Below are 57671 nucleotides of genomic sequence, written 5' to 3' on the forward strand. Positions count from 1 at the left end.
GACGGGACTTACGGTCGACACCATTCGGAAAGCTGCTGGCGATCCGAGCTTCTATACGCCCGTGCTGGATCACTCCTGGCTGATAAGACGCTGCTGACCCAGTCTACTCAGTTCTGCACCCTTCGCCTGGAGGATGTGCGTCTTGCGCGCCATCCCTCGAACATCTGGCGAGACCAGCGTTGGGCTGAGAAGCTGCGGTGCGATCAGCCCGGATACGCAAAACCTATATTCCCGTAGCGGTTGCTCAGCCCAGGGGTTAGCTCCGCATCAGATATCTTACGCGTATTAATCCGATGACCCGCACCCGCTAGTCTCCCCTACCGGGCTCACGCGTGAGCCTGTCACATTAACGGGCGGACGGTGAGGGATGCGAGGTCAGGCTGATCTTTTCTCGGACTACGATGCACCGATCCAGAGGCCGGCGGACGAGATCGTCTTCAAGGCCAAGCACCGAAGCGAACCATTCAAAGCTCACGATGATGAGTTGGCCGCCCGAATACTGGAGGCCACAGGCGACTATCGCGCCCTCTGCCGGCTGCAGCCCGCTATGTTGCGATTTCGCGCGCACCTCGTCAGGGGGAGAAGATCGCCGGCGAGAGCTTGGCCCGGATCAAGGCATCCCTCAGTGATATGCACCAAAGGGTATGATTGCTCAGCCGATGAGCGCTACCGCCGGCCCACAGCCCGAACCCGCTCGCGGTAGGCGGTGTAGAGGCCGCTGGCCGCAATGATGCCGGCCCCTGTGATGGTCCAGGCGTCAGGCAGCGCACCGAAGACCGCAAACCCGAGCGCTCCGGCCCAGATCAGCTGCGCATAGGAGAACGGCGCCATCAGGGATGCACTGGCATGGCGGTAGGCCAGCACGACCAGCCCGTGGCCAGCCGTGGAGAACGTACCCATCACCAGCGCCAGCCCGAGTTCAGACCATGACGGCGTGACCCACACGAACGGCACGACGGCACTGAGCAGGCCCAGCCCGACCAGCGCCGAGTAAGCGAGGGTGGTCGTCGGCCGGTCGGACCCGCTGATCAGCTTTGTGACGATCGCTGCGCCTGCCCAGCAGGCAGCGCCCAGCAGCGGTAGCAGCGAGGCCATCTGGAATGCCCCGGTGCCGGGACGGATGATCACCAGGACACCCGCAAGGCCAACGAGAGCCGCCGTCCAGCGCCGCCAGCCGACTTCTTCCTTCAGGAACAGAACCGCGAGGGCCGTGATCAGGACGGGGGAGATGAAGAAGATGGCGGTCGCGTCGGCCACCGGCAGCACCGGCAGCGCCATGTAGAAGAACAGGGCCGAGCCGACCATGCCGAGGCCGCGCAGCACCTGCAGGCCGGGCCGGTGCGAGTGCAGCCCTGCCCGGCCGGAACTGCGCCAGACCAGCGGCAGCAGGATGAGGCAGAAGACGGCGTAGCGCAGCCACGCCACCTCGATGGCCGGCAACGAACGCGTCAGCGCCTTTCCGGCAATATCCCCGCACGAGAAGAGGACGGTCGAGGCCAGGATCAGCCCGATGCCGCGCAGCGGGATTTGCGCGGGAAGGGCTAAGCGAGAGGGCGCCAACTCGGGCAAAGCCGGCGCGACGACAGCAGTACTGGCCATGGGGTTCTCAGCAATCCGTCCGCTCGACGGGGCGGACTCGTCTCACAATTGCCTGCTCTATCAGCCAGAGTTTGGCTGCCATGAGAAGCGCAAAGACCGCAGGCATTCTATGCGTCCTGCACATCGATTAACGATCTGTCAATGATTGTTATGCTTCCACGGCATAGTTCAATGGCGGGCTTGGCATCCGGATTACGCTGCTGAAGACCAGACGGTAGCGCCGACCGGCAAGGCCCGTCGACCAACAGAACCGGATCCACCAGATCTATGAAAAAGGCCCCGGATTTCCCGCGGCCTCCGCTTGCGTGCTGGCCACGCCAGATCCTAATCCTGATGAAAAGGACCAAACCAAGTCTTGGTCTGCGAGAACACGGCATAGTCCGCAACCGAGGTGGCCATGGTCGCCGCCTGTTGGACTGCCCCTAACCGGGTCATCACTTCTTCCGACGGGAACGGGTCAGCCTGCCGCCCGATCGCCAGCGCGCCCTCAAGGATCTCAAGATGCTCCCGGAACGAGAGACGGTATGGCATCAGCGAGTCGATATACGCCTGCCGCCTGCGTTCGACCTCTGCCGTGTCGGCACAGGCCAAGCGGGTCACGAAGGGCAGCAGCAATTGCCGCTCCTCGTCACTGGCTTCGTCGTTCAAGTGCATCGCCAAATGGCAGATCGGGCGCGAGAAGCAGCCCGGCATGTCACCGACGGTGCGCACCGGCCGGTAGGGGAAGCCGGCCGCGACCACGGCCGCTTCGTTGAGGCAGGTTCCGCCGTCCCGGCCGGGGAATACGTGCGAGCCGTGTTTCAGCTTCCAGTTCAGAATGTGGTCGAAACTGTCCATGGCGGCCATCACTGTGGCGCGCCCACTCCCGAATGGTGATCCTCCACTTGCGCGACTGTCAATCGGGAGGGGCCCGCAGCGGGCGTCGACGACAGAAAAGCCGCGGAGCCTGCAAGCGGCGATCCGAGCCGGATGAGCGAGCGGCGGCACCTGGTGAACACTCGACGTCGGCCTTATCGATCCCGCCCACCGCAGGCCTGACATCCCTTGGTTCAATTCTTCGCGTTTCAAATGAAGGGATCTGCCGACAAGAGGCGGCAGCAACTCGTAAGGGTTCTCCTCTGTCTTCGCTGTGTGAGGCAGTTACCTGGGACGCTCCTTGGCCCTCCCCGCGCACGCCCCGGCTCTCCGGTCAACTTCGGCGGCCACGTCCGACCAGAACCGGAAGCCCTGCTCGCTCCCTCTGGCGCGGCAATAGAAGGCCTGCTGGCGGGCACGGGCATAAGCGTCCCTGCCCTCGTAGGCTATAAGGCAGACAGCCTCGTACTCAACCGCCGTGAGGTTGTCACCGCCTGTCCGGCGCCAAGGAAACGAGCAAGGGATTCGCGAAAAGATCTGACAAGCCGGCGCATGACAGGAGTGAAGCAAACCTCTTCCACGGCTGGCAAGCTACCGCTCGAGTTTGCGTCCCCAGTGCGTCCCCAGTTCCAAAAACACGAAACTCCCCGATTAGGGCGCCTGCGGAAATCTTCTTAGATTTCAATGAATTGGAGTGGTGCCTAGGGGCGGAGTGCGATAAACAAGAAAAATCAGTCACTTACTCGAAAGTGGGACTCCTGCTTATCTGCGGAGACGACAAAGCTTTTTGCGCATTGTGTCCCACCCCCGAGAGACAGGACGATTCCCTTCTGACCCGCCAAATCGGGCCCGGATGAGAGCTGATCCGAGGTTCCGTGTATCGGAGACCGTTGAACGGGTCTCTGGCTGTGATGCCCTGCCTACTATTGTACCTATGACCAACTTGGCCCGCACCAGGTCGAGATCGGCATATCCGTGCCGGAGATCTGCCGCAGGATGAAAGGTTTTTAAGCCAGTCTTCTATCGGAGAAAGCAGAGGTATGGCGGTCTAATGCCGTCCGAGGTGAAGAGCTTGCGGTATGTTAAGGCGAACACTTGCCTGCTTAAGTTGGCGACGGATCCGACCCTCTATCTGGAGATACTCTTGGGGCGATCCGCCGCACCTGTCGGTGCCGTCCCCGCCATTTCCTGAAGATAGACTACCCCCGGAGAGGTATAGACATCTTTCCTCTCCACGGATGATAAGCTTGAACTTACATTGCTAACTGTCAGGCCCGCTCTCCAGCGGCTTATGCAAAAAAGGCAGGGCGTGTCACGCGTCCGGGGACAGGACGAGAGTCCTTCCCTCTGGTCGAGCGACCTTGGCGAAAGCCACCTCAATTTTCACCAATCGGAAACTCACGCGCGCGGGAGACAATCTCCGCGACTGATTCCACATGAGGGCCTGAATGGCTGCGATATCGACGGTTCATGTGGGGCTGAAGCCCTGCCCCATTGCCAATGTTTCCAGCGGAGCGCGACGAAAGAGTCGTGAGGCCGCTCCACTGATCCGGTGCCGCAGAGATCGGCTGCCGATCTATATCTTCTGGCATATAGATCTCCAGTAAAATTCCTGACACATGAAGACTAGGTCTGATGTTCGACGTTGCCGGGGCGCCTTTTACAGCGACACTGCTCGGTTTGACCATCAGTCAGAGCAGCAACATTTCGCGCTGAGCTTCCAGAACAACCTGAAACTACATGGCGGGACTGAGCCCGCCGAGACAAAACTGGCTGCGCCGTGCGCAGCGGAGGAGACTTGATATGGCAACCACGACCACTGCCACGGACGGCAATGACAAGATGATTGGTGGCTCCGGTGCCGACAGTCTCAGCGGCGGAGCAGGCACAGACTCCTTGAATGGAGGGTCTGGCGCCGATACCCTTAATGGTGGCAGCGGACTCGACACGGTCCTCGGCGGCTCTGGAGCCGATACCCTGATCTATAAGGCATATGAAAATCAGTGGCTCATCGATGGAGAGGTTTATACCGGCAATGACCAGACATTCACTTTGACCTCGACCGGTACAATCGCCTGGGACCAACCTTCAAGCGGCACGACAGTCGGTGCTACGAGCTTTTCCGGTTACGACGTCTACGATGGTGGGAATGGTGCTGTCGGCTCGGGCTCGTCCAAGGTCAATACTACGCTGGATGCTGATACGCTGGAGATTTGGCTCAGTGCCCAGCAACTAAGTGATCCGGCCGTTCAAGCGGAGATCGCGTATTACAAGAACCAGTGGGTTCCGGCGCACCTTAATGCTCAAACCGGGCAAGCAGACCAAGCAGTTTATACGTTTAAAACTTTGAACCTTCAGGTCTCCGCGATCGAGAAGGTCGTGGTCAAGGACGCGTATGGCAACGCGACTATAGCCACGAAGGGTGACGATACCACCGCCGTCGAGGCTGGGGACGATGTCTCAGGCAGTGGCCCATCGACAGGCAATGTCCTTGCCAACGACTTCGATTTTGATTCATCGGCAAAGATGGCTGTCTCGGCAGCCGGCGCGGGCAATGCTGCGACATCTCAGGTCACTGCAGGCTCCTCTGTTACGCTCGTAGGAAATTACGGAACGCTCGTTATCAAGTCTGATGGGAGCTACACCTATACACTCAACAATACGACCGGCAGCGCTGCCGATCACCTAGCGCAGGGCGAGAGCGCCAGTGACGTTTTCACCTATGTGGTGAGTGACGATAAAGGAGCGAGCGGCCAGGCGCGCCTGACGGTGACGGTCACGGGCACCAATGACGCCCCGGTGATCGCGACGGCAGCGGGTCAGGCTCAGGGTGCAGTAAGCGAGGCTGGAAACCTCGACGACGGCACCATGGTGATTGGAACGGCGACGGCCTCTGGCCAGCTGAGCTCGTCGGATGTGGATCACAACGCGACGGCGACCTGGAGCGGCTCGGCGGTTGGCACCTATGGCTCGTTTGCAATCGATGCGACGGGCAAGTGGATCTACACGCTCGATAACAGCAACAACAGCGCGGCGGACCGCCTTGCCGAAGGCGAGATCAAGACCGAGATGTTCACGGCGACGGTGACGGACGATAAGGGCGCGACCGCGACCCAGGTCATCACGGTCACCGTGACGGGCACGAACGATAAGCCGGTGATCACGACGGCGACAGGCCAGAACGAAGGCGCGGTGCGTGAGGCGGGCCACAACGACGACGGGACGGTGGACGCCGGGACTCCGTCTGCCTCTGGCACGCTGACCTCGTCAGACGTCGACACCAGCGCGACGGCGACCTGGAGCGGGTCGGCAACGGGCATCTACGGCTCGTTTGCGATCGGCGCGGATGGCGAGTGGACCTACACGGTCGACGCCACGGCCGGCTCTGCGGCTGACAAGCTCGCCGAGGGTGAGACAAAAACCGAGACGTTCACGGCGACGGTGACGGACGATAAGGGCGCGACCGCGACCCAGACCGTAACGGTGACGATCACCGGCACGAACGACATTCCGAGTGTCATCACTGAGATCGCCGACGATTCCACGGAGGAGGACCAGTTTTACGAGTACAACGCATCAACGCATTTCAAAGACGTCGATGCGGGCGACGTGGTGACCTACAGCGCCACGGGTCTGCCCGATGGGCTGACGATCGACACCGCCACGGGTGTCATTTCGGGCACCCCGACCAACGCGGTCGTGGGCAACCACACGGTCGTCGTCACGGCCTCGGACGGCGAGGCTAACGCCTCGAGCGAGTTCGTGCTCACCGTCGTCAACACCAACGACGGTCCGGTGGTCACTAGTGCTACGCTGACGGTGTCGGAGGGCGGCACGGTTACGCTGGCGGCCTCGAACTTCGGGGTAATCGATCCGGACAACTCGTCCTACACCTTCACGGTGTCGAACGTGACGGGCGGCGCCTTCAAGATCGGCGGCTCCACTGTCACGAGCTTCACCTCAGCCCAACTTGCGGGGGGTCAGGTGCAGTTCGTGCACGATGGTGGGGAGACGGCTCCGACCTTCTCGGTTAAGGCCAATGACGGCACCGCCGACAGCAACGTTCTCGCCGGAACGGTGAGCTTCACGAACGTCAACGACGCGGCAGTGATCAGCGGCACGTCTACAGGAACAGTGGTCGAGGCTGGCTCATCCAACAGCGGCGGCACGCCGACAGCAACGGGTGACCTATTGGCGACGGACGTGGACAACACGAACGATGCGTTCCAAGCGGTTACCACGGCGGCGGCGAGTGCGAATGGCTACGGCACCTACACAGTGTCGGCAGCAGGCGTTTGGACCTACACGCTCAACAACAATCATTTGGCCGTCGATTCTCTCAATAATGGCCAGTCCTTGACTGATACCTTCACCGTCTACTCTCAGGACGGAACCCCGAAGATCGTGAGTGTTACGATTGAGGGCGCCAACGATACGGCGCTGCAAGTCTTCTTTACCAACCCGGCTGACGCATTGACCAATTCCGGTGGTGGCGTCGTTTCTGGAACGTACACGGGTGCAACTGCAACAGGCATAGTTACGATCCAGGTTACCTACCAGGATAATAACAATACGCCCATTACAGTATCGGCTACCGTCAATGCGAATAACGGTACCTGGTCTACGTCATCGGTACCGGCCAGTGCCAATGGGAAGCCAATTTCTGTAACCGCAACAGAGAAAAATTCTAGCGGAACGTTGATCGCTACAGCAACAGCAAGCGGAAAAGCGCCCGCAGGTGTGTCTGGTGAGCCGATCAATTTGGGGTTGACCAATCCGGGCGGCGATTTCGCACAGGTTGTAGTCACTATTGCGAACCTTCCGTCAGGATGGGCCCTGGACGGTGCAATCCAAAAGGAGGACGGTTCTTGGGTGGTGACAACGACGGATGTGTCCTCCCTCAAGGTCACTACGCCAAGCACATACGTCGGAGCCGAGGTGCTGAACGTGGCCATGAGCTGGACCAATACCGACGGCACGACCGGGACAGCTACCGTTCTGGACAACATCGAAGCGTTCGCCCCCAGCTCGCCGATCATCGCTTGGTCCGGGGACGACGTCCTGACGGGTGCGAATGGCAGTGAGGACACCTTCGTTGTGTCTCACCCGGCGAGCCAAGTCGTGATCTACGCGTTCGAGGCCCACGACAAAGTAAACCTGATAGGTTTCAATGGGGTCGCGAGCTTCGGTGACCTGACGGTCGCGGCCGATGAGAGCGGGGATGCCCTGATCCAGCTGGCTGACGGCGCAAGCATCACGATTAAGGACGTCTCCCCCGGTCAGCTCACGGATGCCAACTTCGTGTTCAATGTCGAGCCTCAGGTGGCCATCGCCGAAGGCACCACCATGTCGCTAGGCGACGGCTCCATGCTGCCGCTGAGCGGTGTGATCACGAACGCAGGCGAGCTCACCATGAACTCGACCGGCGGCGATACGCTCCTGCAGCTGATCAAGGAGGATGTCACCTTCACCGGAGGCGGCGCGATCACGCTGTCGGACTCGTCCAGCAACGTGATCCAGGGCACGGGCATGCAGATCAAGCTGACGAACGTGGACAACACGATCTCGGGCTCAGGTCAGATCGGCGCGGGCCAGATGATCCTCGACAACCAGGGCACGATCACCGCCACCGGCATGAACGCGCTCGTGATCGACACCGGCACGAACGCAGTGGTCAATTCCGGCACACTCTCCGCCACCGGCAGTGGAGGCCTGCTGGTCACCAGTGGCCTGATGAACTCCGGGACCATCTGGGCCCATGGCGGCAACGTCACCATCGCGGGTGCCGTCACCGGAGACGGTGTGTCCGTGATCGATGGCGGCGCCACCCTCGCGTTTGGGGCCGCGGCCTCGGTCAAGGTCGACATGGGCCACGGTGACGGGACATTGAAGCTCGTGGACAGCGACTCGTTTACTGGCTCCGTCACCGGCTTCGGGGCAGGCGATGCCTTCGACTTTTCGGATATCGGGGAGAACGCCACCCTGAGTTACGCCGCTCATGCGAATGGGTTCGGCGGCGTTCTCACAGTGACCGACGGAGAAGATACCGCCACCATCCGCCTCCAAGGCCAGTATGATGTGTCCCACTTCACCCTGGTTTCGGATGCTACTGGTGGCACGCTCCTGAAATACGACTGGCTCCTCGCATAAGGCCAGTCGGGTCAAACTAACTGCTCCTTGCAGCAGGCCAACAACAGCGAGGGCCCGGTATGACCGGGCCCTCGCTGTTTCTACCGCATCGTGCGGAAAAGTGGACCCGGTTTTCCACACGATGCGCTGCTCTAGAGCCGTTTCCCCTTACGTGGAATCGGCTCTCCTCATTGTTCTGCCGCATTTTCTGACGGCGAACCGGATCCACTTCGCCGGAAAATGCTCTAGCAAGATGTATTCAATGCGCTCCTTTCTTGGACTGGTGATAGCCGTCGCAATGACAACCGGAGCTTCGGCCACCGATTTTGGTACAGAACCTATCGAGCCACCAGAGTGATCATCAACGAGATCGCCTGCTATGCGCGCCGCCGTGAGGGAAAGGCGCAGTGCCCGTGTGAGATGCCGAGGCTCACGGCAACCGTGTGGCGGCCTGCGCCCCATCTATTAGGTGCAGTTGCCGTTTGGGGCAGTTGAGCGATATTGCCACCTGCCTTGATGACCCGCGAGGGCGTCTTAACGCAGAGGGGTAAAGACGCTCTGATCCCTCACTCGCGTCTCTTGTAACAACGTAGCTATATACGGGCGTTGTTCCGGACTGTCCTTCACTTTGGTGCACGAAAGCACAATCCCTCGAAGCCATAAACATTACCAAGGCTTTCGTTGAGGCGCACCAAGTGGAAGCGCAGCGCCGTGCCACGCAGGAATGCTCGCGTTTCGGGGCCCTTGAAGAGCACAATCTCGAGCTGAGCGGGCAGTTGCTGCAGCAGGCGCAGGAACTCCCGCATGACGGCGTCGCTAAAGCCGATTGCTTCGAGAAACTCAAAACTTCCATCTTGGAAGAAGCGGACCTGCGGGTGTACCGCTTTGAGCATGAGCGAGGCCCCCGCGCGCTCGCCACGGACGCGGGCTCGCCCTAGCTCGGAGAATTGGGTGTTCGGCAGGCGCGGCGAACTACCGATCTGAAATCGGATGCGACGCGCCTGCCGCTCGCAGGTGAGCATTAGGAGACCTTGACGAGAGAGCCGGCTCGACGCTTCGAACTGCTGCACATCCGTGCGCAGAAGCACGAAATCGTCCGCGAGACGCTCGAGATGCCATCCGCCCTCCCCGATTACAAAACTTTGGGCAGCCACTGGCTGCGCCAGAAGCAGGCTGAGTAGCAAGAGCACTCGTCGTTTCATCCGCCCTCCAGCTGCAGTCGAGCACGTTCATCGGATCAGGTCCGGCCAGGAGGATACCAAGCAAGCTCTTAGCAATTGTCAATGCTATATGAATAATGCAAGCCGATGTTCCGAGATGAGCGTTTGTCGGGATCGGTGTCCTTGAGCATGCCCTTCCCCGTCCTGGCGGCACGATGACGAGGATATCCTCCCGCATCAGCCAGAACCCGCCTGCTTCCAACTTTATCGCCTATCTTGATACGAGACTTCCCCCACGCGCCCGCCGGACCCTATAGATACGCAGTTCTCCGTCCTCTTGCACAAGGTCGAGCCATTCAGGAATTTCACCATTCGCAAGCAAGGTCGGGAGATTGTTAGCCTCCTGTACTTTTTGGGGCACGCACATCGCCAGATACTGAACACCCAGCTCACCTATACGCCGGTAAGCTGCGGCGGGCGTACCTTCCATGATTTCATGGAAGGCGATGAACCCCTCCGTCATCTGGTGGTAGGGAGCAACAACGATACTGTGCGGCGTGTTTGCGAGAATTGCCGAGCCAAGATTGAGGTGAGCAAAGACGAGTCCGGGCTCCAGGCCAGCAAGCGCCCGCACGTCGGTTTGAGGGCTGCACGACCGCGATACAGACCGAGGTGTCTCCAGGCTCGCAACAAGCACTGCGGGGAGAAGGCTAGAAGCCAATAGTACGGCAACGATGCTCGGCACGAGTGCGCGATCACGAATCCAGCGGACCTGAGCAGCGGCGCCTGCTATGGCCGGAACTGCAAACCAGACCGCATACGACGACATGCGGACGTGCAAAACTCCGAGAGTTGTCGTCACAAGGGCAAAGGTCAGAATGATCACCCATTGCGGCTGTGCCCTTCGTTCAGCATTCCAAAGCATCATGACAAGTGTCGCCAGCCCAAAAAATGGGGTCCAGTAGGCGGTTACCTCCAACCAGCTAAATTTCAGAATTGTCCAGAACGGCTTCATCTCCTCTACGTGATCGAGAAAAAGCGGCCATAACCGTGGATCGACATCCGCAAGAGGCCCCCGCACGCAATTCGGCCGCAATATGAGAAAGCACGCCGTCGCGAGCCCGGCGGCACCTGCGAGCGCAAGAAGCCGATTTGAGCGTGCGTGGCTCAGTCGTGCTGAAAAACTTGCTAGGAGGATCCAAATGCCTCCTGCGAGAACGGCCGCGACCACATTCCAGGCAAGCGCATCGCATGCGGTTCCGAGCCAGTGTGCGGGGGCGGTCTGGGCTACGTGCATCCCGACGGCAGACACGCACAACGCCAAGACATAGGACCGTAAATGCTGTTGCCGGCCTGGAACGATCACCCACCAGATACCCATTGCGGCTGCGGTGAGGAGCGCAAAGGGAAGCGCCTCGAATCCGATGCCTAGAACAGCTCCACTAGCGAGGCCGGCTCCAGCAGCAGCCCACCGACCTCGATCGCTAAAGATCAAGCATGCCGTGGCGATCAAAGTTAAAGCAATTTGAACATTGTGGTGATCAATTCGCCCGGGAATGAATTGGACGAAGTTGGGCGGGTTTAAAAACAGCAAAAGCAGCGCAACGATGACAGCCGCACTACCGCCGAGTCGCCGCGCCATCGACAGAACGGCGATGACTGCAGGAACAAGCCAAAGCAGAGGCCAGGCAAAGCGAGCTGCAGCCTCAGCACCGGCAGGCGACATCATCGTGCGAAACATCAGAATCAGCGCCGCGATGCCGCCGTCGACCAGACGGGACCAATGAATATCAAGGCCGTGAGGCGGCAATGCTCTTGGTACAATGTTCTCGAACCAAGGCTGCCCGGCAAGCAATTGGCGGACAAGGACGATTCGGAGGGCGTCATCGGTGTCGAGGAATGATTCGTAGAGCTGTGCCGATGGGAATTTGATAGCCGCCGTGAGTGTTACAAGGACGAGAGACGCAAGGAGGATCGATCGTCTTCCCTCAAGAGCAGGTCCACGAAGATTAAAGGTCAGCATTGTACGCACCAGCGTGAAATGTGCATACCGACGCTCCGTTCTCCGCAAAGGCTCATGCTACGGACTTTCCGTTGTGTTGACTGATTTAACCAGTTGAACAGTGACAAGGCAAGTATAGGCATGCTCGATAATTGTGTTCTGACAACAACGGAAATTCCATTCGGCCGGAATTGCATAGAAGTGTCCACGGGTATTTCGAATACTGTCCTTATCCTCTACTGATGCGCAAATGCTCCAAGCCAGCTATCGCGTTCACGTTGACGGCATGGCGAGGCGTTTCGGCGTGGGCCAAGGAGCGCAACGTCTAGACCGCGTTTCATCAACTGTAATCGGTAGCCGCTGGCGCATGACCATCGTCTCCATCGAGCTTGCGGACGACTCGGGACGTGGCTTGACGAGCGTCACTGAGACAGAATCGAGGCATTGCAGGGGAAGGTTGTATCCGTTGCCATTCTCTCGGCAGCCAACGTGAATCCGCGACCGGCCAACCCATTCGGAATGATAGCCCCTCAGCTGGCAGGCAGGAAGCCCACCGCCTTAGCTCTGTGTGCAAAGTGCCATCAATGCTTCCAGCGTTCGAAGTCGATCGGCTTTGAGGCATCAAAAATTTTGAATGCCAGGTTTCATGCAGCAATCCTCCGGATCGGTCGACAGCGCCGCAGAATTCACGCCTGCGGCGCCGGAGAGCGCCAAAGCTCACTGTCAGGTCACGCTCTCCAGCCCTCGAGGAAACCGCGATGAATATATTTTTTATTCTGAAATGCAGCCTGAATTATAGGTTAGGCGGAGCAAGTCTCGTCAGAGCAACATTGTTGTTGATCGTAGGATCGTTAGGATTTATCGAGCGGGCTCTCCGGAAGTACCGTTCAGCCTGCGCTCTATCCCCTCTTAGGAGATAGGAGTATCCTCGATTATTGAGAACCTGTGGGGTCTGTCCCTTGATCTTGACTGCTTGCCCGTAGGCCCGGTCAGCAAGATCGAAGCGACCGAGTTGGTCATAGCTTGCGGCAAGCCCGAGCCAGCCATCCCCATTCCCCGGCTCTGCCTCGACCGCGCTCTGGAAATAGCGTTCAGCCAACGCATAGTTCCCGCGGGCGAACTGCTCCCGGCCGACGCGTTCGGGCTGGTCCGTGGCGACAAACGCCTCTTCCATAGCTGTCCCGTTCAAAGAGACGCTTCCCCCTGAGCCGTCAGTAGACTGACAGCCAGCCAGCAATGCTACAGACAGCACTGCAACCAGTTTACTTGAACGATGCATTGCCCCCGCCATTAGAACTTATCTGCAACCTGAAGAAGCCTTATTATCACAGGCGTCATAATGATTATCATAATTACGGGGAAGATAAAGAGTCCCAAAGGCAACACGAGCTTCACAGGAAGAGCATAGGCCTTCTGCTCGGCGCGGGACATCCGCTTGTCCCGCATTTCCTCACTGTAAGTGGTTAACGCTTGGGAAATGTCCGTCCCGAGCTCGAGCGATTGCTGCAACAGAGTTACAAACGAACGGGCCTCGTCCAAGTTCAAGCGACCGGCGAAGCCATGGAGTGCCTCGATCGTTCCACGCCCGGCCCGAGTTTCCCCCGCCATCAGCGCGAGATTCGCCCTAAGCTCAGGCTGCTTTGAGCCAAGTTCGGTCGTAACGCGTTCCAACGCGGCCTCGAGGCTCAGGCCGGCATCGACGCAAACCACCAGCAAATCCAGGAAGTCGGGAAATGTCAGACGGTACCGTTCCTGAAGTATTCTCTGGCGACGGTCGATATATGCCTTCGGCAGGTAATAGGCGAGAACAAAGGCGCCGGCAAGAACACCGAATTTTTCCAACGGCGCCCATTGGCTGAGCGTGCTGAACGTTGCAAGATACAATGTGGCAGGAAAGGCAATGACGATCAGCAACCGGGAGATGGTGAAGATCGCTACCGCGTCCTGAGAAAAATACCCTGCCTTGATAAGTTCGATCCGTAGCCTTCTCTGCTCCTCGACATCGACGCCGATCTTGCTCGGCTCCAGTTTCGCCTGAATGGTCCTGCCGAGAGAACTGGGAGGTGGGGCGGTTCCTGCCGCGCCTACTCCAACGGCTCCGAAGCGCTGACGGAGCCTGCCCCGGCGCAGCACGATTGTGGCGCTACCAAAGGATAGCAGCGTAACACAGGCGAAGATGAGGCCTAGGATCGTCCAATAAAGGAGCGTTTGGTTGGACATTGCCGCCTCAGAACTTGAAGTTCACCATTTTGTACATAATGAAGTTGCCGACGGTCAGGAGCAGGGCTCCTGTGAGCGCAGCGAGGGTCAAGTACGGGCTTCCCCAGACATCGCCGTAATATTTCGGATTGATCATGTTGATGATGCCAAACATCACGAAAGGGAAAAGGGAAAGGACCAGGGCACTGAACCGCCCTTCGGAAGACAAGGCCTTGATTTTCCGTTTCATCCGGAATCGCTCACGGAGCATTTTTGCCAAGCGGGCCAATATGTCTCCCAGGTTACCGCCAGTCTGATACGAGACCGCGATCGAGGTCACCAGGAACCCAAGATCTTCGTACCCGACACGACGATAGAGATTGCCGAGAGCGTCACGAACATCACGGCCATACGTTACCTCGTCAAAGACAAGCGCGAACTCGCTCCCAGCTGGATCAGGCATCTCTCTTGCAACAAGCGACAGCGAAACAGGCAACGGATGCCCGGCGCGCAAGCTCCGCACGATGACATCGATGATGTCAGGGAGTTGCTCGGCGAAGCGCCCGATGCGTCGGGTCCGCATGAAGAGCAGGAAGCCAATGATGGACAGAGCCGCCGCTGCACCGCTCAGGACCACTCCGAGAGGCTGCCACAGCAAGAACTGGACCATCAGATACAGTCCCACCCAAAGTATGACGAATGCCACTCCGATCTGAGCCAGACGTTGGCTCATCCCGGATTGCAGCAGGAGCAGTTGAAATCTACCTGAAGGCTCCGAGGTCAACCAATTTCCCAGCGTTCTCTGCTTCGCCACCTCTAGCAAACGCTCCTCGTGCCGTGGCCTCGAGTCACTCAAGGCTGAGAAGCGATGACTGGCGCGCCGACGCGTCATCAGGAAACCGGACCCAAATGCATAGGCAAACTGCACGAGCAGGAAGCCCGCCGCGAATATCAAGAAGTAGATCAGCCAGGGCTCAACCATCGTCATGCCTCACAGAGCGACACTGGGATCAAAATAATTACCCGGCAACTCAATCCCGTGTGATCGCAGTTCATGGAGGAACTTGGGACGCACGCCCGAAGCCCGGAACGAACCATTGATGTTGCCTTGCTCGTCCACACCTTCCCGGACGAAGCGGAAGATCTCCTGCATCTGGATGACATCGCCCTCCATTCCGGTGATTTCCGTGACGCTCATCAGGCGCCGCTTGCCATCACTCAGGCGCTGCAGTTGAACGATCAGCTGAATGGCGGATGCAATCTGACCACGAACCGCACTGGGTGACATTGGCATGCCGGCCATGCCGACCATCTGCTCCATGCGGCGAACGGCATCGCGCGGGGTGTTTGCGTGAATGGTCGTCATGGATCCTTCATGGCCGGTGTTCATGGCCTGGAGCATGTCGAATGCTTCCTCACCGCGACACTCGCCGAGAATGATCCGGTCGGGTCTCATACGGAGCGCATTCTTCACAAGTTCACGCTGCCTGATTTCACCGCGGCCCTCTGCGTTGGGCGGACGTGTCTCCAGGCGTCCAACATGCGGCTGCTGCAGTTGCAGTTCCGCCGCATCCTCGATTGTTAGAAGGCGCTCCTTCGGGGAGATAAAGCTGGATAAAGCATTCAGCATCGTCGTTTTTCCGGAGCCTGTTCCGCCGGACACGATAATCGAAATTCTGCCTTGGACCGCAGCCTTCAGCAGTTCGGCAATTGGAGGCTTGAGTGCCCCAATATCGACCAGACGGTCCATTGAAAAGGGGCGCTTCGAGAACTTGCGGATGGAGACGAGCGGACCATCGACAGCGATCGGTCGCACCGCGGCGTTGACGCGGGATCCGTCGGGCAGGCGCGCGTCGACCATGGGCGAGGACTCATCCACACGCCGGCCCACAAACGCGACGATCTTGTTGACGATGCGCAAGAGGTGAGCCTCGTCCTTGAAGCGGACCGGCGTGGCTTCGAGCTGACCGTAGCGTTCCACATAGACAGAGGCATGCGTATTGATCAGGATATCGTTGACCGTTGGATCCTTGAGAAGCGGCTCGATCGGGCCAAGGCCGAGCATCTCGTCCAAGACCTCTTCTGTAAAAGCCTCAAGCTCCTTCTGGTTCAGCGCGATACGCTCGCTCAGAACATAGTCGCTGACGAAGCGCTTGACCTGTCTTGCTAGTTCTTCAGGAGCCACCTTGTCCAGGAGAGCGAGGTTGAACTCGTCGATGATCCTCCCGTGCAGCTTGACCTTCTGGTCGATCAGAGCTGGCTTGGATGCAACGAGCTCTTCATAGAGCTTGTTTTCCGTGCTGGGCTGCGGCTGCTTCTCCGGCTCGACGAGCTTTACCTGCGTCGCAGTCTGCCGCCACCTGTCCGAGATGCTGATACGCATTGCTGTCCCCCTAGAAACTCTTGCCTTTCACCGGCTTAGGACGCCTTCAATGAATGAGTCTGTATGGACTCGATCCAGCTGCCTATGCGCCGGATGTTCTTTCCAATCGAGCTGCGCGGTGAAGTCTGCATCATGGGGCGACCTGTATTTGCAGCTTCAGTCACTGCGTCCGTATCCCGCCGCACGAAGAAGACTTGCCGCCCAGCAAAGGTTCTCTCGATCTCGGACTTACGGTCGATGCGCCCCAGGAAGTTGGTCTGGCAACCATTGATGACGATGGCCGCACGGTCTGGCCCAATCGACAGCTCGTCTAAGTGTTTCTGCTTGTTCGCGATCTGCCTGATGGAAGGCACTGTCCCCTCGCCTGTCACGATGACTGCACTCGCCCCCTGCAACACATTGTCGAACCAGGGATGCCAGTAATTGGGTAGATCCAGCAGAACATAGGTATATTTTTTGCTGATCTCGTCCAGCAGAGCAAAGATTACCTCCGCCTGCATATCGTGGCTGAGCGCAAGCCGGGGCGGGCATGAAAAGATATCAACCTGGGTGGAGTGCTTGTTCGACAAGATCTCGACGAGCTGAGCGTCGAGGCGTTCCGGCCTGTCAATAAACTCGGCAATGTCGAAACGCGGCTCAAGATCAACGTAATCGGCGAGCGTGCTGCTTTGAAAGTTGAGATCGAGAACGGCCACCCGCGCATCCCGCTTTTGGGTAGAGGCCAGATAGACGCCCGTCTCGAGCGCGAGGGTCGTATTCCCGACACCTCCCTTGGCCGGCAAGAAACTGATGATCGTCGCGCTATCGGTTGCGGATCCCGTTTGCGTCCCCCCTGCTCCGTGGAACACGTCCTTGATTTCTTGCAATAGGTTGTCCCACTTGATCCATTCACCCGCATTTGTCCGAACAAGGCGTTTATAGGCATCCGCCGACATGGTGTCGGTGATATAGACGACAAAGGCATTCTGGCTTTCCGCCTCCGCGAAGCGGATTGCCGCATCGGCGAGCGACGCGTCGCCGGCCTCGTTCGGCACGAAGACGAAGCTCTTCCCCTTGCCGTAGTCCGGATGCTTGCGCACCTCATTAAGAGACTGCGCCACGTTGGCTCTACGGCCAAGTCCCGCCAGTTGCTTGACCAGGAGATCGTCTTGTGAGGCGCTCGAATTCGGTTGGATCACGAAGGTGGGCACAGAGTCGACCTTGGTAGTGAGATTCTGACGATGAGGTAAAAGCTGGTACGTCAAGTCTTGTCCTCCGGGTTGGATTCATTCGCCGCATTCATCGTCCGCCGGCGGGCAGCCAACTCTGCGGGAGAACCGGTACGCAGTCGCTTGGCGGGTATAAGGCCAATGTTCAGGGCCTACCGCGTTTCGCTCATGACCGTGTACTCGTCCCGTTTCAACGCACCTCTGATGACATTGACGATCACCCGATCATCCCGCTTCGCCAGCGTGGTAATGGGTGCCGGAGGCGGAGCTGAGGCCGCTTTGCGCATTTCCTCCAGCTGCGCCTCCAGCTTTGCGAACCGATCGTCGTTTTCGTCAGTCTTCTTGGCTTCGATAGCCTCAGAGAGGCCCAAATCGGACAAGGTCACGCGGCGCGCATCGGCGCTTTCACCTTCGCCTGCTTGGCGCAGGACCAAGGAAAGCTTTCCTACACCTTGAGCGAGAATGACCTTCTGCGACTGTTGCAGATTGAGTTCCAAGGTCACTGCCTTGGCAAGGGTCGGCTTGTCGGTCCGCTCGTTGGCGACCTGATCGATGCCCAAGACCTTCACATTCTGCAGAAGCACATCGGCAACGGCTCCGCCGGCACCAGCACCTCCGCGCTCTTCACGAGTCAGAACCACGTCGACGCGGTCGCCGGGGAGGATGAAACCGGCGACGCCACGGACTTCATCCACGTTCACGGACACCGCGCGCATGCCCTCGTCGATCAGAGTGGAAAGGGTCGCCCTCTGGTTCGGCCCAGTCACTTTGGACGCCAGGATCGGCTCATTCTTCTGCATCGACACCAACGTGAGGCGACGCCCGTCCTTCAGCAGGTCCGTGATTGTCGCGAACGATCCCTCAAGGGGAATACCAGGCCACTCGATCTCGCGCAGGTTGTCTGGGGTCAGGTTCGCGCCGAATTCGAGCGGCTGCCGCGCAACGACGATCGTGCCAGTCTTCTGCGGCGCTGGCGGCGTTGCCAATCCTAAGAGGAACTCTCTTGAAAGGAAGGCTGCGAGCCCTCCGAAAATGATAGCGACCAAAAGCGCGATTGCACTGCTTGCTCTCATTGTCCCGCCCCCATTGAAGATGCCTACACCGGACGAGCCTCATGCTTTCCGAATGCCAGTTACTCCCTCCGGCCAGGGATGCTCCTGCATCAATTGACCCAGCCGAAACTTGAAGACACGAAGCGCGCTCGAAAGCAGGCGCGCTTCGCGATGTCAGATATCCGTGCCCGGAGTAGTAGTCCTAGTTGAAGGCAGCACCATTCATGTTGGTATTGAGGCGGGTCCAAGCATTGGTAACCTTGCCGCCGACAGTACCGATCAGAAGGATCACTGCAGCCGAGATAAGGCCGATGAGCACGCTGTACTCGACCAAGGACGCACCCTCTTCATCGCGAGCGAAGCGCTTCAGGAACTGAGACATGTTTGATATTCCCCTTGTGAAGACAGAAAGTACTGCCTGAGATATAGCTGGGGATCTTCATGCACATACTGCCGCCCCCCAGTACGAATATTCAAAGTTCAGAAACTATTCACAGTCAACGAAGCATTTCACGCTCATCATGTCTCTGATGGGGTAGCCATTATTCAAGTCTTTCATCTCTTATTTGGTACTCACGGCAATTAAGCCCCTTAACTATCCTCTTAGGGTTACTTCCTTTGAGTATCGCAAAACCTGATGCCCACTGACCGGTCCATAAGCAGGACGACTGAAGTATGGGAAGCGAATGCATCGGCTTGTTCGACAGCGAAAAGGCCCGCCCATTTGCTTCCAACGCCATTGTGACGAACCTCATACTGCGCATCGTCGCGCCCAAGGCTGTTCGTTGCTGTTGGCCAGTTCAAGCTGACGATGGCCCGTTTTTAGCGCAATGTGCGTTGTCGCGTGACAAATGCTGCCCTTGTGCATGCTTTGATTTACTGCCTATACTTGGAGCTGCACTTCACAATTGCCGCGCTGGATCTGAATGCTTTCAAAAATTACATCACTTCACCAAGTTCAGGCTTTGGCAGTCGTCATGCCGATCCTCGTGCTTGTCGTCATTGACGACCTTCGCAACTTTCGCATTCGCAACCACGTGGTGCTCGCTCTGCTGGCCCTGTTCGGCGTTTTCTACTTGGTAAACGGAGACCTGGACGCGTTCACATCGCACCTGCTCTTCGGTCTCGCGATGTTCGGTCTTTGCCTCGTGATGTACAGGTTCGGCATGATGGGCGGCGGGGACGTCAAGCTCCTCGCAGTCGCCTTTCTCTGGATGGGCATCGAGAACGCGACAGTCTTCGCGATGCTGCTCGGCATGCTCGCAATGGGCTACGCAACGGGAGCCAGTTTTCATTTGCTCCCATACCGTACCGACAATGGCCGTGTTAAGGTGCCCTATGGGCCGACGATTTCACTGGCTTGGGTTGGGGCTTCGCTCGCAAGCATCATTCTTTGAAATGCGAGCTGCGGGTCAAACCGCTTGGCACCCATGTTCCGATCTGCCGCGGCCATCTGACTGCGGCTCTCCAATAGCTCTGCACCATGGACCGGCGGACCGGCAGCAATGGGCCACCTTGCGCGACCCTATGCCGATGGGCGGGATGATCGCGGATCAGAAGATATGTCTCGGGCAGGCAGAGACGAGCGCCTCATCCAACACAAGTTCTGTTGAACGCCCTAAAGCGAATTTGGGATCAGTGTAGGGCATAGCCAGCGTGCCTGAACCAGCCTCTGGCATTCTGGGCGGTGATGGTGTCGAGGGCTGGTTTGAGTTCGGCTTCCAGGATCTCCAGGCTGCGGGCGGCTTTCGCCTTGAGCCGCGTTTTCGTCTTGGCCCAGGCGTGCTCGATCGGATTGAACTCGGGCGAATAGCGCGGCAGATACATGAGCCCAATTCCGGCCTTGGCGAGAAGCTCCCCCACTTCCGTGGCGCGATGCGGGCGCAGGTTGTCCATCACCAGGATGGCATCCGGCCTAGTGGTTTTGAGAGCTGGCACCAATACCTGCTCGAGATAGGCCAGCAGCACCGGCGTGGAGGTGGACTCTTCGATGCTCATCGTGGCGACCAGACCGTCACACCCGAGTGCCCCTAACACCGTCAGCCGCTGCCACGAGCCGAGTGGGACAGTCCCGTACGCCCGCTGGCCGCGCGGGGCCTGTGCATGCGTGTGCGCCATCTTGGTTGTCACCCCGCTCTCGTCGAGAAAGACCAACCACCGAGCGGGAATCTGCGTCATCTGCTGGCGAAAGGCCTCGCGTTCACTCACGATCCCGGGCCGATCCTGCTCGGCCGCCCAACGCGTCTTTTTTGGGGCGCAGCTTGAGGCGCTTGAGCGCCTCGCAGATCACCGCCAGACATATCGTCACATCGGTTCTCTCGGCCAGGCGCTCGGCGTACTCACGCAGCATCGCATCATTGTCCTCAATCACCAGCTGGCGCAGCACCTGAAGGGCGCTCGCATCCAGCCGAGGCGGCACGCCACCACTGTGCGACTTGGATTGGCGCCGGCCTTCTTCGCGCGCCTGACGGCGCCAGTTCGACACGGTGGCGGGGCAGACTTGGAAGCGGCGGGCAATCTCGACTTGGCTGCCACCGCCCCGCTCACAGGCAACGAGAACGCGTTCAGGCAGATCGGCGGAATAGGGCTGGGGCATGCTGACCTTCTGTGCCGCATGCCCGATCAACGCACAGCCCATCCCAACGGATTCAAGCCCGGGTCAAAGCGCTTTAACATTGAGAGCCCGAACCGCCTCCTTCAGCAGATGCACCTCCGCCTGCCCCGCCGTTGACGTTGACCGTCACCCCACTGCTGCCGCCGCCAGAGGACTCGTCTTTCGGCCCGAGTTGGTAGCAGCGAACCGCGCGAGCCATCCGTTCACCACTGAACGCAATGTCCTTGTTGGCCGAATGAACCGGCCACGGATCAGTGACATGCGTGACGACATTGGTCTGAACGGCATTTCCTGCGCTGAATGCGATCGTGTTCTTGCGGTCCATGTATTCCGAACATGCGGTCAGGCTGCTCGTCGAGAGGGCTACAGCTAGTGCCGTCCGCCCCATCACTGCATAAGCGATCATCGTTCAATCCCTTGCTTTGCGGGCCTGTTGTACGCCGTTGGCATCACCACCATCGGAGCGCGTTCGCGCTAGTTCTTCGCCCTCACGACATTGGGCTTCGTGCTCGCGGATCTGACGGCCGCGACAGGCACAACATCCGGAGAAGTCAGAATATGGCCGTATGGTCCCTTGATCTTCTCACGGTTCGCCAAGATCCACTCCTGCGTCGGGGAAGCGGCGGACGGATCACCCGGCTTCTCGACCTCGAGCTTGCCTGTGAGGAACAGGTCGGCATCGTTGGCCGGCAGCGTCGTATCGAGCGGCGTCGCCACGAGATCCCCAGGCTTGCCGGGCTTCACGAGATGCGGCGTCACGATGACGACGAGTTCCGTCTCACGCGACTGGAACTCCGTGCTGCGGAACAGCGCACCGAGAACGGGGATGGACCCTAACCAGGGAAGCTGCTCGAGATTTCGCTCGGTGGTGTTCTGAAGCAGTCCTGCCATCGCAAAGCTCTGCCCGTCCCGCAGTTCAACGGATGTTCTCGCACTCCGGACTGATATTCCCGGTATCGAAATCCCGCTCGACCGTACCGCTATCGATTCATCGATATCACTGACCTCGGGAGCGAGATCCAGGTTGATCAGGCCGTTGGACAGGACGGTCGGAGTGAAGTTCAGCCTGACACCGAAGGGCTCCATTTGCACCGTGATGGTTGGGATGCCTGCCTGAGTTGTCGAGGCGACCGGAATCGGGATCTTACCGCCGGCATGAAAAGTCGCAGTGCCGCCGGACATGGCCACGAGATTTGGCTCAGCGAGGCGCCGGACGAGCCCCTTTGCCTCTAATGCATCGATATGAACGTCCAGCATGCGTGAGTTGTTGGCAAACCGGGACAGAACATGCGCGAATGGCACCGAGCCGCTCAGCAAAGTAGGAAGCAGATTTCCCTCAGTGTCGCGTCCGCCCTGCCCAATAAAAGCATCGGTCCGGCGCCCGAGATAATCATACCTGATACCAAGCTCCCGGCCCGCACTCCGGTTCACCTCGATGAAGCGCACCTTCAGCATCACCTGCTGCGGCGAGGCAACGCGCGTCGCGTTGACGACACCTCCGGGGGCGAGGGCCTTGGCGATTTCGACCGCCTTGTCGACGGTTACCGCATCGGCCGCCGTTCCCTCCAGGACGAGCTGGTCGCCGTTGCTGCGAACCTGAATGCCGGTAGTGCCTGCACCGGCCGAGATCTTCTCCGAAACGCTTCCGATATCGGGCCCGACCTCGACGTCGACCACGCCGATCACCCGCCTCGAGTTGTCGAGGATCGAGACGTTCGTCGTGCCGGTCTTCTTCCCCAGGATATAGAGAGTCTGGTCGCTCAACGGGATCACGTCAGCGATCTCCGCAGACCCGACCAGAACATCAGTAAAAGGATAATCGAGGCGAAGCGCCTGGGATTTGTTGTTCGCGAGCCGAACGCGGAGGAGCTTTGCGCGCGGGGCCGCATCCTGGGACTGGGCCTGGGCGGGAGCCATGAAGCCGAATTCCAACGGCGCCGAGACCAGAACCCCAAACGCAGCAATGCTGGTAATTACCTGCCTTAGCCCTATCCGCCTGGCCATCGCCCCTCGCCAACACTATCCGCCATTTCGCTTACTTAACTGAATAAATGTCAAACCTCGTAGCGGCAAGCTTAAGAACTGGACTTGGTAAAGACAGACGCATGAAGTGAAGCAGTGAGGCGAAAATGACACAGCCGCCACGTCGACTAAGCAGAGAACCCCTCACCTTTGAAGGATAGCCATCGCTCATCGTTGGCCACAATATTTACGAAGCCAAATCTATATAGTTCCAAAATAATATGCCTTGATTGCTACTTTCGGATAATCAGTTTAGCGACTACTGTATAATACATAATGAAACACCTACCCATCTTCCTATTCCACTACATTCCGGCGCATCGACAGCATTGCCACGAGCGGCAAGGGCGGATTTCACATAAAGCCTTGATCTGGAATGATATTCCGCAGTTGGCGGACATCAATCCTGAACGGTGCAGGCGCCTCGGGAACCAAGATCTCTCTTTCAACTTAAAGTAAAAGCAAAAAACTCGAGAGACGAATGATGTCGCTCCCACACTCACTTCTAATCCTTGCCGCAGGCCTGAGCCTGGGCACCATCGGGGCACAGGCGCAGGTCCGCAAGCATTATGTCGACCCGCCTCCGGAGATCTATTCCAGCCCGCAACCTGCCGTGCCCGATGTTGACACGACCGGCTCTCTTCGGGAGGCTCCACCCGTCATCGTCGATCCGCGATTTGCTCTGCAGCCGCCCCAGGGCTGGCGCCGGGGCGGATGCACCACCACGACCTATATGACCGGTGAAATGATGGACCAGCAGGTGCGCGTGCATCGGTGCTGAAATCCCAGCGGCAGCATCTGCTTTTCGCCGACGGACAGCCGCCGCTCCCGGGGCCTTTTCTCCCAGAGCTCGTTCAAAGCAGCCGCTCGCTTCATCCCGGAGGAGTCGCACAACCCCGCAACCATTCGCCAAGACCCCGGCTGCTTCTCCCGCGCCGTCCATGTCCTTGAATAGCAACACTCGGCCCAATCATTTCCATGCGTCCCGGAAGCGGAGCGGCCTGATACATACTAATTCCCCGGCGAGAAGGATTGCGCGGGAGGCGTTTCTTGGCTGTACTGACCAAATCGAGGTGGTCATGATCCGCAGATACCCGCTTTTGGTCATTGCTTTGGTATCGCTTGGTCGCTCTGCTCCCGCCATTGCGACAGAGGCGTCGACATTGACGCCCCGCATTGGAGAGACCGTTCAGGAATTCGAAGCGAGACGGCGCGGCGTGAAGTTCACCCGGGCGGACGACAACCCCGTCACCGTAGATGCCGACCCGAGAGGACACTTTTATCTCCAGCCAACCTTGGATGGCCAACCTGTCCGCATGGTGGTGGACACCGGCGCGAGTGTCGTGGCTCTAACCTATGAAGATGCCGAGCGCGTGGGCGCCAGACTGAGCCCCGGGGACTTTACGATTAGGATATCGACAGCCAATGGCGTTGTAGAGGGAGCCCCCTTCCGCATCAGCGAGATCAAGATCAGGGAACTGATCGTTCGGGATGTGGAAGCAATCGTCCTGCCAAAGGGCCGACTTGAAGTGAGCCTCTTGGGAATGAGCTTTCTCAGGCGACTGAGTGGATTCGACATTTCACAAGGACGCCTGAACCTCCGCAACTAGCGCAACGTGCTTAAGAAGTGGATCCGGCTTTTCGCTGACGCAGTCCTCCGGTTCGCTCTAATGATGCCCTTTAAGGACAGGAGCATCGGATCATTGCAACGGCGAATCTGCATAACGCTGAGGACGTCCTCGGCTTGATCAAAACGTCGTAGCTCCGAAAGATTCACTGGATAATTGCGTCGCTGACGCCGGAATTCGAAGGCCGTTTTGGTCGCTGCACCCAGTTTCGGTATCCGCGGTTGTGACCCACCCACCAGGAAACCAAGAGGACAGAAACCCGAATTCAAACTCCCTGCACCTGATTCCGACCGTCACTGACACCGGCACGCCACCGGGGCGGCCGACGAAACCCAAGGCCCCGGCTTGTGGGAATGGTTCGTACGTGACCTGAACATCCTCATCCCGGAGACTAGGGAACACCCGCCGCATCTGCGCGAGGATCGGAGTCATATTGCATCCGGGGACCCCCGAGTGACAATCGTAGCCGACGCCGGGGGCAGGTTGACAGGCGATCTGCCGGCAGCTTTTCCCGAGCGTGTCAGGGAGCCACCACCCTGTACTTTTTAAGTCGGCATCCAACTGCGCCGAAATCGGCGGGTTGACCACCGCCCACCGGGCCCCGATCTGCGTTGCTTTGGACGTCGCATTCCACTGGTACAGGTAAAGTCCGAATTCTGCAGTTCCCAGCGAAAGCAGAAGGAGCAACGGCATGATGAGCGTGGCCTCGATCATCGCCGCGCCGCTCGTGTCCTTCAGAAACCTACTCTTCGATGAGCGGCTGCTCATGTTGCACCTTGAACGTTAGCTCCGGGCCCAGGCCGACGAAGGTCAGAAGATCAAATCGATATCTCACGTCCGCCTTCACGATGACATTGGTCCGGCTCAATCTGGTCGCCCGCTCGACGAGGAAGCTATCGAGCTGCCCCGGTCTCGTGATTGGCGCGGGTGGTTGGGTGGGCAATTGCGACGTGAACAATCCGTACTGGAAGTAGTTCCTGGCGCGGGTCTGATCGAACGCGAGAGCTTCCGGAAGGCGAGAGAGATATCGGCCTGTATCCCGCGCTGCCTTTTCAATCGCGTGGTGATAGGTGAGCGCCCTCCCGAACTCGACACCACCCACGAACAGGATGAGGAGAACCGGGAGGATCACCGTCATCTCGACAAGAGCTGCGCCGGACTCACACTCGAGCACATTTCTGGCGCGCACAAGTCGGAACCGTCGCTTTCGCATTCCCCCTCCAGCCCTATTGGATCTGGCCATATTTTCTCATCGATCCTAGACTTCCGATCTCGGAGCTCCAAGCTATCCATAGGAAGTAATCCTCATTATCAGATCGAACGATCAGGAGAATGCTGCAAACTCCTCTCCCGTCGACAGAGGCTTCTTGTCCTCTGCGGGAGGGGGCGTACATGATGGCGAGGCAGCAGAGATTTTGCCGGTTCTTGCGCCGGTTCGGATCGGACGAGCAAGGTGTCGCAGCGATCTACTTCGCTGCCGCCATGCCTGTCATGATCGCCATCTTCGGTCTCTCCATCGATCTCGGGCGCTATGTCGGCATGCATACCGAGCTGCAGTCCTTGGCGGATGCTGCAGCCTTGGCGGCCGCGAGGGAACTCGATGGCGGAGATGATGCGATCCAGCGCGCCACCAATGCCGCTCGGGCTGTGATGAATGGCGCCAAGTTCGCTCAGGAGTGGTCCAGCGACAACAAGATCGTCGATCTGGTTTATGCCGCCAGTTGGAGCGACCTCGCGGCGGGCAATTACCTCAACGAAACGCCAGGTCACGCGGACAGCAAGAAGGCGGCTTTCGTGCAAGCGATAACGGATACCGCAAGCGCAGCCACCACGCTGATCCGGGCCCTTTCCAGCGACACAGAATTCGAAACGATGGCCCGTGCCACCGCAGGCTCGACCACCGTCGCCTGCGCGGTCCAGCCGCTTTTCATGTGCCTGCCCAGTTCCACCAGCGGGATCACTCTGACTCCTGGCATGATGATACGTGTGAAGGAGCAACCTGGCAGTGGCTGGGGTCCGGGCAATTTCGGGCTCCTGGACCCGCCGAATGCAAGTCCGAACGATAAACAGGATCTCCTGCAGAAAGGACTTGCCGCAAGCTCTCCCAATGTCTGCTATGTCAATGCTCTAACGCCGGTTCAGGGCAGTAAGTCAGGGATTGTGAAAGAAGCCTTCAATGCCCGGTTCGACATCTGGGACAACAACCCGGATGCAGACGCCAAAATCCCCCCTGGCCCGAACAATTTCAAAGGGATTTTGCCTACCCCGGCAGGCGGAGCCTGCGTGAAGTCGAATCCTATCGACGCCTACCCTCGTGACGGCGGAGTCATGCCGCGAGACCCGTGCTTCGCCCAGGCCGGCGGCTGCCGGGGGAACGACAGCCCCTTCGGGACGGGAGGTTGGGACGCGACGACTTACTGGAATCATCACCATGGAGCCGGAACCTATACGGGCGGCTTCACAACCCGCTTCGATGTTTACATGGCACAACTGGGCCTTGATTCCGATGGTAGGCCAACGAGGACGAAACCAGCGGTGACCGGGCCCGAACAAATGGGTCCAACCTGCGCCATCAGCAAGGGTATCGGTAGCTCGGAGGACTGGCAGCGGCGCGTAATTTACGCCGCACTGATCGATTGCGAGACGAATGCCGAGTGGCTTGTCGGCAACTCCACCAAGTCACCGATCAGGAACGCCGATATAGGCCAGTTCTTCATCACTGAACCCACGGAACAAGGGCAGGAAATTTACCTGGAGTTCGTGAAGAAGATCACTGCGAACGACGACGAGGGCAAACTCCATCACATCGTTCAGCTCTACCCCAATCCGTAAAAGGGAAGGATCTCGCCTTTCATCTCAGGCTTGCTGGGCTCTACCGGTGCGGCCCATGCGGAGCTGATCGCTCGAAGAGCCACTAGAAATATCTTAATCAAGAGCGCGGAAGCTTGCTATCAGGCAGCATGGGGAACCGGTAGGAGCAATGACCAAGATTCTGCAGATTACGGCAGCTATCGTGTGCGTGTTTCTCGCGATCAACTCCACAGTTCTACATGCTCAGAGCGCCGGTCCTGCCATGGCTCTCCCCTTCGCAGAACGGGGATCGAGTCTGCCGGACATGTCTCAGACATCCGATCGAGTGCCCCGTGCGCCGAGCCGATCCGGCTTCCTGCCCATCATTCTGCGTGAAGCTGACGTCAACGGCTTGCCGCCTGCAATCGCAGATGCTGTCGTCAGGGTCGAGAGCTCTTATGACCCTGCCGCTATCGGGAGCGTCGGAGAGATTGGCCTCATGCAGGTCCGCCCATCCACTGCCGCAATGCTGGGCTTCAAGGGAACACCCGCCGACCTCGCTGATCCTGAAACCAACATCCGCTACGGCGTAAGATACTTGGCGCAGGCCTGGCGCCTTGCAAACGGAGATCTCTGCCGCACACTCATGAAGTACCGCGCCGGCCATGGCTCCGAGAAAATGAGTGCGCTGAGCGCAGAATATTGCCGGAAAGCTTGGCTCCATGTTGCTTCAGTCTGGGAGGATCGTGGAGAAAACAGCGATCCTTCGGCTGTTCTCAGGTCCGCTCCTCAAGCGGCTGCTCGTCACAGATTGGAGCGCGCTACGTCTGACGCTGTACGGCCCGTCAGGCCTTCTCAACGGAACATATTGAGATCCTCCCATTCGCTCATTGCGGCAAACCGGGCTCAGAGCGCAGATGCCTGGGAACGTTCATCAGGTCGAGCACGAAGCCAGGCTTTCTGGGCGGCCCACGAAACCCGCAAGCGTGTGCTCAAACAAAGGTTCGTCTCGATATCGATGATGTGATTGTCTAGGATTCCATTTTTAAAAAGAAATTTTATCAGGATGCGAATTGGAAGATCTGACGATGTGAGAGGTTGCGCCGGTACAGAGCCGAGAGCTGACCCATGAAGTCCCTGTCTTGCCTTTCCGCCACGGATAGCTCGCAAATAGAGAAACAAAGGCAGCCCGCCGCTTCTTAGTATTACTTATAGAGCTTCTGATATGAAAGGTGGTCGGGAACAGCCACGGATTGATGTTGCGTAACTGCATCACATCTGCAAAGATGGTGTTCTTTAGACTTTGCTCACAGAAGTCACGGCGTCGGTCGGTGGAAGGGAACAAACGCCTAGCATAGCGGTATAGCCTCTGAGGTGCAGCCGAGGCATGGAGCAAAGGAGAGATTTTGGTGATGTGGCAGCTCTATACGTCGATCGCCATTGGAGGCATACTTTTGATGACAGCTCCACCCAATGACGTGAAGGATAAGGGCATAGCTCCAGCGGTAGCGTTCTTGCTCACATGGCCCGTGTATCTTCTGCTCGACATTGCTCAGCAATATCTAGGCAGCCGACGCAAATAATTCGCATCTAGCAGGCTTGCAGCGCTCCGCACCAGCGTCTCTCTTTAGCAGCACAACGACTATTAGAGTGCAATTGATTCGGTTGCCGCGAACAGAAACAATCTAAGCGCGGATTTTCTAGGCGCTAGAATTCGGAGCAGCGCCGGTTCGATGAGCAATGAGGCTCGCCCAAGAACAGATGTCTCTGCTCTGCGTCAGGCGGAAAGCATCAAGCCGGGAGCCGAGGCGATCTTCAAGGCAGATGTTCTCCGGACTGAGAAAGTTGATTCCACAGCCGAGAGCCACTTTCGACCGTGCCGAAAGTGAGCTTTCGCGCCTATCGACTGGCAGCACACCTGATGCAATTGCCAGAGCGGGCCGAACGTGAAGTGACACGGCGAAGTGGTCCAGCCTTTCTGTTAGTCTGATCGGCAATTGGACCTGCCCCCGTTTATGATCCACGGCCTATGCAACTTTCCGGGCTTGGTAAGTTTGTTGGGCGAAGGCGTTTGGGGTCAAGCCACCAAGCGCCATATGTGGTCTGGTGTCATTGTAATCTCTCCTCCATTGCTCAATCCGCTGCCTGGCATCAGCCATGGATAGAAACTTCTCTTGAGCACATCCTGCAGCATGGTCTTGTCGAGGGTGAGATCCGCCACGAGCTTCTTGAGACGGGCATTCTCGTCCTCGAGCTGCTTGAGGCGGCGGATCTCGGCCACGCCCATGCCAGCGAACTGCTTCTTCCATCTGTAAAAGGTTGGCTCGGTGATGCCCATCTTGCGGATCACCTCGGCCACCGGCGTGCCGCTCTCGGCCTGCCGCAGAGCAAAGGCGATCGGCTCTTCCGTGTAGCGCGTCTTCTTCATGGCACTGACCCTCCTCAAGGATCAAAATGCCCGAAAAAGTTGTCCTCGACATGGACCAGTTTGACGGTCAGGACCACCTCATGGCCATAGGCCAACGGTCAAGTATGTGCTCGAGACCATACTTAGGAGTAGCCCATCCGACAGTAGGCGTACCCCTTCGTAGAGCTACGCTCGTCGCGGAAAAGAGTCATAGGATTGATCTGCGAAACAACCAGTTGGGGCAGCTTGCGTGAGGCATTTTGTTGAGACACTTGTGATTGGTGCTGGTCCCGCGGGGCTCACCGCGGCTTACAATCTGGCCAAACACCAGCACCAAGTCTTGGTGCTGGAGCAGGATCCAACCTACGTCGGCGGCATTAGCCGCACAGTAAACTACAAAGGCTTTTTATTCGACATAGGCGGCCATCGGTTCTTCTCCAAGTCGAAGGAGATTGTGGACCTCTGGAATGAGATTTTACCGGACGACTTTATCGAGCGTCCGCGCGCCTCACGCATTTTCTACCGTGGCAATTTCTACAGCTATCCGCTACGGGCTTTCGAAGCCCTTCGCAACTTGGGCCTGTTGGAGAGCGCAGCTTGCATTCTGTCGTACGGCTTCGCCCGCACCTTTCCGATTAAGCAGCCGCGCACATTTCACGAATGGGTGCGCAACCAATTCGGCGAGCGCCTCTTCTCAATCTTCTTCAAAACCTATACCGAGAAGGTGTGGGGCATGTCCTGTGATGAGATCTCGTCCGACTGGGCTGCCCAACGCATCAAGGGTCTCGACTTGGCCGCGGCTATCAAGGACGCCCTCCTGCGCTCCTTCGGCCGCCGCAAGGCAAAGGAGCCTTTGGCCAAGACCCTGATCGAATCCTTTCGTTACCCTCGCCGCGGGCCGGGCATGATGTGGGAGGCTGCCGCCAGAAAAGTTCAGGATCTGGGTGGTTACGTGCTGATGGATCGCAAAGTCAACGGGCTTGAGTGGGACCCTGGCACGCGTCTGTGGACCGTCCATGTCGTCCAAGGAGACGGCACGCGAGAGGTGTACACGGCCAGAAACGTGATCTCGTCCGCTCCCATCCGCGATCTCGGAGGCGCCATTCATCCCACGCCCGCATGGGCCTCGCACGCGCAGCAGTTGAGATACCGTGACTTCCTCACCGTTGTACTCATCGGCCGCTCCAGCCATGAACTGCCGGACAACTGGATCTACATCCATGATCCGTCCGTGCAGGTTGGGCGAGTGCAGAACTTCCGCTCTTGGTCGCCGGAGATGATCCCTGATGGGGTCTCTATCTGCCTTGGCCTAGAGTACTTCTGCTTCGAGGGTGACGGCCTGTGGGATGCGGCGGATGAGGACCTCGTGACCTTGGCGAAGAGGGAGATTGGCAAGGTGGGTCTGATGCGGCCGGAGGACGTGCAGGACGCTTGCGTCGTGCGCCAGCCGAAGGCGTATCCTGTTTATGATGATACGTACGCTGATCATGTCGATGCAATCCGGCGCGAGTTGGCTGCACACTATCCCACTCTCCACCTCGTGGGCCGCAACGGCATGCACAAATATAATAACCAAGACCACGCCATGATGACGGGCTTGCTGACCAGTCTCAATATACTGTCCGGCCAGACGCTCTACGATGTGTGGCAAGTAAACGAGGATGCAGACTACGGTGAGGCAGGCGTATCCGGAATGCAGGAGGCCCTCCGCAGCGAACGTCTAGTGCCTCAGAAGGCGGCCTAAGACATGGCTACCAAGGTCTTGACCCAGGCCCTCGCGCCTACGGCCTCGTCGGGGTGCGCGGTGGCCAGCATGCAGATCGTTCTCGATCTAGCCCGTTACAGCTTGGGTAGTGCCGCCGCCCTAGCGGTTGACTACAGTCTGCTGATTGTTCTCACAGAACTGATGGGTCTCCACTACATGGCATCGGCTGCCGTTGGCTTTAGTGCCGGCCTCATTGCGGCGTATGCTCTAAGCGTTGTGTTTGTGTTCAAGCGACGCCGCCTGGACCGACCGTTTCTCGAATTTGCTGCCTTCGCTGCAATCGGCGTGCTGGGCCTAGGGCTCAACCAAGCTCTGCTATGGGGGATTGTGACTTATCTCGATGTGACATACGTCCTCGCCAAGTTGCCGACGACGAGTGTCGTTTTCCTGTTCAACTTTGCCATGCGACGGACGCTTCTCTTCTCATCAACCAGGTGATGCCCACGCCCCCCCCCTCCACCTATTTATCCGCCCGCGGCAGACCAAGTTGTCAAGTCCTCTCCTGAAGGAACGCACCTGCGCGCGAGCGACCCAGCGCGCTTGGCTGCGGCCGCCATGGCCGTCGTTTTCCTGTGGACCATCACCCGGGCCTACATGGGCATAGTGCACGATGCACAACTTTACATAGGCCGGGCGCTGGCGGACCTGGACCCGGCCGGCGTCGGAAGCGATTTGATGTTTGTCCATGACGGACAATTCGGCCTGAGCCTGTTCCCGACTCTGCTCAGATATGTAGTTTTGGCTCTCGGCCCCTCAGTCGCAGGAGTGATACTAAGCCTGCTGGGGCTCACCTTGTGGTTGATCGCGATGATGGCCCTCGCCCGGCAACTGGCACACAGTAGCCTGACAGCACTGATCCTGGTCTTTGTAGCGGTCCTACCTTCCCAATACGGCAGCCTTGATACATTCCAATATCGGGAGGCCCTCGCCATTCCTCGTCCGCTAGCAGAGGCCAGTGTCCTGGCTGCTCTCGCACTGTGGCTTGGCGACCGGACGGCGCTCGCGCTCGTGTTCCTCGTGGCTGCGGTTGTCATCCATCCTGTTATGGCCTTGCCCGGACTGGCCGTGATCCTGCTCCTCCTGTGCGCCCACAACAGACGCTGGCTTGGTCTCGTCATGGTGATGGTCGGCAGTTTGGTAGTGGCGGGCATACTTAATCTGCCAATTGCGGGTCGCCTCTTCACAATCATTGACCCGGCTTGGCGCGATATCCTGGAGGCCCGCAGCCCTTACCTGTTTCCGACCAAATGGCCGCTGGATGCCTGGGGAACAATTACTATCCAAACGGCCACGCTAATAATTGCTGCATATTCAAGCCGGGATCAGGTCAGCCAGCTTCTTTTGGCAGTGTTGGTCACAGGGTTGGCCGGAGTGGCTGTGACGTTGGTCGCTGCAGACCTCGTACCGTCACTGTTAATTGTGCAGATCCAGCCTTGGCGATCCCTGTGGCTGCTTGGTGCGCTCTCTGCCGCATCCCTTGCCATCTGCGCTGTTGAGTTATGGTCAGGAAGTGCACTCTCCCGCGTGGCGCTCGCGTGCTTAGCCCTGGGCTGGGTAGTCTCTGATGATCTCACGCTCGCCGCGATCGCTTCGATGATGGCGCTGACGTTGCATCTATTGCCCGACCGGTATGCGGCTCGGATTAGACTGCGGATAGTGCTGCTGGCTTGGTGTCTGTTTGTGCTCGTAGCATGCATAAGGGTCGGCTGCGAGGCTTACGGCTTTTTTGAAAAGGTCGAAGGGATACCGGATGGTGCCCACCTCGCTCTGAACGCAATCTTGGCCACCAAGTGTCTCCCCCTAGCGATTACGTTGGTGGCTGTAATCAGGAGCAGAGCCAGTGTATGGACACGCCCCATGGAGGTTGTCGCATCGGCGACTCTCCTCGTGGCCGCAGCCGCCCTGTGGGACCATCGCTCCGCGTGGCGAAGCGTCATTGACAGCGGTAGACAGGATCCGGAATTGACGGCGATACTCGCCGAACGCCCGGGTGAGGTGCTCTGGCTGAAGGGCGGGTACGGCACATGGGCCCTGACGGGACGTCCCAACTGGCTCGCCACGATGCAGGGGGCCGGCACGGTCTTCTCCCGCTCACTGTCCTTCGAATGGGACCAACGCGCGCGGCGAATCATTGAACTCGGGCTAGCGGACCCGATCTTGCGGGCGCCATTTTCATCCAAGATACCTACGCGCATTATCGACCTGTCCCCAAGCGCGCTCGCTTTGTTCTGCCGGGGTGCGGATGCGCCGGCATGGATTATTGCTCCCCTCGACGATGCCCCTTCTATTGCCGGAAGCCCTGAGGTGAAGATCTGGCACGCCCCGGTGGCTAACTTCACCATCGATGCGGAAGAGCGCAGATGGAAGCGGATAGACCGCTACGCTGTCATCGGCTGCTCCAGTCGGGAACCGTCGCAAACTCTTCGATAATCGAGTTCGGCCTACCCTTCCGGCAAGCCCGGGAGGTGTGTAACGTTCACAGGCCGTCATCTCGATCGCTCGGTGATCCTACTGTGCCTGAGATTGCTTCTCGCTTAATCGATCATGATCCGCTCGGGCCTAGGCCCCTCGCTGGCAAGCACGGCGAAGATGCGGTCGAACACGCCCAGTTGGCTCCAGCGCACGAAGCGGTTGTAGAGCGTCTTGTGAGGCCCGTACCCTTTCGGGGCATCCTTCCACTGCAAGCCATTGTGGATGACATACACGATCCCCCTGACTACCCGCCGGTCGTCCTCCCGTGGCACGCCATGGGCCAACGGGAAGTACGGTAAGATCCGCGCCATCTGCCACTCGCTCAGAAGAAACAAATCACCTATCCAGGCCTCTTCAATGGGAAGCCCTGAATCACACTTCAAGCCAAATTAATAGGTCCTGAGCCTAGCGGCGCGTGCCTAACGCTCGGTCCCGGAAGGCCCGCCCGCGTTCGAACCCTTGCAGACCTTTACAACGGGAAAGGCAGCGATTGCGCGGGCAGGAGCAGCGCGGCGCCCGCATCCTGGTACTTATGAGTTGCTCCGACATAGTTCTATAAATTGGCTGTACGGAGATGCTTCGGATCAGTATGCTTTTCAACGCTGCAAATCTATCTTGGTGCTTCGAGCAGCTAATATGTATTATGCAAAATAAAAATTTAGTAACTTTGACGAAAATTCAGTATAATCTATATAACTGAAATTTTGCTTACTTTCATTAGACCAGTATAATACTATAAGTCATGCAAGAAGCTCTTAAAAATTGAGCTTCTGTCGAAATTATGAACTAAACTTGATGGCAGCAAGGCAGTATGACTGGGTTAAGGATCAAAAATGTTAGATGCGGCGCCTGATTCTACTCTGGGCGCTCCAGTATCTTTTCGCCCCAGCACTCAAGAGTGCTATCTCAAGCAAATCTCAGGCGGCTCTCGCATAGCTGAACTCGATGGAATGCGTGGATTCGCTGCCGGAGTCGTGCTCATCGCCCACTATTTTGGAGAGGTTAAGCATGGACTTCCCGGCTTTACCATGGGCTGGATGGGGGTAAATCTTTTCTTTGTTTTATCGGGGTTTTTGATAGGTTCAATTATCTTCGAGAGAAGAAATAGTTCGAATTTCATTCAAGTATTTTATGTTCGCCGCGGCTTTAGAGTTATTCCAATTTATTTATTAACAATAAGCCTAGCTTTGATATGCCTAAATTTCCTTGGTTCCGTGCCATGGATAGAAGATCCTCTGCCTACACTGTCGTACTTCACGTTTACACAAAACATTTTTATGGTAGTAATCGGTGATTACGGGACGCACTGGCTCCTGCCAACCTGGACTTTAGCTGTTGAGGAACAGTTCTATCTCTTAGTGCCGCTGTTATTCTTGGCTTTTCCATCTCACTACATACTTCCATTCATTTTGGGGGGGATTGCCACAGGATTTGGGGTTCGCGCCACAATCTATTATGCAGATTGGGGAGAAATTGGAGGGCAGGTTCTCCTACTGAGCCGCTGTGATATTTTGCTGTGCGGAGTTCTCACGGCCTACGTTCACCAGCGCCTCATAGTGAGCCAAATGGTCCTGCGGCTCATTCCACTTGTTGCAACGCTCGGCACACTTCTCGCGAGCATCCACATGCATCTAACCGACAGCAGTTTGTTTCATGTGATCGCCCCACTCCTAGTAGCCGCACTATTTGCGTCCTATGTTTTACTAGCTGTTCAGGGCTCGGAGCTACTAAGGCCATTCCGTTCCACTGGATGGCGTTTCCTTGGCTCCATTTCATATGGCCTTTACTTAGTCCATCAGCCGATTGCCGGAATCATGCACGGATTAATACTCAATCGGAGACCTGATATAGGGACCTTAGCCGAATTTGGAGTGACAATTGCTGCCGCGCTTGTCTCAATATGTGTTGCATGGCTCTCGTGGAAGTTCATAGAATCCCCGCTACTTCGTGTAGGGCAAAGGTGGCAATACAACTGAGACGGGTTCGGGCGTGTCGACATTCATTTGAGAGCCGTGAGGCTGGCAGCGAGGTAGATCATAGCTAATAAGCTCGGATCGGTCTTATCGTAGCGTGTAGCGATGCGGCGAAACTGCATCGGGTCACAGAAGAAGTTCTCTACTAGATGACGCCAGTTGTATATCGCAAAGTCACACGCGATCAGGCGCACGCGATCCGCTTTTGGCTGGATGACGGAGGTGGCGCCACGGGCATTGGTCGACCCCCGATGCGAGTTCCGGGGTTGAATGTTCGTGGAGTGGCGAATTGGACCTGCCCTCAGGTCCGCATCGACACTTGGGTTTCCCCACGGTGAGGCTGGCATGGTGGCCTGAACTTGGCGGATCAGCACCTCCTGAAGAGCAGGGTGCCTGGTGCCAGTGGCAGCCGTCAGGCGAGTGCCGGTGGGGGCATGATCATCCAAGGGATTGGGTTTGGGCAAGGTCGTCATGTGAGAAATCCTTGTGGCTACCAAGATCATGTACCCGCACGGTTAGGTAGATCGCTAGTCCTCTCCTGCATCTCATCGAATTTTTTAGTGGGCTACTGCAGTCACATTGAAGGTGTTAGTAGCCATGACCATTCGCCCTCGGATCAGGGCAGTCGCTTATAACAAAATGTCACTGCCGTTACTGTGCATGGGGTTGAATTTAACTCTTGACACCAGACAGGGGACCCGAGGTTCGCCCTGTAACGCTCAGAAGGATTGTGGCTTAGAGCGAATTTGGCGTGAACGGAATCGACCTGTCTGATTCCGTGGTGCTTGGGGCGTGAGCAGCGAGGCTCACCACGACCGCACCGCGATCGCAGGATTTTCGTCGGCGTATTGTCCGGGCTGTTGCCAATGGCAGCTCAATCCGCCAGGCCCACCGCGCGTTACGAGGTCGGCCCATCGCCCGCCATGAAGCTGATGCAGCGGGTGCGCCAGACGGGCTCTTCTCTAGAGCGTGCAGCGATTGCGTGGAATCGGGATAGCTGATTCCATAGGGCTGGTTGTGATCGGCCGGAAGGCGTCCCATGCCAGCTCCTCTGTCCCGAGACTTGCGTGAGCGGATCGTGCGTGCGGTGGAAGGTGGATCGTCCATCCGCCAGGCGGCCCTGCGCTTTGAGGTCAGCCCCTCTGCGGCGGTCAAACTGATGCGGCGCTTTCGCCAGAGTGGCAGTCCGGCGCCGGCCCGCTTTGGTGGTCACCGTCGTCCCATCCTCGCGCCGCACGAGGCGCTCGTACGCGCTCTCCTGGATGCCAAAGCCGACATCTCACTGAAGGAGATCCAGGCCGAGCTGCACCGGCACGGCATCATGGTCGGGGCGACCTCCACCATCAGCCGCTGGCTCAGACGAGCCGGCCTGACGCACAAAAAAAGAGCCTGAGAGCCGCCGAGCAGGATCGCGCGGACGTAGCGCGCGAGCGACGGCACTGGCGGGTGTGGCAGGGCTTTATGGATCCGGCCCGCTTTGTTTTCCTGGACGAGACCGGCACATCCACCAACATGGTGCGCCGGTACGGGCGCTGCCCCAGAGGCGAGCGGCTGGTGGATGCCACCCCATGGGGTCACTGGAAGATCACCACCTTCGTGGCCGGCTTGCGCGCCAGTGGGCTGATCGCCCCGATGGTGCTGGATGGGCCGATGACCGGTGAGGTGTTTCGCGCCTATGTCGAGCAGGTGCTGATCCCGGAGTTGTCACCCGGTGATGTAGTGGTGCTCGACAACCTTGCGGCTCACAAGGTGGCGGGCATCCGAGAGATGATCCAGGCCGCGGGAGCGAGCCTGTTGTACTTGCCGCCGTACTCGCCCGACCTGAACCCGATCGAGCAGGTGTTTGCCAAGCTCAAGGCGCTGCTACGCAAGGCTGCTGCTCGCACCAAGGCGGCACTCTGGACCACCATTGGCGAACTGCTCGACAGCTTCCCGGCGGACGAATGCCAGAACTATTTCAGCAACTGCGGATACGAGTTCACCTAAATCGAACCCGCTCTAGCGCCAGAGCGGATTGGTGAGCATCGTCGCCCGGTGCTGGAACCGCATACGGATCTGCTCCGCAGCCTGGTCGCCGCGAAGTCCGGCATCACGCTGGTGGAGACCCAAGCCGCGCTGAAGGCGCGCGGGATCTAAGTTGGAGTGTGGCAGGGCTGTCGATCAACATATCTGCAGCCTCCGAAGCATTGTCATAGCTGAGTTCGAGTACGGAGGACCTGCCGACCATGGCGCTCAGTGTGAGGAATCCCTCGATGGAGAGGTGGTGGCGCGCATTGCGGGCTTCTTCCAGGAGGCGGACCAAGGCCTCGACTCGATCGAAGGGACGGATCTCGAAAGACATGGATGGCTCGTAGCGTGGAAACACGATGGCCGTGACCGGAACCTCCTCTGGATGAACCACCGTTCGAGGAGGTACGTACTTCACGGTTCGCCCGTCGGGCCTGAGATGAACCTGAAGCTCTTCCATGCCCGGAAAAAACTTTTGGAGAATGGGCCAGCTCCCAGGCTTGGCCGCGTAGGCGAGAGGGAGCCCGGAGACGGCTGAGCACCCGTTTCGAATCAGCACGACATCATCGGCAACCAATGGCCATCCACGGGCGTTGAGGACCGCCGCGAGGGTGCTCTTGCCGCTCCCGGAGGATCCAGTTAGCAACACGACACCCGCAGCGCTCCGCAGGGCTGCCGCATGGATTGCAAAACTATCCGGCTGCTGGATCAGAAGACTCTCCAAGAGTTCGATCTTAAGCCAGACGATGACTGCCGCAGGGTCTGGCAGTAGCCGGTCTGCCCCATTGGGCCCGAGAAGCCGGTAACCTTCCGAGGCACGGGAAATCACGAATGTGAAATCTACCGGCGCGTCGTCGAAGGCGCGGAGATGCCCGAACACGTCCCGAACCGCGCCGGCTATATTCGCATCGGGGTAGGACACGCAAATCCGAGCGCCAGCGAGACGGAAAGACTCCGTCGCGCTGGCGTCCACTTCAGGAGACGGTGCAGATGGGCTCCGTGTCCAAGCTCGGAGTTCCGGAGGCTCCGGCGGTCTGATGAAACCTGCGGCCTCCCACTGCTCGAGGCAGGCTGCGACATAGCTCTCAATCTGCTCGCGCGAACAGCCGGTCCTCGCGGAGAGCCGCATGACAACAGCATCGCGTGATACCCCCTCGACCCAGAGATCATGCCAAACGGCTGCAGCCAGCCCATCAAGGAGATACAGCTGCTGGTTGGGCTCCGAGAAGAGCACGCCACGATTGTCAAGGGCAGTTAGGGCGATACCCCGATGAGGCCGCAGATCCACTTAGTCAAACCGCTTTCCGCCCCGACCGCCACCAGGGAAGACTCCTCCGGTTGCGCCGCCGCCCGGGAACAGTTTGCCACCGGAACCGGCAATCGCATCCGAGTCCATGCTGGTTGAAAGCAGCAAGGTCACGGCGGGAGGAGTGAGCGCGGCGAAACGGCCCGCCTTCTTCAAGAAGCTGCGCCTCGATTCATCCTCAACTGGTAAATTTGTGTTGGGTGAGCGATCTGGATCTTCCACCATGTACTCCTCGCGAGCCGGTTTGAGTGACGGCAATGAAACGCCGACTAAAAAATTATGACACACGCAATGGCCGAAAGCTGAACAAAGGCGTCTTAGCTCAAATGAGGTAGGCTGAGATCAGGGACTGATCTTTCCTTGAAGGCGTCGGTATAGCCGAAAGATCGTCCAGACTGGCTCTATTCGCCTGAACCAGGAATTGCGCTCCAAGAAGATCTGACGGCCATAGAGCACGCGCGGAAGGAACCCACCCGCAGCGGCATCCTGGATATCGACACGGAGGAGCTCACTTAGATTGATGAGGCACAGCTTGAAGGCCCAAGGCAGCACTCGGAGCCGAAACCTCGAATGAAGCGCATCCCAGTCGACCGCCCCGGTTTTGATCAAGTCCCGGAGGTCAAGGAGATGCCTTAGATCGATCGAACCGCGCAGGAAATGCCGGTCATTGATCATGTCATGGGCAATGAGGTGGATCATGCGATCCGTGACGGGCGGGATCCTTGCTCGATGGCCCGCAACGTCCACGATCTCAGCGGCGGAAGTCGGATGCCCCTGGTAGAGGTGAGCCGGTCCAGGAGGGCGATGATGCAGATCGACGGTTCCCACGTCGCGAATACGGTAGAGCTTGGCATGGGCATGGTCGCCAGCTTTGAAGTTAGCCTTGTAGCCTAGGCTGAGAAGAGCCTCCATCGCCTGGGGCAGTTGCTCCGGAGGGACAAGGAGGTCGAGATCGGAGATCATGCGCAGCCCCAAAGCATCCTCCGGGGCAGTCCAGAGGATGGCAGTCCCTTTAAGGAGGATCGGCTCAATCCCGGCCTCGTTCAAGGTAGCAACAGCTTCGAGGCATTGCGTCTTCAGCCGGGCGTTCCGCTCGCAATTAAGATCGTACTGCAGTCGCAGATAAGCTCCGGCATCATCTGGAATCGCGACAGGTCTCTTGCTCTCGGCCAAGGCCCCATGGAGAGCCGGTCCAACGAGATGCTTATTGGCCTCGCGGATGATATTGTCCCAGTTCGGCGCGCTTGGCGCGTCGCCTCGCATACAGGCGGCCAAAGCCTCCAGGCTGGATTGTTGCCTTTCTGCTCGATGACCAATCAGCATTCTGCTCTTTCACTGGCTTAAGCGTCAGTATGAGACTAGGAAGTGTGTCCGGTCCAGTACTTCTTTAATCTAAAACTGCATCGGGATGTGTGCTTTGCCATTACGAGCGTCACACAAGCTTTTGCTCAGCGCACAATTCAGCCTCACAGATCCCGGCACCCTCGCCAGCACCAGGCTTGATCGCCTTCCGGGCTTGCGGCCAGCTTCGAGTTCGCCGGCGGAGATCTTAACCTTCTCCTGCCCGTTAGTGCCGATCCAGCCCCAGTTGTGCACTTGGCGCACCGTTCCGAACAGATCCCGCTCGCTCATGAGGCTGTAAAAGCGCCGGATGTCCTGCTTAGGTAGATCCGGTACAGCGCGAGGTGATCCTAGCCAGCGATCTCAAGCCGTTAGAGACGAAGGATGTTCACGTAGTCAAACTACCGAGGTTCTCGACCTCCTGATTATTGCTTGCCTCCCGCCAGATCGGGTCAGGTGATCTAGGGCGAAGCCGACCGCAGATGTACTGGCGCGCCCATTTCCTTGCGACGGCCAAGGGTCAGTAAAGAAAAGCGCCACCTGATGGCAGAGATGGTTTGACCTTCGCCCTTGAACCTGTAGCTTTAGTTTGGGGAGCGGGGACAAGAAGATCCTCGTTGGGGCAGATGCAGTTCTGGAAGTCTGTGCGGTACCGCGTATCGCTCATCCGACGCGGTGAGATTGAAGTCGCCACTGTCGAACGGCTCTTATCCTTTGCACTTCGAGCAGCGCTTTTCATAGCAGCTATAGGTCTTCTCTACTCAACTCTGGGACAGCCTCTGATCGCAAGCTGGAGGAGCACCGCTCAAATCCTCTCGAAGGCAGGATTCTGATCTTCGGCGGGGCCGTCGCGGACATATCGGCGGCCTCGTTCGCTTACTCCGACAGGTAGAATGATCCAAGGCTGTACTGGGTAGACCCCGAAAGCGGCGAGACTTTTATGACCTTGTGCATGCCGCGCGGATCTTCCTGCCAGTTCTTAATCTCGTGCTCTCGCACAAAGACATTGATCCCTAATCTTTCAACGAAGTGCTCTCCCATCTTCTCTGTACGGTTCACGTCGTCCCAGAAATCAGCATCTCTTCTGCCCTTCAGTTTGGCGGCCTCGGCCATGCGCGTCGCGCAAAGTAGATTAAAGACCTCGCGGATGTGCAGAGTCCTCCGCTGGAATCAGTTATACTGAATATTTGCAGCTACCCCCCGTAAAGCGGTCAGTAGTACGCTGCGAAACCTTCAAATCGCGCTCCACAATCAGCTTTGTCGCAATCATACTGTCTCTGTCGGGTCAGCAAAGGGATGGGAGCGCCGATTGCCACCGCTAGGAGGTGCCTATGCAGGAGTGGGTCTTTGCCTTTCTCCTGAACCTAATATTGTGGGCTGGAATTCTAATCCTGCTGCGCTGGCTATTCGCATAAACCTCTCAAAACCGCGCTTATCGGAATTGCGCCTGTCCCCTTATGCGCCGATCCATATCCCTTTGGGACGATTTTGATGCGCTCACGAAACAGTACGATCGACCGTCCTTAAGGGCGGATCACAGCGATGAAAGTCGGCAGCTCAGCAGACCACACTCAGAACAGTAAAGATCGTGGGTGGAGGCAGATATTGGGGCCACAGGACGCCGAGAATGTACTTCTAGTGATCATGATCAGCTGGGTCTCCGCAGCAGGTGCCCTTGTCTTCTTTGGAAAATTTGACCTGATCCTTCTATTGGTAACGGCGGGGTTTGTTGCTGTTCTAGTGGTGTTGAGTTCTGGCTTGTCTCTGCTCACTGCGGCCGCCCTTCGAAAGCTGACATCATGGTTTGCGTAGGGCCAATCCTGTCGGCCCCTCACAAGTCCTGATACCCCTGAGCGCTTCGTACATGCTATCGCCTTCAGCGCTGGCCAGCCTCGGGCCAGCTTGCCTGCTTAGAAGAGTTCTTCCGCCATGTAGGATTTGGTGTATGAACTCCAGGATATCTGAGCGTCGATTGAGTGAACGCTTCCCCACCTGCTTGGAAGGGTGGATCGCAGGAAAGACCCTGGGAGCAGCAATCGCCTGCACCGTCTGGGACTTATCTGAGACTGGCGCGTGTCTCGTCATCGAAGGACCCGCTGATGTTCCCGTTGACTTCGAGCTGCAGATCCCAAGCGAGTCCGCCGAGGCCAGAGTTCGGCTGATCTGGACGACTGGCACTCATTACGGGGCGGAATTTACGGATTAGAGCCGCTTCCACTTGCGTGGAATCAGCTCTCTTCTTTGCTCGGCCGCATTTTTGAACGGCGAACCGGATCCACTTCGCTGAAAAATGCTCTAGTGCATCGTGCAGAAAAGTGGACTCGGTTTTCCGCTCCCAACGATGCGCTCTCTAGAAAAGGGAGCATCGGATTAATCCGATGCTCTAAGCCATGTCTGAAAAGAGGTGACGCATGAGAGGTCAGCAACTGGAATCCGCGTGGACTGACGCCAACTGGCCCTTCGCGGCTGAGCAAGACCTCGCAATATTTCTCGCGATGACAAGGGAGGCCTTTGCAGCAGACAGCACCAACTCGCTCCCGGCCTTTGAGGCACTAGGGTACGTGGCCTCGTACTACTGGAGAAAGGATGAGGCGCCCGAAAGTGTCACCATCCCGTTTTGGGTCGTAGAAGTGATTGTCAGTGGGTATCAAAAGTACAAAGCAAGTCATACTGGCCCAGGCGGAGCACGGCTCAAGTTCGGCGAAGCCCTCCAGATGGAGGGGCATGGTCAAGGGAAGCGCCCACGCATCCACGACCACCTCAAGCAGCTCCGTGACATTCGTATCGCGATTCACCTCGTCCTTTTAGAGGAAAAGGGCTGGAAGATTGATGCGGCGATCCAGGAGCTTGCCGACAGGACCGGCATTCATCACACCACTGTCCGCGATCTCTGGGTTCGACATGCCGAACAGGCACGCAAGGCATTGCGGAACTTCCGTCAAGGCGAGACGCCACCCGAGCAAACTTCGTGAAGTTTTACGAGTGCCTTTCGCAGGCCATAGGCGACCAACTGTGACATCGATGGGCCATTCGCGAACAAAGGATCGCCAGTGGCTCACCAGAAATTCGATCAGCAGCCTGGGACGATAACCGCACTAGGCGCGGGCACGTCCCTTGTGGCGTTCGTAGGCTTGCTGGCGCACTTGGTGGTGCAGGCCGCAGTTGAACCAGCAGTGGCTGGCCACGCCAAGACCTCCGTTCGCGGTGAACCCGAACAGGAGAATTCCCGTGAAGCCAAAACCTGAGCCGCTCTTGACCCTGCATGACCTTGCTGCCCGCTGGCAGGTGAGCCTCAAGTCCGTGCGCCGCATCGCGTCACGTGGCGAACTCAAGGTGCACCGAATCGGCCACCAGATCCGCGTCTCGCCCGAAGACGCAGACACCTATGAGAAGCTCCATCGCAGCTAGAATCGATGGCCTCTGAGGGGCAGCTTTGTCCAATGATGGCAATGGCTTATTGGCTGTCGGGAGAACGCTTCCGGCTGAACGCCGTAGGACCAAAAAGCTGCTATTTCCCGAATAGCCCCCTGTGTCTACTCCTGTCCTCCCGAGGCCAGAACTGACCACGCGAGACGATCCCGATGAAGCATATCGACCCCGAGTTTCTCGCCCGTAGCAAGGCAGCGTTCCGCTCCGAGAGTAGCACGACCCTGGCTGATGTGAAGCGTCTCGCCGAGGCGGATACAGACCTGACCGATATCCAGCGCCGGGACCTCGTGTCGGCCCTGAACCGCCTCGAACACCTGTTCCGGACGCAGCTGGAGAAGTTGGAGGCGAGCCCGCGCCGTGCGCGCGAGCTTCTCGCCTCCGTAAGCCCGGCGCAGCTGGGCCTGTCGGACAAGACCTTCGCCAACATCCGCTCTCTGGTAGCCAAAGCCGTCCGGCGCTACGGCCAGCCGGGTTCGCCCCTGACCAAGTGCATCGCCATCGCTCCGTGCTGGCAAGAGTTGCTCGCTCGGATCGGTACCGCCTACCAGCGGCAGGCGCTGTATCGACTTGCCACCTTCTGCACGGTCATGGGTATCCCGCCGGAAGACGTCAGGAACCAGACGCTGCTTGGCCTCTACGCCGCTATCGAGACGGAGGAGATGGTCAAGCGCCCGAGGGGTGTTATCAAGGCCACAATAACCAACTGGAACCGCTCAGTCCGCACAGTGCAGGGCTGGACCCAGGTGCAGTTGTCTTCGCCGTTCAAGCAGGAGTCGTACACGCTGCCCCTGAGTGCCTTCCCACTCTCCTTCCAGGAGGACGTGGCGGCTTGGCGTGAGCGGATGACGAGCCCTGACCCGCTCGACGACGAGGCGCCGGCACGTGCCCTTCGCCCGGCCACGATCGAGCACCGCATTTTCCAGTTTCGCCAGTTCGGCTCAGCCCTCGTCCGTACCGGCCATCTGCAAATCGATGAGATCACGTCGCTCGCTGTGCTGTTTCAGCCGCTGGCCTTCAAGGCTGCCCTGCGCTTCTTCCTCAACCGCTCCGGCAAAAAGACCCAGCGCGTGCATAATCTCGCCCGCTCCATGCGCCTGATCGCCAAGCACTACTGCCGCATGGACGAGCCAGCGCTCGCGACGCTGGAAACCATCTGCAAGAAGCTCGATCCGGGCAACCGGCGCCAGATGACCACGCGCAACCGCAAGCGTCTCGGCCAGTTCGATGATCCACGTAATGTCGGCCGATTGCTGACCTTTCCAGAGCAGGAAGCGCGCCGGGCGCTCCGACAGAAGAACACGACCCGAGCCGCCAAGGGCATGGAGCGCGCTGTTGCGGTCGACCTGCTCATCCACTGCGGCCTGCGAATTGGCGCCCTGCGCACGCTGGAGCTGTCCGACTTCACTTGGCTCAACTCAGGATTGGCCGTGTTAGTGGTCCCTGCGGAGCGCACCAAAACGGGCCGGCCGCTGGAGTTCGAACTCAATGCCGAACTCACTGCACGCCTGAAGCGCCACATCGCGGAGTTCCGCTCCCGCCTGCCGGAGGCCGACAGCCTGTTTTTGTTCCCCGGTCCTCATGGTGGACCACGGTCAAAGACGGCAATGTCCGACGCGATTCGCGGGAGTATGCGGCAGGCCGGGCTCGAGATGAACCCGCACCTGTTCCGCCATGCGATTGCGAAGATCGCAGTCGAGGCCGATCCCGGCGCCTATCTCGCCGTCTCCCGCGTTCTCGGCCACACGACGCTCGACACCACCATGGGCCATTACCTCGGCACCGAGTCGAAGGCAGCCGGGCGGCATGTCGACCGGTTGCTGGACGAAGCAAGGGTCAAAGCCTCGGAGAGGATGAAGTGATGGCGCGGACCGTTGATCCAATGCGCCGCGCTCTGCCGGTTTCCAAATGGCCGCAGCGGGACCAAGAGACTTGGGCGGCTGCGCAAGCCGATGGCGACATCTTCGATGAGGGCAGTGGCGCGGCTCATTGGGCCTCTCGCACTCGTCTCACCAATGTCCAGCACTATGGCCGCTGGCTTGGCTATCTGCACTGGACCGGCAAGCTCGAGGAGGCTGCGGATCCGGCTGACCGGGTCACCCGCGAGGCTGTGCGCGCGTATAACTGCCACCTGGAGAGACTTGTGGCGCCGCGCACGCGCCTATCGATGCTGGTGGGCTTGAAGGTGATGATGCAGGCCATGGCGCCGGACCAAGACTGGCGCTGGCTGCAGGACGCTTGCAACCGGGTGCAGATCAGCGCCAAGCCGAGCAAAGACAAGAAGGCCAAGATGCGGCCGACGGCGGAGATTTTTGCGGCTGCCATCTCTGAACTGGAGCGCTTACCCGCTGGTTCTCTTTCGATCGAACAGGCGATTGCCTATCGCGATGTGCTGATGCTTGCCTTCCTGGCCAGCCGACCACTGCGGGTGAAGAACTTCACGAACCTGGAGATCGGCATCCATTGTTTGCCAACGAACGGCAATTGGCTGATCACGATCCCAACCGAGGAGACTAAGACCCGTCAGCCGATCAGCTTCGAGCTGCCGGAGCCGCTGGTACCCTGGTTCGAGCAGTATCTCGTCGAAGTTCGGCCCCTATTTCCTCAGGCGCAGAAATCGACGAGGCTGTGGCTGGGCAAGGAAGGCATCCTGCGCGACTCTCATGCTGTCTATCACCGGATCACCAAGCTGACCCGTCGTCTGTTCGGGATGCCGATCAACCCGCATCTGCTGCGCGATTGTGCCGCCTCAAGCCTTGCGGCCGTTTCGGCTGATATGGCCCGCGCCGCGGCGCCGCTGCTTGGGCATCGGCATTTCTCCACGACCGAGCGCTACTACATCCAGGCCGACAACCTCGCGGCAACCCGGCGGGTAAGTCGTATCCTGGAGCGGGTAAAGAGCATCTACGCCGATGAGGAGGAATGATGGAGAGAGCTCCTCATCCCCTGCCCCCTTCACTTCCTCCACGCGGTCTAAGCCGCGTCGAGGCTGCAGCATACATCGGTGTATCTCCCAGCTTGTTTGATCAGATGGTGAGAGACCGTCGCATGCCAAAGCCGAAGCGGATCAACAGCCGCACGGTATGGGATAGGCACAGACTAGATGCTGCGTTCGCTGCCCTACCCGATGAAGATGATGGTTCCGACTCCAACCCGTTCGACTTTGTTGAGAGCGTTTAGCGATGAGCAAAAGGCTGCCGAAATACTGTGTTGAGGACGTGGACCGCCATGGCAACGTCCGCATCTATTTCCGCCGACCAGGCCAGCGCAAGATCCGCCTGAAAGGCATTCCTTGGACGCCGGACTTTATGGAGGAGTACGGCAGGGCTCTCGCAGGCATACTCAAACCAAAGCAGCCGTTAGCTTCAGCGCGAGTCGCTAATGGCACGCTTAAGTGGCTCTTTGAGCAGTACTATCGATCAGCGGAATTCAAAGGGCTTGATGGTCGGACGCAGCGTGTCCGACGCGGTATTCTGGATAAGGTAGCGGAGAAAGCAGGCTCCCTGCCCTATGCTCGGCTCGAGACCAAACACATCAGGAAGTGGCGCGACGCCAAAGCGGATACACCCGAGGCCGCAAATGGGCTCGTGAAGGCGTTGCGCCAAGTCTTCTCTTTTGCTGTTGAAAGTGACATTGCGAACAGGAATCCGGCAAAGGATGTGCCCTACCTCCGAAGCGCAAGTCAGGGTGTCCACAGTTGGACGTTGGAGGAAATCGAACAGTTCGAGCAAGTGCATCCGATTGGCACCAAAGCCCGTCTTGCCCTCGCTCTGTTGCTCTACACCGGCCAGCGTCGATCCGACATAGTCCAATTTGGGCCGCACCATGTGCAGGGTGGCTGGCTTGCGTTTACCCAGCACAAAAACCGAAACAGGCACCCGATTAGGCTAGAGATCCCTATCGTTCCCGAGTTGCAGCGGATCATCGCCGCTTCACCACTCGGCAATCAGTCTTTCTTGGTAACGGATTTCGGTAAGCCGTTCACATCAAACGGCTTCGGTAACAAATTCCGCGAATGGTGTGACGCAGCCGGTCTAAAGCATTGCTCCGCTCATGGCTTGCGCAAGGCCGCGGCAGCACGGTTGGCGGAACAGGGGCGCTCAACCCGCGAAATTATGGCTGTGACGGGTCATAGGACCTCAAAAGAGGTGGACCGCTATACCAGGGCCGCCGAGCAGAAGAAGCTCGCAGCACGTGCGCTGGGTGTCCCACTTTCTGGTGCCACGACGGACCAGTGGGACAATTCCACCAAAAAGCCTAATGAACTCAAAGCATCGGGGAAGAGGATGGTGCCCAGGGGCGGAATCGAACCACCGACACTGCGATTTTCAGTCGCATGCTCTACCAACTGAGCTACCTGGGCATCCGATGCGCGGCTTGTGCCGTGCGCGTCGTGGGCGGTTGTATAGTCAGACCTTCGCCGCCTGTCCAGCCGCCTGGACGAGAAATTTTCATGAAAAATTTTCGTCAGTCTTCGCGGTCGTTCTCGTCCTTATCCTCGGGGTCATCCACGGCCGGAATGGCATAGCCGCCCGAGAGCCAGCGATTCAGGTCCACATCTGCACAGCGCTTGGAGCAGAAGGGCTTGAATTCCAGGCTCGCCGGTTTGCCGCAGATCGGGCACTTGCCGGACGAGGCCAGCGGCTTGTTCTCGTTGGCGGGCTCCATGCCTTTCCTCCTTCTGGGAATCAGGCGGCGTTGAGCCAGGTGAAGCGCACCGGGAAGCCCTCCCCGTCGAGCAGCGCCACCGTCTCGTAGAGCGGCAGGCCCACCACGTTGGTGTAGGAACCCACGAGCTTCACCACGAAGGTGCCGGCCAGGCCCTGGATGGCATAGCCACCTGCCTTGCCGCGCCATTCGCCCGAGGCGAGATAGCGCTCGAACTCCTCCCGCGAGAGACGCTTGAAGCGCACGCGGGTTTCCACGAGGCGCTCACGAACCGAATCCTTCGGGGTGATGAGGCTGATGGAGGTATAGACCCGGTGCGCCCGGCCGGAGAGCAGGCGCAGGCATGCCGCCGCCTCGTCCACCACCTCGGCCTTGGGCAGGATGCGCCCGCCCGCGACCACCACCGTATCGGCGGAGAGGATATAGGCGTCCTTCAGGTCCTCGCGGTTGCGGGCGGTCTTGCGGGCGACCTCGGCCTTGGCGCGAGCGAGGCGCTTGGCAAGGTCCTTCGGACCTTCGTTCTTCAAGGGCGCCTCATCCACATCGGCGGGCAGAAGGGCGTCGGGCTCGATGCCGCCCTGCTGCAGCAGGGCGAGCCTGCGGGGCGAGGCGGAAGCCAGAACGAGCTTCGGACGCCAGCTGGTATTCGACACCTCGGAAGAAGACGCCACTTTGATCTCCACGCTCCAGGGTCTTCGAGACCCTTCACGATTATTGCTTCTTTGGGCGTAAAGCTACGCCCGGTCACAACATGGCACCTGCGTTAAGTGAATCAAGCGCCGGGGGGCGGCTCGACGCCTGAGGGGGCCGGCTGGACGTCCGCGCCACGCATGGCATCGTCCCGCTCGAGCTTCCGGTAGCGCATGACCCCGATGGGGATCGTCAGCAGGAAGAGAACCGTGATCAGGGCCAACATCTCGAAGGGGAAGCTGATGAGCAGGCCGAAGGCCGCGACCGACAGCACGAAGATCGGCAGAACCCACTGGCGCGGCACATACTTGCCCATCGTCTTTCCCGAATAAGTCGGGATGGTCGAGACCATGAGGAAGGCGATACCGACCGTGTAGATTAGGACGACGGGGGCCACCGAGGAGTCCCGGATCGGCGTGCCGAGGAATGAGAGGTACAGCGGCAACAGGGCGCACATGGCCCCCATGGGGGCTGCCATGCCCACGAAGAAGTTTTTCTTCCACTCGGGCCGGTTGGGATCGTCGATCATGACGTTGAACCGGGCCAAGCGCAGGGCTGCCGCGATGGCGAGCACAATGGAGCCGATCCACCCGAGCGAGCGCAGTTCGTGCAGGACGAAGCTGTAGAGGATGAGCGCCGGGGTCACGCCGAAGTTCAGGAAATCCGCCAGGGAATCGAGCTCCGCACCGAAGCGGGAGGTGCCCTTCAGGAGCCGCGCGATGCGTCCATCCACCCCATCAAGGAAAGCAGCCACGATCACCGCCAGCACCGCCTGTTCGTAGCGCCCCTCGAAGGCGAGCCGGATCGCCCAGAGGCCCAGGCACAGGGCGATGAGCGTGATGATGTTGGGGGCGATCATTCGGAACGGAACGGGCTTGAAGAGCCGCTTGCGCGGTTCGTTCGGGTCCGGGGCGAAGGGAGGAAAAAGGTCACTCATGGCGAAAACCTAGGGGGAGCCAGCCTGACCGGCAAGTAGAGCTGAGCAGTGTGCAGTTATGGGAGAAGCGCAAACTGCTGTGGACAGTTCCGTCCAAAGGCCCGCGGGAGCGGAAATCCGCCCCCGCACGCGAAAGGCATTAGAGCATCGGACCCGAAGTAGGGTCCACCTTTCCGCACGATGCGCTAACCGACCCGATACTGGCGGGCGGGCTCATTGGCGGTCAGGTCCGCCAAGACCGTCTCGCCGGCCACCGCCGTCTGGCCGAGCCCGACAAGGACTTGGGCGGAGAGCGGCACATAGATGTCGAGGCGAGAGCCGAAGCGGATGAGGCCGAAGCGCTCGCCAGTGCTCAACATATCGCCCACCTTCACGAAGGAGACGATGCGGCGTGCCACGAGGCCCGCGATCTGCACCACGCCGATGCGAGTGCCCGCCGTCTCGATGACGAGGGCGTTGCGCTCGTTGTCCTCGCTTGCCTTGTCGAGCTCCGCATTGAGGAAGAGGCCCGGCGTATAGAGGATCTGCTCGATCCGGCCCGCGACCGGCGAACGGTTCACGTGGCAGTCGAACACGTTCATGAAGACCGAGATGCGCGTCATGGGCTCAGGCGGCAGGCTGAGCTCGGCCGGGGGAACGGCCGTGGTGATGAGGTTCACACGCCCATCTGCCGGAGAAATGACAAGGCCCTCGCGCATGGGAGTCACGCGCGGCGGATCGCGGAAGAAGTAGCAGACCCAGACGGTGAGAATGGCGCCGATCCAGCCAAGCGGCGACCAGAGCCAAGCCAGGACGATGGTCGCGAACAGCGCGATCAGGATGAAGGGATAACCCTCCTTGTGGATCGGGACGAAGATGCGACGCATCGATTCCAGAATATCGGTCATTCTTTGAAGCCTTTATCGAGTTTGCGTGGGATGGCAGGCGCGGGCGCTTCCGTCAACCTGCCACGCTTTCCTCCCCACGCTCCTCTTCCTCTGCGCGCTTCAGGGTCTCGCGGGCCTGATCGGCCTCGCGCTGGCGGTTCCACATGGAAGCGTAGACGCCGCCCAGAGCCAGGAGGCTGGTGTGATTGCCCCGCTCCACCACGCGGCCATGGTCGAGAACGATGATCTCGTCGGCCCCGATCACGGTGGACAGGCGGTGGGCGATGACCAGCGTCGTGCGGCCACGACTGACCCGGTCGAGGGCATCCTGGATTTCCTTTTCCGTAAAGGTATCGAGCGCCGAGGTGGCCTCGTCGAGAACGAGGATCGGTGGGCCTTTGAGAATCGTGCGGGCAATCGCCACGCGTTGCTTCTCGCCGCCCGAGAGCTTCAGGCCGCGCTCGCCCACCGGCGTGTCGTAGCCCTCCGGCAGGTTGCTGATGAAACGGTCGATCTGGGCAAGACGCGCAGCCTCCCTCACCTCCTCCGGGCTCGCATCCCAGCGGCCGTACTGGATGTTGTAGCCGATGGTGTCGTTGAAGAGCACCGTGTCCTGCGGGACCATGCCGATCACCTTGCGGAGCGAGGTCTGCTGAATGTCAGCGATGTTCTGCCCGTCGATGAGGATGCGTCCGCTCGTGGGCTCGTAGAAGCGGAACAGCAGACGCGAGATGGTGGACTTGCCTGCGCCCGAAGGACCGACGATGGCAACCGTATGGCCTGCCGGCACCTCGAAGCTCACGCCTTTGAGGATCGGACGCTCCGGAATATAGGAGAAATGCACATCCTCGAAGCGTACCACCGCCTGCTTGATCTCGAGCGGCTTCGCGCCGGGCTTGTCCTGGATCTCGGGGTTCTGCTCGATGATCCGGAACATGTCGTCGATGTCGATGAGGGCCTGCTTGATCTCGCGATAGAGCATGCCCATGAAGTTCAGCGGAATGTAGAGCTGAACCAGCATGGCATTCACCAGCACGAAGCTGCCGACGGACACGCGGCCCGCCATGATGTCCCGCGCCGCGAGCACCATCACGATGGCCATGCCGATGGAAAAGATCACGGCCTGGCCCGCATTGAGCACGGCGAGCGACGTATAGGTCTGTGTCGAGGCCCGCTCATAGCGCTCCATGGAGCGGTCGTAGCGCGCAGTCTCGCGCTGCTCGGCGCCGAAATACTTCACCGTCTCATAGTTCAGCAGAGAGTCGACGGCCTTCGTGTTGGCATCCGTATCGGAGTCGTTCATCTGCTTGCGGATCGAAATCCGCCACTGCGTCGCCTTGTAGGTATAGGCGAGATAGATCACCACCATCACGAAGACGACGAGCGAATAGACCCAGTCGAATTCCCAGGCGAGCAGGCCCAGCACCAGCGCGAATTCGAGGATGGTGGGGATGAGCGTCAGCACCATGAGGCGCGACAGCTCCTCGATGCCTTCGCGGCCACGCTCCAGCACGCGGGTAAGACCGCCGGTCTTGCGTTCGAGATGGAAGCGTAGAGACAGGCGGTGCATGTGCTCGAAGGCTTGCAGCGCGAGATTGCGCACCGCATGCATGGCGACCTTGGCGAAGAGACCATCGCGCACTTGAGTCAGCACTGCCATGAGGATGCGGGTAATGCCGTAGATGATCGTAAGCAGGATCGGCGACTTCCACAGCCAGGACCCTGCGGTGGCAGCGGCTTCGGTGGCCTGGTTGCCGTTGCTGGTGACGGCCACGAGCGCGTCCGTCGCCCATTTGAAGGCAAACGGCGTCACCATGGTCACGCCCTTGGCGACGAGGAGCAGGCCGAAGGCGATGAAGACGCGGCGTTGCAGGTCGGGACGCCCCTGTGGCCAGAGATAGGGCCAGAGCTTCGTCCATGTCGCGGCCAAGCCGTTAGCTTTTCGCGCGGCGGCGCTTGTCGAAGGGACGGAAGTGGTGGGGGGCATGACCAGAGAATCCGAATGAACCGTGGAACCCGATATAAGGGATCGGAAACAGGAATTCACCCTACCCCGTCCGCAGCCCTGCCCTGACGTAGAATGTCTCAACCCTCATCCTGAGGAGCAGGCGCAGTCTGCGTCTCGAAGGAGGATCCTGTGTGCGCTGGAGACGCCCTCGCCCTTCGAGCCACGAGCAAGCTTGACCCTGAGGGGAAGGCTCAGGATAGTTTTATGAAGAGCTCTTAGTTGGTCTTCTGGTTCTGATCGGCCGGCAGCACGAAAACCTGGCCTGGATAGATCAGATTGGGATTACGGATCTGTTCCTTATTCGCCCCGTAGATCACGGTGTAGCGATAGCCCGAGCCATAGATCCGCTGGCTGATCCGCCAGAGATTGTCGCCCTTGGAGATGATGGCCGTGTTGATGTTGGGGATCACGACCGTGCCGGCCGCAGCGACTTGGCCATCAGCGGCAGGCTTTCCGCCGGACTGTGCCTGAGCCGAAGCGTTGGAGGTTGCCGGGGCAACCGGAGCCTCAGACGCCGAGGCGACCTGAACCGGGACGGTGAAGCCCACCTCGGCCCGGGATTTCACCTGGCCTGAGACCGGATCCACATCATCGAGGCGGATCCGATATTCACCGGGCTTTACGCCGGAGCCGATGGAGAAGGAGACCTTGCCATCGCCTCCGGCCCCGCCCGGAGCGATAAGAGTTTCGTTGAGGTAGAGGCGAACCGTCGCGCCGGGAGCCGACAGGCCGGAAACGAAGAGCTTTCCGTTCTCGGTCTCGACGCTGACGATCTTGATCTCGGGCCGGGGCGTCGGCTGGGCTGGGGCCTCGGGCGCAGCATTCGCCTGCTGCTGCGGCTGAGCAGCGGGCTGGGCAGGCTCTGGTGTCTGCGCCGGCTTCTCGGATTCCTTCGGCGTGGTCTGCGCGACCTGCGACTCGGGCGGCTCAGGATTCGAAAGGACAACCGTCGGCTGATCCGGCGAGGTCAAGGTTACGAGGGGCTGCTTCTGGGCCGCATCGATCACCACCGTCACGCTCTGGAGAGAGCGCCGGCGTACCCCATCCGGCGCGATGGATTGCAGCACGACCTGATGGGAGCCCGGCGGCAAGGCCGGCGGCACGATGGCAAAGAGGCCAGAGGCATCGGCCACGGCGCGGGCATGGACCTGATCGCCCCTCAAGAGTTCGATGGTCGCCCCTGGAGCGGCCCGCCCGGCGATCACGCTCTCGCCGCTGGGCTCCACGCGTACGAGGTCGAAGGACGGGACGATGGGAGCCTCGGCAGGCTTCGTCTCAGCAGCTTTGGGCTCCGGAGGCTTCGCAGGCGCAACCTCCGCCGTTGACTTCTGCTGCTGCGTGGACTGCTGGAGAGAGGCCTGAGGCGTTGTGGCGCTGCGAGACTGCTCAGGAGCGCCGGGCCACGCCCAGTAAAGCGCGCCAACGAGAACCGCGACGACGCCAGCGGCTGCCGCGCCGATGATCGCGATGGTTCCTTTAAGCTCTGTCGCCTGCGCCATAACGCTTTTTCTCAACTCCGGCACTTTCATGCATTTAAGCCGTTTATCTTTCAAAAGGCTACGGCCATAAAGGGAATATAATGTTTTATGATTCAACGCGGGAGGCTCCCCGCCTCCCCGAAATGCCCATGTCAGATCAAAAGCCTGTCAAATCCATCTGTGTGTATTGCGGCTCCGGTTTCGGAGACGATCCTGTCTTTGCTGCAAATGCGGCGGCCTTGGGTCGTGCCATGGCCGAGCAGGGCGTCAATCTCGTCTATGGCGGTGGCAATGTCGGTCTCATGGGCACGGTCGCTCAGGCCGTTCTCGACCATGGCGGCTATGTCACGGGCATCATCCCGGACTTCCTGAAATCCCGCGAAAAGCTTCTCGACGAGGTGCAGGAAACCATCGTCGTTCCGGACATGCACACCCGCAAGCGACTGATGTTCGAGAAGGCCGATGCCTTCGTGGCGCTTCCGGGTGGCATCGGAACGCTGGAAGAACTCGTGGAGCAGATGACCTGGGCGCAGCTCGGCCGTCACACGAAGCCGATCCTGATGCTCAGCACCAAGGGGTTCTGGAAGCCGCTGCTCACCCTCTTTGCCCATATGCGCGAACAGGGCTTCATTCGCCCTGGGCTCGAGCTCAGCTATCTCGTGGCTGAACAGGTCGAGGATGTGATTCCGATGATCGAGGCCGCCGCGCGGCGCGTCGGCATCGTCGAGAATGCCGACCTGATCGAGACAAAGTTCTAGAGCATCGGACCCAAAAGTGGATTTGCACTTTTGGGATTCAATCCGATGTTCCCTTCCTCAAGCAGCGCATCGTTCGATGCGCTAGACAAACGCCGCTCATCCTACGCGGGAGAGAACGAGCCCGCCCAGGATGAGGCCTGCCGCGACAATGCGCTGCCAGGAAATGGCCTGCACTGGCAGGCCGAAGGCTCCGATCGCATCGAGGACGAGAGCCGCAACCACCTGGCCGAAGATCAGAGCCGCCACGGTGCTCACCGCACCCAGCTGCGGCACGCCCCAGATCACGATCGCCACATAGAACGCGCCTAAGCATCCGCCGAGCCATGCCCACCAGGGCGCGGAGGCCATGGCGCTGCCGGAAGACCACGCGCCGCGAAAGGCGCTGATGATGGCAAGCACCAGAAAGCCGACGCCGAAGGAAATGCAGGCGGCCAGCAGCGGGTCGCCGAGCGCACGGGCGAGCGCAGCATTGATTGGAGCCTGCGACGACAGAAAGACGCCGCCGATGACAATGCCGGCGAGCGGCAGCAGGAGCGAGAGGTTCATGGCTTGTCGGGACGAACGGCTTACAGCGTCGCCCCGCCCTTGAGCAGCTTGTAGATCATGGAATCGGTCAGTGCCTGGAACGAGGCATCGATGATGTTGGCTGAAACGCCGATGGTGGTCCAGCGCTCGCCCGTAGCATCCGTGAACTCTATGAGCACGCGCGTCACGGCATCCGAACCGCCCTGATAGATACGCACCTTATAGTCCACCAGCTCCAGATCCTGGATCAGGTTCTGGTACTTGCCGAGATCCTTGCGAAGCGCCACGTCGAGCGCATTCACCGGGCCATTGCCTTCCGCAGCAGAGATGAGAACCTCATCGCCCACGCGCACCTTAACGATGGCTTCCGAGGCGGTGACGAGCTCGCCCATCGCGTTGTAGCGGCGCTCCACACTCACCGAGAAGCGCTCTACGTCAAAGAAGGCCGGCACCTCACCCAGCATGCGCTTGACGAGCACATAGAAGGAGGCATCCGCTCCTTCGAAGGCGAAGCCCTCCGCCTCTTTCCGTTTCACCTCATCGAGCACGCGGGCGATGCGTGGATCGCCCCTCTCCAACTCGAAGCCGCAGCGCTTGAGTTCGGCGAGAATGTTCGATTGCCCGCCCTGGTCGGACACCAGAACTTTGCGCACGTTGCCGACCACTTCCGGCTCCACATGCTCGTAGGTGCGCGGGTCTTTCAGCACGGCGGAGGCATGAATGCCTGCCTTGGTGGCAAACGCGCTCGCGCCGACGAAGGGCGCGTGGCGGTTGGGCTGGCGGTTGAGGATCTCGTCCACCTGCCGCGAGACATGGGTGAGCCCGCTCAACGCCTCGTCCGTCACGCCGAGTTCGAAGCGAGAAGCATAGCCGTCCTTCAACTTCAGTGCGCCGATGAGCGTGATGAGATTAGCATTGCCGCAACGTTCGCCCAGACCATTGAGCGTGCCCTGGATATGGCGCGCACCCGCCTCTACCGCTGCCAGCGAATTGGCGACGGCGCAGCCGCAATCGTCATGGGCGTGAATGCCAACATATGCGCTCGGCACAACCTTGGTGACGGCATTGACGATCTCCATTACCTCGTGAGGCAGCGTGCCGCCATTGGTGTCGCAGAGCACCACCCAGCGCGCACCGGCCTCGTAAGCGGTCTTCGCGCAGGAGAGCGCATAATCGGGATTGGCCTTGTAGCCGTCGAAGAAGTGCTCGCAATCGACGATCACCTCGCGGCCCTTGGTGCGCGCAGCTTCGACGCTGTCGCCAATGCCGGCGAGGTTTTCCTCCAGCGTCGTCTCAAGCGCCACGTGCACGTGATAATCCCAGGACTTTGCGACAAAGCAGATCGCATCGGCCTCAGCTTCCAGAAGCGCCGAGACGCCGGGATCGTTCGAGACCGAGCGCCC

The 57671-nt window shown here is 59.1% G+C and carries 52 protein-coding genes, 1 tRNA gene and 3 pseudogenes (2 of these 56 cut by a window edge); 21 read left to right on the forward strand and 35 right to left on the reverse strand.

All coding sequences use genetic code 11. The features are described from left to right. Positions 1–97, forward strand: partial view of a DUF3572 family protein gene (locus AA309_RS37675; protein ID WP_047189443.1) — the 3' portion only. It extends 83 nt beyond the left edge of the window; the window shows 97 of its 180 coding nt (coding positions 84–180); its start codon lies beyond the left edge, outside the window; its stop codon occupies positions 95–97. Between the two features lie 569 nt (positions 98–666). Here the strand turns inward: AA309_RS37675 and AA309_RS13070 are convergent. Next, on the reverse strand, positions 667–1599 hold the full coding sequence (locus tag AA309_RS13070; RefSeq protein WP_047189444.1) for a DMT family transporter: 933 nt from the start codon (positions 1597–1599) through the stop codon (positions 667–669). Between the two features lie 324 nt (positions 1600–1923). Continuing rightward, the gene (locus AA309_RS13075) at positions 1924–2436 is read right to left on the reverse strand and encodes a hypothetical protein (protein ID WP_047189608.1); all 513 of its coding nucleotides are present in this window, start codon (positions 2434–2436) and stop codon (positions 1924–1926) included. Between the two features lie 1821 nt (positions 2437–4257). On the opposite strand from AA309_RS13075, the gene AA309_RS13085 reads away from it, so the two are divergent. Further along, on the forward strand, positions 4258–8604 hold the full coding sequence (locus tag AA309_RS13085) for a beta strand repeat-containing protein (protein WP_047189446.1): 4347 nt from the start codon (positions 4258–4260) through the stop codon (positions 8602–8604). A gap of 602 nt (positions 8605–9206) precedes the next feature. On the opposite strand, the gene AA309_RS13090 is transcribed toward AA309_RS13085, so the two are convergent. The 9 genes from AA309_RS13090 to AA309_RS13130 form a co-directional block, all read right to left on the reverse strand. Then, positions 9207–9785, reverse strand: a complete 579-nt coding sequence (locus AA309_RS13090) for a hypothetical protein (RefSeq protein ID WP_150117537.1) — start codon at positions 9783–9785, stop codon at positions 9207–9209. 229 nt (positions 9786–10014) lie between these two features. Further along, entirely contained in the window at positions 10015–11766 is a 1752-nt protein-coding gene (locus tag AA309_RS13095; RefSeq protein WP_047189448.1) for a hypothetical protein, read from the reverse strand. 772 nt (positions 11767–12538) lie between these two features. Further along, positions 12539–12934, reverse strand: a complete 396-nt coding sequence (locus tag AA309_RS13100; protein ID WP_244470342.1) for a tetratricopeptide repeat protein — start codon at positions 12932–12934, stop codon at positions 12539–12541. 101 nt (positions 12935–13035) lie between these two features. Continuing rightward, positions 13036–13965 (reverse strand): type II secretion system F family protein, encoded by a 930-nt coding sequence (locus tag AA309_RS13105; protein ID WP_052954687.1) that lies wholly within the window; start codon positions 13963–13965, stop codon positions 13036–13038. Positions 13966–13972: 7 nt separating this feature from the next. Beyond that, entirely contained in the window at positions 13973–14614 is a 642-nt protein-coding gene (locus tag AA309_RS13110; protein ID WP_160310455.1) for a type II secretion system F family protein, read from the reverse strand. Between the two features lie 321 nt (positions 14615–14935). Next, on the reverse strand, positions 14936–16327 hold the full coding sequence (locus tag AA309_RS13115) for a TadA family conjugal transfer-associated ATPase (protein WP_047189451.1): 1392 nt from the start codon (positions 16325–16327) through the stop codon (positions 14936–14938). A gap of 35 nt (positions 16328–16362) precedes the next feature. Then, on the reverse strand, positions 16363–17571 hold the full coding sequence (locus tag AA309_RS13120; protein ID WP_047189452.1) for a CpaE/TadZ family protein: 1209 nt from the start codon (positions 17569–17571) through the stop codon (positions 16363–16365). Between the two features lie 116 nt (positions 17572–17687). Next, positions 17688–18608, reverse strand: coding sequence for a Flp pilus assembly protein CpaB (cpaB, locus tag AA309_RS13125; RefSeq protein ID WP_084731197.1), 921 nt, complete (start codon positions 18606–18608; stop codon positions 17688–17690). A 181-nt stretch (positions 18609–18789) separates the two neighbouring features. After that, the gene (locus AA309_RS13130; RefSeq protein WP_047189453.1) at positions 18790–18969 is read right to left on the reverse strand and encodes a Flp family type IVb pilin; all 180 of its coding nucleotides are present in this window, start codon (positions 18967–18969) and stop codon (positions 18790–18792) included. Between the two features lie 544 nt (positions 18970–19513). Here AA309_RS13130 and AA309_RS31985 point away from each other — a divergent pair. After that, positions 19514–19984, forward strand: a complete 471-nt coding sequence (locus AA309_RS31985; protein ID WP_084731198.1) for an A24 family peptidase — start codon at positions 19514–19516, stop codon at positions 19982–19984. Between the two features lie 238 nt (positions 19985–20222). Here AA309_RS31985 and AA309_RS13140 read toward each other — a convergent pair whose 3' ends face one another. The 4 genes from AA309_RS13140 to AA309_RS13155 all read right to left on the reverse strand — a co-directional run bounded on the left by AA309_RS13140 (position 20223) and on the right by AA309_RS13155 (position 23205). Beyond that, the gene (locus AA309_RS13140) at positions 20223–20795 is read right to left on the reverse strand and encodes an IS630 family transposase (protein WP_244470343.1); all 573 of its coding nucleotides are present in this window, start codon (positions 20793–20795) and stop codon (positions 20223–20225) included. Then, the gene (locus AA309_RS13145; RefSeq protein WP_160310456.1) at positions 20788–21183 is read right to left on the reverse strand and encodes a helix-turn-helix domain-containing protein; all 396 of its coding nucleotides are present in this window, start codon (positions 21181–21183) and stop codon (positions 20788–20790) included. Before AA309_RS13145 ends, AA309_RS13140 begins: the two co-directional genes overlap by 8 nt. A gap of 73 nt (positions 21184–21256) precedes the next feature. Then, complete coding sequence (locus AA309_RS13150) at positions 21257–21607, reverse strand: hypothetical protein (protein WP_150117539.1); 351 nt, start codon at positions 21605–21607, stop codon at positions 21257–21259. Positions 21608–21675: 68 nt separating this feature from the next. Beyond that, positions 21676–23205, reverse strand: coding sequence for a type II and III secretion system protein family protein (locus tag AA309_RS13155; RefSeq protein ID WP_047189456.1), 1530 nt, complete (start codon positions 23203–23205; stop codon positions 21676–21678). 499 nt (positions 23206–23704) lie between these two features. Between AA309_RS13155 and AA309_RS13160 the strand changes: the two genes are divergently transcribed. Further along, positions 23705–24004 carry a hypothetical protein gene (locus AA309_RS13160; protein WP_047189457.1) on the forward strand — a complete coding sequence of 100 codons (300 nt, stop codon included), beginning with the start codon at positions 23705–23707 and terminating at the stop codon, positions 24002–24004. A gap of 298 nt (positions 24005–24302) precedes the next feature. Beyond that, positions 24303–24833, forward strand: a complete 531-nt coding sequence (locus tag AA309_RS13165; protein ID WP_047189458.1) for a retropepsin-like aspartic protease family protein — start codon at positions 24303–24305, stop codon at positions 24831–24833. A gap of 138 nt (positions 24834–24971) precedes the next feature. Here the strand turns inward: AA309_RS13165 and AA309_RS37680 are convergent, their stop codons facing one another. Both AA309_RS37680 and AA309_RS13175 read right to left on the reverse strand, forming a co-directional pair. Next, complete coding sequence (locus AA309_RS37680; protein WP_047189459.1) at positions 24972–25619, reverse strand: TadE/TadG family type IV pilus assembly protein; 648 nt, start codon at positions 25617–25619, stop codon at positions 24972–24974. Further along, the gene (locus tag AA309_RS13175) at positions 25594–26064 is read right to left on the reverse strand and encodes a TadE/TadG family type IV pilus assembly protein (RefSeq protein ID WP_047189460.1); all 471 of its coding nucleotides are present in this window, start codon (positions 26062–26064) and stop codon (positions 25594–25596) included. Before AA309_RS13175 ends, AA309_RS37680 begins: the two co-directional genes overlap by 26 nt. Positions 26065–26243: 179 nt before the next feature. Between AA309_RS13175 and AA309_RS13180 the strand changes: the two genes are divergently transcribed. Both AA309_RS13180 and AA309_RS13185 read left to right on the forward strand, forming a co-directional pair. After that, complete coding sequence (locus AA309_RS13180; RefSeq protein ID WP_047189461.1) at positions 26244–27683, forward strand: TadE/TadG family type IV pilus assembly protein; 1440 nt, start codon at positions 26244–26246, stop codon at positions 27681–27683. A 283-nt stretch (positions 27684–27966) separates the two neighbouring features. Further along, positions 27967–28668: a lytic transglycosylase domain-containing protein gene (locus AA309_RS13185; protein WP_047189613.1), complete on the forward strand. Its 702-nt coding sequence runs from the start codon at positions 27967–27969 to the stop codon at positions 28666–28668. 1000 nt (positions 28669–29668) lie between these two features. Here the strand turns inward: AA309_RS13185 and AA309_RS37685 are convergent. Beyond that, positions 29669–29800, reverse strand: coding sequence for an integrase core domain-containing protein (locus AA309_RS37685; protein WP_084731206.1), 132 nt, complete (start codon positions 29798–29800; stop codon positions 29669–29671). Between the two features lie 11 nt (positions 29801–29811). Then, positions 29812–30069: pseudogene (locus tag AA309_RS13190) on the reverse strand (transposase); the annotation flags it as partial. 229 nt (positions 30070–30298) lie between these two features. On the opposite strand from AA309_RS13190, the gene AA309_RS13195 reads away from it, so the two are divergent. The 3 genes from AA309_RS13195 (at position 30299) to AA309_RS31990 (ending at position 34243) form a co-directional block, all read left to right on the forward strand. Continuing rightward, positions 30299–31792, forward strand: coding sequence for an NAD(P)/FAD-dependent oxidoreductase (locus AA309_RS13195; RefSeq protein ID WP_047189462.1), 1494 nt, complete (start codon positions 30299–30301; stop codon positions 31790–31792). A gap of 69 nt (positions 31793–31861) precedes the next feature. Then, entirely contained in the window at positions 31862–32251 is a 390-nt protein-coding gene (locus AA309_RS13200; protein WP_047189615.1) for a GtrA family protein, read from the forward strand. A 117-nt stretch (positions 32252–32368) separates the two neighbouring features. Next, complete coding sequence (locus tag AA309_RS31990) at positions 32369–34243, forward strand: hypothetical protein (protein WP_160310458.1); 1875 nt, start codon at positions 32369–32371, stop codon at positions 34241–34243. Between the two features lie 107 nt (positions 34244–34350). Here AA309_RS31990 and AA309_RS13210 read toward each other — a convergent pair. Beyond that, a pseudogene (locus tag AA309_RS13210) lies at positions 34351–34629 on the reverse strand (transposase); the annotation flags it as partial. A 489-nt stretch (positions 34630–35118) separates the two neighbouring features. Here AA309_RS13210 and AA309_RS13215 point away from each other — a divergent pair. Continuing rightward, positions 35119–36261, forward strand: coding sequence for an acyltransferase family protein (locus tag AA309_RS13215; protein WP_084731208.1), 1143 nt, complete (start codon positions 35119–35121; stop codon positions 36259–36261). Between the two features lie 23 nt (positions 36262–36284). Here AA309_RS13215 and AA309_RS37690 read toward each other — a convergent pair whose 3' ends face one another. Further along, positions 36285–36731 carry a transposase gene (locus AA309_RS37690; protein WP_160310459.1) on the reverse strand — a complete coding sequence of 149 codons (447 nt, stop codon included), beginning with the start codon at positions 36729–36731 and terminating at the stop codon, positions 36285–36287. A 566-nt stretch (positions 36732–37297) separates the two neighbouring features. Between AA309_RS37690 and AA309_RS33085 the strand changes: the two genes are divergently transcribed. Beyond that, positions 37298–38244, forward strand: a protein-coding gene (locus AA309_RS33085) for an IS630 family transposase (protein WP_150117540.1) whose coding sequence is annotated in 2 segments (ribosomal slippage) — positions 37298–37636 and positions 37639–38244 — 945 coding nt in all. Because the reading frame shifts where the segments join, the coding sequence is not laid out codon by codon here. A 103-nt stretch (positions 38245–38347) separates the two neighbouring features. On the opposite strand, the gene AA309_RS13235 is transcribed toward AA309_RS33085, so the two are convergent. Next, on the reverse strand, positions 38348–39553 hold the full coding sequence (locus AA309_RS13235; RefSeq protein ID WP_047189466.1) for a PqqD family peptide modification chaperone: 1206 nt from the start codon (positions 39551–39553) through the stop codon (positions 38348–38350). 106 nt (positions 39554–39659) lie between these two features. Here AA309_RS13235 and AA309_RS35200 point away from each other — a divergent pair, with 106 nt between their 5' ends. Then, positions 39660–39854 (forward strand): hypothetical protein, encoded by a 195-nt coding sequence (locus AA309_RS35200; protein ID WP_160310460.1) that lies wholly within the window; start codon positions 39660–39662, stop codon positions 39852–39854. 59 nt (positions 39855–39913) lie between these two features. On the opposite strand, the gene AA309_RS13245 is transcribed toward AA309_RS35200, so the two are convergent. The 3 genes from AA309_RS13245 to AA309_RS13255 all read right to left on the reverse strand — a co-directional run bounded on the left by AA309_RS13245 (position 39914) and on the right by AA309_RS13255 (position 42025). Further along, positions 39914–40834, reverse strand: coding sequence for a nucleotidyltransferase family protein (locus AA309_RS13245; protein ID WP_052954696.1), 921 nt, complete (start codon positions 40832–40834; stop codon positions 39914–39916). A gap of 129 nt (positions 40835–40963) precedes the next feature. Beyond that, positions 40964–41203, reverse strand: coding sequence for a hypothetical protein (locus AA309_RS13250; protein WP_047189468.1), 240 nt, complete (start codon positions 41201–41203; stop codon positions 40964–40966). 585 nt (positions 41204–41788) lie between these two features. Further along, positions 41789–42025, reverse strand: coding sequence for a hypothetical protein (locus AA309_RS13255; protein ID WP_047189469.1), 237 nt, complete (start codon positions 42023–42025; stop codon positions 41789–41791). 832 nt (positions 42026–42857) lie between these two features. Between AA309_RS13255 and AA309_RS37695 the strand changes: the two genes are divergently transcribed. From AA309_RS37695 to AA309_RS36435, 6 genes are all read left to right on the forward strand, one after another. Continuing rightward, positions 42858–43118, forward strand: a complete 261-nt coding sequence (locus AA309_RS37695) for a PilZ domain-containing protein (protein ID WP_425286874.1) — start codon at positions 42858–42860, stop codon at positions 43116–43118. A 205-nt stretch (positions 43119–43323) separates the two neighbouring features. After that, positions 43324–43884, forward strand: coding sequence for a hypothetical protein (locus AA309_RS13265; RefSeq protein WP_047189471.1), 561 nt, complete (start codon positions 43324–43326; stop codon positions 43882–43884). Positions 43885–44140: 256 nt separating this feature from the next. Next, positions 44141–44320 (forward strand): helix-turn-helix domain-containing protein, encoded by a 180-nt coding sequence (locus AA309_RS13270; protein ID WP_047189472.1) that lies wholly within the window; start codon positions 44141–44143, stop codon positions 44318–44320. 173 nt (positions 44321–44493) lie between these two features. Continuing rightward, positions 44494–46200: a tyrosine-type recombinase/integrase gene (locus AA309_RS13275; RefSeq protein ID WP_047189473.1), complete on the forward strand. Its 1707-nt coding sequence runs from the start codon at positions 44494–44496 to the stop codon at positions 46198–46200. Further along, positions 46200–47264, forward strand: coding sequence for a tyrosine-type recombinase/integrase (locus AA309_RS13280; RefSeq protein WP_047189474.1), 1065 nt, complete (start codon positions 46200–46202; stop codon positions 47262–47264). The genes AA309_RS13275 and AA309_RS13280 overlap by 1 nt, the downstream gene beginning before the upstream one ends. Then, positions 47264–47518: a helix-turn-helix transcriptional regulator gene (locus AA309_RS36435; RefSeq protein WP_047189620.1), complete on the forward strand. Its 255-nt coding sequence runs from the start codon at positions 47264–47266 to the stop codon at positions 47516–47518. The genes AA309_RS13280 and AA309_RS36435 overlap by 1 nt, the downstream gene beginning before the upstream one ends. 239 nt (positions 47519–47757) lie before the next feature. On the opposite strand, the gene AA309_RS36440 is transcribed toward AA309_RS36435, so the two are convergent. Beyond that, positions 47758–48216, reverse strand: coding sequence for a hypothetical protein (locus AA309_RS36440; protein WP_244470344.1), 459 nt, complete (start codon positions 48214–48216; stop codon positions 47758–47760). Between AA309_RS36440 and AA309_RS36445 the strand changes: the two are divergent. After that, positions 48109–48456, forward strand: a pseudogene (locus tag AA309_RS36445) (tyrosine-type recombinase/integrase); the annotation flags it as partial. The gene AA309_RS36440 and the pseudogene AA309_RS36445 sit on opposite strands and share 108 nt — an antisense overlap. Before the next feature lie 169 nt (positions 48457–48625). Here the strand turns inward: AA309_RS36445 and AA309_RS13295 are convergent. The 7 genes from AA309_RS13295 to AA309_RS13325 all read right to left on the reverse strand — a co-directional run bounded on the left by AA309_RS13295 (position 48626) and on the right by AA309_RS13325 (position 55006). Further along, a tRNA-Phe gene (locus AA309_RS13295) sits at positions 48626–48701 on the reverse strand. Between the two features lie 104 nt (positions 48702–48805). Continuing rightward, positions 48806–49006, reverse strand: coding sequence for a DNA gyrase inhibitor YacG (yacG, locus tag AA309_RS13300; protein WP_047189475.1), 201 nt, complete (start codon positions 49004–49006; stop codon positions 48806–48808). A 20-nt stretch (positions 49007–49026) separates the two neighbouring features. Further along, positions 49027–49677 carry a Maf-like protein gene (locus AA309_RS13305; RefSeq protein WP_047189476.1) on the reverse strand — a complete coding sequence of 217 codons (651 nt, stop codon included), beginning with the start codon at positions 49675–49677 and terminating at the stop codon, positions 49027–49029. A gap of 101 nt (positions 49678–49778) precedes the next feature. Beyond that, positions 49779–50633, reverse strand: a complete 855-nt coding sequence (locus AA309_RS13310) for a CDP-alcohol phosphatidyltransferase family protein (RefSeq protein WP_047189477.1) — start codon at positions 50631–50633, stop codon at positions 49779–49781. Between the two features lie 185 nt (positions 50634–50818). Then, a complete protein-coding gene (locus AA309_RS13315) occupies positions 50819–51520 on the reverse strand; it encodes a phosphatidylserine decarboxylase (protein WP_047189478.1) in 702 nt (233 codons plus the stop codon). Positions 51521–51572: 52 nt separating this feature from the next. Beyond that, positions 51573–53486, reverse strand: a complete 1914-nt coding sequence (locus tag AA309_RS13320) for an ABCB family ABC transporter ATP-binding protein/permease (protein WP_047189479.1) — start codon at positions 53484–53486, stop codon at positions 51573–51575. Positions 53487–53722: 236 nt separating this feature from the next. Continuing rightward, on the reverse strand, positions 53723–55006 hold the full coding sequence (locus tag AA309_RS13325) for a LysM peptidoglycan-binding domain-containing protein (protein WP_047189480.1): 1284 nt from the start codon (positions 55004–55006) through the stop codon (positions 53723–53725). Between the two features lie 128 nt (positions 55007–55134). Here AA309_RS13325 and AA309_RS13330 point away from each other — a divergent pair, with 128 nt between their 5' ends. Then, a complete protein-coding gene (locus AA309_RS13330) occupies positions 55135–55743 on the forward strand; it encodes an LOG family protein (protein WP_047189481.1) in 609 nt (202 codons plus the stop codon). A 96-nt stretch (positions 55744–55839) separates the two neighbouring features. Here the strand turns inward: AA309_RS13330 and AA309_RS13335 are convergent, their stop codons facing one another. Both AA309_RS13335 and cimA read right to left on the reverse strand, forming a co-directional pair. Further along, the gene (locus AA309_RS13335; protein ID WP_047189482.1) at positions 55840–56289 is read right to left on the reverse strand and encodes a DMT family transporter; all 450 of its coding nucleotides are present in this window, start codon (positions 56287–56289) and stop codon (positions 55840–55842) included. A 20-nt stretch (positions 56290–56309) separates the two neighbouring features. Further along, on the reverse strand, positions 56310–57671 hold the 3' portion of the coding sequence (gene cimA / locus AA309_RS13340; protein ID WP_047189483.1) for a citramalate synthase. 234 nt of this gene lie beyond the right edge of the window; 1362 of the gene's 1596 nt are visible here — the last part of the coding sequence; the start codon falls outside the window, past its right edge — the gene reads right to left on this strand; its stop codon occupies positions 56310–56312.

Origin of the sequence: Microvirga vignae (assembly GCF_001017175.1) — a bacterium.
Lineage (GTDB): Bacteria > Pseudomonadota > Alphaproteobacteria > Rhizobiales > Beijerinckiaceae > Microvirga > Microvirga vignae.

Excerpts from the sequence above, each read along its gene's own strand:
- cpaB (WP_084731197.1), bottom strand. The coding sequence starts at position 18,608 with ATGAGAGCAAGCAGTGCAATCGCGCTTTTGGTCGCTATCATTTTCGGA.
- AA309_RS13320 (WP_047189479.1), bottom strand. The coding sequence starts at position 53,486 with ATGCCCCCCACCACTTCCGTCCCTTCGACAAGCGCCGCCGCGCGAAAA.
- AA309_RS13245 (WP_052954696.1), bottom strand. The coding sequence starts at position 40,834 with ATGCGAGGCGACGCGCCAAGCGCGCCGAACTGGGACAATATCATCCGC.
- AA309_RS13265 (WP_047189471.1), top strand. The coding sequence starts at position 43,324 with ATGAGAGGTCAGCAACTGGAATCCGCGTGGACTGACGCCAACTGGCCC.
- AA309_RS13310 (WP_047189477.1), bottom strand. The coding sequence starts at position 50,633 with ATGAGTGACCTTTTTCCTCCCTTCGCCCCGGACCCGAACGAACCGCGC.
- AA309_RS13250 (WP_047189468.1), bottom strand. The coding sequence starts at position 41,203 with ATGAGCGAGCGGGATCTGTTCGGAACGGTGCGCCAAGTGCACAACTGG.
- AA309_RS13200 (WP_047189615.1), top strand. The coding sequence starts at position 31,862 with ATGCAGATCGTTCTCGATCTAGCCCGTTACAGCTTGGGTAGTGCCGCC.
- AA309_RS13275 (WP_047189473.1), top strand. The coding sequence starts at position 44,494 with ATGAAGCATATCGACCCCGAGTTTCTCGCCCGTAGCAAGGCAGCGTTC.
- AA309_RS35200 (WP_160310460.1), top strand. The coding sequence starts at position 39,660 with ATGCTGGTTGAAAGCAGCAAGGTCACGGCGGGAGGAGTGAGCGCGGCG.
- AA309_RS13155 (WP_047189456.1), bottom strand. The coding sequence starts at position 23,205 with ATGGCCAGGCGGATAGGGCTAAGGCAGGTAATTACCAGCATTGCTGCG.
- AA309_RS31990 (WP_160310458.1), top strand. The coding sequence starts at position 32,369 with ATGGCCGTCGTTTTCCTGTGGACCATCACCCGGGCCTACATGGGCATA.
- AA309_RS13145 (WP_160310456.1), bottom strand. The coding sequence starts at position 21,183 with ATGCCCCAGCCCTATTCCGCCGATCTGCCTGAACGCGTTCTCGTTGCC.
- AA309_RS13150 (WP_150117539.1), bottom strand. The coding sequence starts at position 21,607 with ATGATCGCTTATGCAGTGATGGGGCGGACGGCACTAGCTGTAGCCCTC.
- AA309_RS13175 (WP_047189460.1), bottom strand. The coding sequence starts at position 26,064 with ATGCGAAAGCGACGGTTCCGACTTGTGCGCGCCAGAAATGTGCTCGAG.
- AA309_RS31985 (WP_084731198.1), top strand. The coding sequence starts at position 19,514 with ATGCTTTCAAAAATTACATCACTTCACCAAGTTCAGGCTTTGGCAGTC.
- AA309_RS37680 (WP_047189459.1), bottom strand. The coding sequence starts at position 25,619 with ATGAGCAGCCGCTCATCGAAGAGTAGGTTTCTGAAGGACACGAGCGGC.
- AA309_RS13255 (WP_047189469.1), bottom strand. The coding sequence starts at position 42,025 with ATGGCCGAGGCCGCCAAACTGAAGGGCAGAAGAGATGCTGATTTCTGG.
- AA309_RS13115 (WP_047189451.1), bottom strand. The coding sequence starts at position 16,327 with ATGCGTATCAGCATCTCGGACAGGTGGCGGCAGACTGCGACGCAGGTA.
- AA309_RS13185 (WP_047189613.1), top strand. The coding sequence starts at position 27,967 with ATGTCTCAGACATCCGATCGAGTGCCCCGTGCGCCGAGCCGATCCGGC.
- AA309_RS13070 (WP_047189444.1), bottom strand. The coding sequence starts at position 1,599 with ATGGCCAGTACTGCTGTCGTCGCGCCGGCTTTGCCCGAGTTGGCGCCC.
- AA309_RS13280 (WP_047189474.1), top strand. The coding sequence starts at position 46,200 with ATGGCGCGGACCGTTGATCCAATGCGCCGCGCTCTGCCGGTTTCCAAA.
- AA309_RS13335 (WP_047189482.1), bottom strand. The coding sequence starts at position 56,289 with ATGAACCTCTCGCTCCTGCTGCCGCTCGCCGGCATTGTCATCGGCGGC.
- AA309_RS13180 (WP_047189461.1), top strand. The coding sequence starts at position 26,244 with ATGATGGCGAGGCAGCAGAGATTTTGCCGGTTCTTGCGCCGGTTCGGA.
- AA309_RS13130 (WP_047189453.1), bottom strand. The coding sequence starts at position 18,969 with ATGTCTCAGTTCCTGAAGCGCTTCGCTCGCGATGAAGAGGGTGCGTCC.
- AA309_RS37695 (WP_425286874.1), top strand. The coding sequence starts at position 42,858 with ATGAACTCCAGGATATCTGAGCGTCGATTGAGTGAACGCTTCCCCACC.
- AA309_RS13110 (WP_160310455.1), bottom strand. The coding sequence starts at position 14,614 with ATGGTCCAGTTCTTGCTGTGGCAGCCTCTCGGAGTGGTCCTGAGCGGT.
- AA309_RS13215 (WP_084731208.1), top strand. The coding sequence starts at position 35,119 with ATGTTAGATGCGGCGCCTGATTCTACTCTGGGCGCTCCAGTATCTTTT.
- AA309_RS13330 (WP_047189481.1), top strand. The coding sequence starts at position 55,135 with ATGTCAGATCAAAAGCCTGTCAAATCCATCTGTGTGTATTGCGGCTCC.
- AA309_RS13315 (WP_047189478.1), bottom strand. The coding sequence starts at position 51,520 with ATGACCGATATTCTGGAATCGATGCGTCGCATCTTCGTCCCGATCCAC.
- AA309_RS13325 (WP_047189480.1), bottom strand. The coding sequence starts at position 55,006 with ATGGCGCAGGCGACAGAGCTTAAAGGAACCATCGCGATCATCGGCGCG.
- AA309_RS13095 (WP_047189448.1), bottom strand. The coding sequence starts at position 11,766 with ATGCTGACCTTTAATCTTCGTGGACCTGCTCTTGAGGGAAGACGATCG.
- AA309_RS13090 (WP_150117537.1), bottom strand. The coding sequence starts at position 9,785 with ATGAAACGACGAGTGCTCTTGCTACTCAGCCTGCTTCTGGCGCAGCCA.
- AA309_RS13105 (WP_052954687.1), bottom strand. The coding sequence starts at position 13,965 with ATGTCCAACCAAACGCTCCTTTATTGGACGATCCTAGGCCTCATCTTC.
- AA309_RS13085 (WP_047189446.1), top strand. The coding sequence starts at position 4,258 with ATGGCAACCACGACCACTGCCACGGACGGCAATGACAAGATGATTGGT.
- AA309_RS36435 (WP_047189620.1), top strand. The coding sequence starts at position 47,264 with ATGGAGAGAGCTCCTCATCCCCTGCCCCCTTCACTTCCTCCACGCGGT.
- AA309_RS13165 (WP_047189458.1), top strand. The coding sequence starts at position 24,303 with ATGATCCGCAGATACCCGCTTTTGGTCATTGCTTTGGTATCGCTTGGT.
- AA309_RS13075 (WP_047189608.1), bottom strand. The coding sequence starts at position 2,436 with ATGGACAGTTTCGACCACATTCTGAACTGGAAGCTGAAACACGGCTCG.
- AA309_RS13160 (WP_047189457.1), top strand. The coding sequence starts at position 23,705 with ATGATGTCGCTCCCACACTCACTTCTAATCCTTGCCGCAGGCCTGAGC.
- AA309_RS37685 (WP_084731206.1), bottom strand. The coding sequence starts at position 29,800 with ATGGCTGATGCCAGGCAGCGGATTGAGCAATGGAGGAGAGATTACAAT.
- yacG (WP_047189475.1), bottom strand. The coding sequence starts at position 49,006 with ATGGAGCCCGCCAACGAGAACAAGCCGCTGGCCTCGTCCGGCAAGTGC.
- AA309_RS37690 (WP_160310459.1), bottom strand. The coding sequence starts at position 36,731 with ATGACGACCTTGCCCAAACCCAATCCCTTGGATGATCATGCCCCCACC.